This window comes from Bacteroidota bacterium (assembly GCA_021300195.1).
Classification (GTDB): domain Bacteria; phylum Bacteroidota; class Bacteroidia; order J057; family JAJTIE01; genus JAJTIE01.
This window is the reverse complement of the sequence record JAJTIE010000002.1, coordinates 1-57,671: the sequence shown is the minus strand read 5'-3', so window position 1 is coordinate 57,671 and position 57,671 is coordinate 1. Positions and strand designations below refer to the sequence as shown.

At 56.9% G+C, this 57,671-nt stretch carries 46 protein-coding genes (1 of these 46 running past the window's edge); 16 read left to right on the top strand and 30 right to left on the bottom strand.

The window, feature by feature from the left end:
* The 3 genes from LW884_00605 to LW884_00595 all read right to left on the bottom strand — a co-directional run.
* Window positions 1-785, bottom strand: partial view of a PASTA domain-containing protein gene (locus LW884_00605; GenBank protein MCE3006838.1) — the 5' portion only. It extends 40 nt beyond the left edge of the window; only the first 785 of its 825 coding nucleotides appear in the window; its start codon is at window positions 783-785; its stop codon lies beyond the left edge, outside the window.
* Window positions 782-3,460, bottom strand: a complete 2,679-nt coding sequence (locus LW884_00600; GenBank protein ID MCE3006837.1) for a D-alanine--D-alanine ligase — start codon at window positions 3,458-3,460, stop codon at window positions 782-784. The genes LW884_00605 and LW884_00600 overlap by 4 nt, the downstream gene beginning before the upstream one ends.
* A 458-nt stretch (window positions 3,461-3,918) precedes the next feature.
* Entirely contained in the window at window positions 3,919-5,604 is a 1,686-nt protein-coding gene (locus LW884_00595) for a hypothetical protein (protein ID MCE3006836.1), read from the bottom strand.
* 186 nt (window positions 5,605-5,790) lie between these two features.
* Here LW884_00595 and LW884_00590 point away from each other — a divergent pair, with 186 nt between their 5' ends.
* Both LW884_00590 and LW884_00585 read left to right on the top strand, forming a co-directional pair.
* On the top strand, window positions 5,791-6,225 hold the full coding sequence (locus LW884_00590) for a hypothetical protein (GenBank protein ID MCE3006835.1): 435 nt from the start codon (window positions 5,791-5,793) through the stop codon (window positions 6,223-6,225).
* A gap of 230 nt (window positions 6,226-6,455) precedes the next feature.
* Window positions 6,456-7,439 carry a hypothetical protein gene (locus LW884_00585; GenBank protein MCE3006834.1) on the top strand — a complete coding sequence of 328 codons (984 nt, stop codon included), beginning with the start codon at window positions 6,456-6,458 and terminating at the stop codon, window positions 7,437-7,439.
* Between the two features lie 83 nt (window positions 7,440-7,522).
* Here the strand turns inward: LW884_00585 and LW884_00580 are convergent, their stop codons facing one another.
* Window positions 7,523-8,176: a hypothetical protein gene (locus LW884_00580; protein ID MCE3006833.1), complete on the bottom strand. Its 654-nt coding sequence runs from the start codon at window positions 8,174-8,176 to the stop codon at window positions 7,523-7,525.
* A 63-nt stretch (window positions 8,177-8,239) separates the two neighbouring features.
* Here LW884_00580 and LW884_00575 point away from each other — a divergent pair, with 63 nt between their 5' ends.
* From LW884_00575 to LW884_00560, 4 genes are all read left to right on the top strand, one after another.
* Complete coding sequence (locus LW884_00575; protein ID MCE3006832.1) at window positions 8,240-12,079, top strand: ATP-binding protein; 3,840 nt, start codon at window positions 8,240-8,242, stop codon at window positions 12,077-12,079.
* The gene (locus tag LW884_00570) at window positions 12,076-13,725 is read left to right on the top strand and encodes a hybrid sensor histidine kinase/response regulator (protein ID MCE3006831.1); all 1,650 of its coding nucleotides are present in this window, start codon (window positions 12,076-12,078) and stop codon (window positions 13,723-13,725) included. The genes LW884_00575 and LW884_00570 overlap by 4 nt, the downstream gene beginning before the upstream one ends.
* Window positions 13,726-13,876: 151 nt before the next feature.
* Window positions 13,877-14,506, top strand: a complete 630-nt coding sequence (locus LW884_00565) for an SDR family oxidoreductase (protein ID MCE3006830.1) — start codon at window positions 13,877-13,879, stop codon at window positions 14,504-14,506.
* Between the two features lie 138 nt (window positions 14,507-14,644).
* The gene (locus LW884_00560) at window positions 14,645-16,333 is read left to right on the top strand and encodes a beta-lactamase family protein (protein ID MCE3006829.1); all 1,689 of its coding nucleotides are present in this window, start codon (window positions 14,645-14,647) and stop codon (window positions 16,331-16,333) included.
* 60 nt (window positions 16,334-16,393) lie between these two features.
* Here LW884_00560 and LW884_00555 read toward each other — a convergent pair whose 3' ends face one another.
* The 12 genes from LW884_00555 to LW884_00500 all read right to left on the bottom strand — a co-directional run bounded on the left by LW884_00555 (window position 16,394) and on the right by LW884_00500 (window position 29,434).
* A complete protein-coding gene (locus LW884_00555) occupies window positions 16,394-16,786 on the bottom strand; it encodes a hypothetical protein (GenBank protein ID MCE3006828.1) in 393 nt (130 codons plus the stop codon).
* Between the two features lie 80 nt (window positions 16,787-16,866).
* Window positions 16,867-17,532, bottom strand: coding sequence for an outer membrane beta-barrel protein (locus tag LW884_00550; GenBank protein ID MCE3006827.1), 666 nt, complete (start codon window positions 17,530-17,532; stop codon window positions 16,867-16,869).
* Between the two features lie 250 nt (window positions 17,533-17,782).
* Entirely contained in the window at window positions 17,783-18,364 is a 582-nt protein-coding gene (locus LW884_00545) for a porin family protein (GenBank protein MCE3006826.1), read from the bottom strand.
* A 42-nt stretch (window positions 18,365-18,406) separates the two neighbouring features.
* Window positions 18,407-19,009, bottom strand: coding sequence for a sugar transferase (locus tag LW884_00540; GenBank protein MCE3006825.1), 603 nt, complete (start codon window positions 19,007-19,009; stop codon window positions 18,407-18,409).
* A 124-nt stretch (window positions 19,010-19,133) separates the two neighbouring features.
* On the bottom strand, window positions 19,134-20,264 hold the full coding sequence (locus LW884_00535; protein ID MCE3006824.1) for a DegT/DnrJ/EryC1/StrS family aminotransferase: 1,131 nt from the start codon (window positions 20,262-20,264) through the stop codon (window positions 19,134-19,136).
* Between the two features lie 5 nt (window positions 20,265-20,269).
* A complete protein-coding gene (locus LW884_00530) occupies window positions 20,270-21,556 on the bottom strand; it encodes a nucleotide sugar dehydrogenase (GenBank protein ID MCE3006823.1) in 1,287 nt (428 codons plus the stop codon).
* 104 nt (window positions 21,557-21,660) lie between these two features.
* On the bottom strand, window positions 21,661-24,309 hold the full coding sequence (locus LW884_00525) for a PAS domain S-box protein (protein ID MCE3006822.1): 2,649 nt from the start codon (window positions 24,307-24,309) through the stop codon (window positions 21,661-21,663).
* Between the two features lie 327 nt (window positions 24,310-24,636).
* Complete coding sequence (locus LW884_00520; GenBank protein ID MCE3006821.1) at window positions 24,637-25,620, bottom strand: fumarylacetoacetate hydrolase family protein; 984 nt, start codon at window positions 25,618-25,620, stop codon at window positions 24,637-24,639.
* A gap of 42 nt (window positions 25,621-25,662) precedes the next feature.
* Window positions 25,663-26,409: a 3-oxoacyl-[acyl-carrier-protein] reductase gene (fabG, locus tag LW884_00515; protein MCE3006820.1), complete on the bottom strand. Its 747-nt coding sequence runs from the start codon at window positions 26,407-26,409 to the stop codon at window positions 25,663-25,665.
* 104 nt (window positions 26,410-26,513) lie between these two features.
* On the bottom strand, window positions 26,514-26,933 hold the full coding sequence (locus LW884_00510; GenBank protein MCE3006819.1) for a hypothetical protein: 420 nt from the start codon (window positions 26,931-26,933) through the stop codon (window positions 26,514-26,516).
* 120 nt (window positions 26,934-27,053) lie between these two features.
* Window positions 27,054-27,983: a hypothetical protein gene (locus tag LW884_00505; protein ID MCE3006818.1), complete on the bottom strand. Its 930-nt coding sequence runs from the start codon at window positions 27,981-27,983 to the stop codon at window positions 27,054-27,056.
* On the bottom strand, window positions 27,980-29,434 hold the full coding sequence (locus LW884_00500; protein MCE3006817.1) for a PAS domain S-box protein: 1,455 nt from the start codon (window positions 29,432-29,434) through the stop codon (window positions 27,980-27,982). Before LW884_00500 ends, LW884_00505 begins: the two co-directional genes overlap by 4 nt.
* Before the next feature lie 215 nt (window positions 29,435-29,649).
* Between LW884_00500 and LW884_00495 the strand changes: the two genes are divergently transcribed.
* From LW884_00495 to LW884_00485, 3 genes are read left to right on the top strand one after another with little or no spacing between them, the layout of a single operon-like run.
* Entirely contained in the window at window positions 29,650-30,069 is a 420-nt protein-coding gene (locus LW884_00495; protein MCE3006816.1) for an EVE domain-containing protein, read from the top strand.
* Complete coding sequence (gene pyrR, locus LW884_00490) at window positions 30,066-30,602, top strand: bifunctional pyr operon transcriptional regulator/uracil phosphoribosyltransferase PyrR (protein ID MCE3006815.1); 537 nt, start codon at window positions 30,066-30,068, stop codon at window positions 30,600-30,602. The genes LW884_00495 and pyrR overlap by 4 nt, the downstream gene beginning before the upstream one ends.
* Window positions 30,602-31,534, top strand: a complete 933-nt coding sequence (locus LW884_00485; protein MCE3006814.1) for an aspartate carbamoyltransferase catalytic subunit — start codon at window positions 30,602-30,604, stop codon at window positions 31,532-31,534. Before pyrR ends, LW884_00485 begins: the two co-directional genes overlap by 1 nt.
* 22 nt (window positions 31,535-31,556) lie before the next feature.
* Here LW884_00485 and LW884_00480 read toward each other — a convergent pair whose 3' ends face one another.
* From LW884_00480 to LW884_00450, 7 genes are all read right to left on the bottom strand, one after another.
* On the bottom strand, window positions 31,557-32,444 hold the full coding sequence (locus LW884_00480) for a glycosyltransferase family 2 protein (protein ID MCE3006813.1): 888 nt from the start codon (window positions 32,442-32,444) through the stop codon (window positions 31,557-31,559).
* Complete coding sequence (locus LW884_00475) at window positions 32,425-33,189, bottom strand: class I SAM-dependent methyltransferase (GenBank protein ID MCE3006812.1); 765 nt, start codon at window positions 33,187-33,189, stop codon at window positions 32,425-32,427. Before LW884_00475 ends, LW884_00480 begins: the two co-directional genes overlap by 20 nt.
* Before the next feature lie 141 nt (window positions 33,190-33,330).
* Window positions 33,331-34,644 carry an adenosylhomocysteinase gene (gene ahcY, locus LW884_00470; protein ID MCE3006811.1) on the bottom strand — a complete coding sequence of 438 codons (1,314 nt, stop codon included), beginning with the start codon at window positions 34,642-34,644 and terminating at the stop codon, window positions 33,331-33,333.
* A gap of 137 nt (window positions 34,645-34,781) precedes the next feature.
* The gene (locus LW884_00465; protein ID MCE3006810.1) at window positions 34,782-35,762 is read right to left on the bottom strand and encodes a glycosyltransferase; all 981 of its coding nucleotides are present in this window, start codon (window positions 35,760-35,762) and stop codon (window positions 34,782-34,784) included.
* Window positions 35,763-35,940: 178 nt separating this feature from the next.
* On the bottom strand, window positions 35,941-37,152 hold the full coding sequence (locus LW884_00460; protein ID MCE3006809.1) for a glycosyltransferase family 4 protein: 1,212 nt from the start codon (window positions 37,150-37,152) through the stop codon (window positions 35,941-35,943).
* A 26-nt stretch (window positions 37,153-37,178) separates the two neighbouring features.
* Complete coding sequence (locus LW884_00455; GenBank protein ID MCE3006808.1) at window positions 37,179-42,248, bottom strand: C25 family cysteine peptidase; 5,070 nt, start codon at window positions 42,246-42,248, stop codon at window positions 37,179-37,181.
* Between the two features lie 10 nt (window positions 42,249-42,258).
* On the bottom strand, window positions 42,259-43,362 hold the full coding sequence (locus tag LW884_00450) for a PorV/PorQ family protein (protein ID MCE3006807.1): 1,104 nt from the start codon (window positions 43,360-43,362) through the stop codon (window positions 42,259-42,261).
* Window positions 43,363-43,719: 357 nt separating this feature from the next.
* Here LW884_00450 and LW884_00445 point away from each other — a divergent pair, with 357 nt between their 5' ends.
* The gene (locus LW884_00445) at window positions 43,720-44,562 is read left to right on the top strand and encodes an acyltransferase (protein ID MCE3006806.1); all 843 of its coding nucleotides are present in this window, start codon (window positions 43,720-43,722) and stop codon (window positions 44,560-44,562) included.
* 39 nt (window positions 44,563-44,601) lie between these two features.
* On the opposite strand, the gene LW884_00440 is transcribed toward LW884_00445, so the two are convergent.
* The 4 genes from LW884_00440 to LW884_00425 form a co-directional block, all read right to left on the bottom strand.
* A complete protein-coding gene (locus LW884_00440) occupies window positions 44,602-47,181 on the bottom strand; it encodes a hypothetical protein (protein ID MCE3006805.1) in 2,580 nt (859 codons plus the stop codon).
* A complete protein-coding gene (gene rpe, locus LW884_00435; GenBank protein ID MCE3006804.1) occupies window positions 47,181-47,861 on the bottom strand; it encodes a ribulose-phosphate 3-epimerase in 681 nt (226 codons plus the stop codon). Before rpe ends, LW884_00440 begins: the two co-directional genes overlap by 1 nt.
* An 84-nt stretch (window positions 47,862-47,945) precedes the next feature.
* Window positions 47,946-48,629, bottom strand: a complete 684-nt coding sequence (locus tag LW884_00430; GenBank protein MCE3006803.1) for a hypothetical protein — start codon at window positions 48,627-48,629, stop codon at window positions 47,946-47,948.
* A complete protein-coding gene (locus LW884_00425) occupies window positions 48,619-48,957 on the bottom strand; it encodes a tetratricopeptide repeat protein (protein ID MCE3006802.1) in 339 nt (112 codons plus the stop codon). Before LW884_00425 ends, LW884_00430 begins: the two co-directional genes overlap by 11 nt.
* A gap of 125 nt (window positions 48,958-49,082) precedes the next feature.
* Between LW884_00425 and LW884_00420 the strand changes: the two genes are divergently transcribed.
* The 5 genes from LW884_00420 (at window position 49,083) to LW884_00400 (ending at window position 53,494) form a co-directional block, all read left to right on the top strand.
* Window positions 49,083-49,829, top strand: coding sequence for an electron transfer flavoprotein subunit beta/FixA family protein (locus LW884_00420; protein ID MCE3006801.1), 747 nt, complete (start codon window positions 49,083-49,085; stop codon window positions 49,827-49,829).
* A 77-nt stretch (window positions 49,830-49,906) separates the two neighbouring features.
* On the top strand, window positions 49,907-50,878 hold the full coding sequence (locus LW884_00415; protein MCE3006800.1) for an electron transfer flavoprotein subunit alpha/FixB family protein: 972 nt from the start codon (window positions 49,907-49,909) through the stop codon (window positions 50,876-50,878).
* Between the two features lie 68 nt (window positions 50,879-50,946).
* A complete protein-coding gene (locus LW884_00410) occupies window positions 50,947-51,567 on the top strand; it encodes a bifunctional nuclease family protein (protein MCE3006799.1) in 621 nt (206 codons plus the stop codon).
* A gap of 152 nt (window positions 51,568-51,719) precedes the next feature.
* A complete protein-coding gene (locus tag LW884_00405) occupies window positions 51,720-53,024 on the top strand; it encodes a DUF2851 family protein (GenBank protein ID MCE3006798.1) in 1,305 nt (434 codons plus the stop codon).
* Window positions 53,024-53,494 carry a hypothetical protein gene (locus tag LW884_00400; protein MCE3006797.1) on the top strand — a complete coding sequence of 157 codons (471 nt, stop codon included), beginning with the start codon at window positions 53,024-53,026 and terminating at the stop codon, window positions 53,492-53,494. Before LW884_00405 ends, LW884_00400 begins: the two co-directional genes overlap by 1 nt.
* A gap of 333 nt (window positions 53,495-53,827) precedes the next feature.
* On the opposite strand, the gene LW884_00395 is transcribed toward LW884_00400, so the two are convergent.
* The 3 genes from LW884_00395 to LW884_00385 form a co-directional block, all read right to left on the bottom strand.
* The gene (locus LW884_00395; GenBank protein ID MCE3006796.1) at window positions 53,828-54,598 is read right to left on the bottom strand and encodes a gliding motility-associated C-terminal domain-containing protein; all 771 of its coding nucleotides are present in this window, start codon (window positions 54,596-54,598) and stop codon (window positions 53,828-53,830) included.
* On the bottom strand, window positions 54,537-55,850 hold the full coding sequence (locus tag LW884_00390; protein ID MCE3006795.1) for a hypothetical protein: 1,314 nt from the start codon (window positions 55,848-55,850) through the stop codon (window positions 54,537-54,539). The genes LW884_00395 and LW884_00390 overlap by 62 nt, the downstream gene beginning before the upstream one ends.
* Before the next feature lie 470 nt (window positions 55,851-56,320).
* Window positions 56,321-56,773: a hypothetical protein gene (locus tag LW884_00385; GenBank protein MCE3006794.1), complete on the bottom strand. Its 453-nt coding sequence runs from the start codon at window positions 56,771-56,773 to the stop codon at window positions 56,321-56,323.
* Window positions 56,774-57,266: 493 nt separating this feature from the next.
* On the opposite strand from LW884_00385, the gene LW884_00380 reads away from it, so the two are divergent.
* Window positions 57,267-57,671, top strand: a 405-nt coding sequence (locus LW884_00380; protein ID MCE3006793.1) for a hypothetical protein, incomplete at its 3' end; no start/stop codon positions are given.

Below are 57,671 nucleotides of genomic sequence, written 5' to 3'. Positions count from 1 at the left end.
ACCGAGTCTCGTGCGGCCGGTATCTGCTTGAGCACAACGCCAGCAGGACCGCCGCCCGTGCGGAAGCGGGGGCGGGGCATTAGGCCCAGGCGCTGCAGTTCTGCCATGGCCTGGTCTATGGGCTTTCCGGTTACTTCTGGCATTTTCATTTTGCCCCGCTCGGCCTGCTGGCTCACCACCAGGTCTATTTTCGATTGCTCGGGTACCAGGTCGCCCGCTGATAGCTGCCTGCCCTGGTAGTAGGCACGCAGGATGAGGTTGTCTCCCAAGCCCGGTTCTACGCGGGTGCTGCCCAGGTGTAGCCTCCAGTTCTCCAGCGTGTAGCGGCCCTGGCTATAGCTCAGGTCTACAATGTCTGGAAACTTAACCATGGGGGCGCGTGCGCGGTTTACCTTCAGGTAGATTTTTCTGCCCGGCTTTACCGCGCTACCTGCCTCGGGCTCCTGGCCTATTACTGCCAGGGGGGGGTATTCTGGCACATACTGGCTGCTGTCTATCACCTCATACGCCAGGCCTACTTCCAGCAGGCGTGCTTCGGCTTCTTCCAGGCTTACAAAGCGTTCGGTCTTTGTGTCTGAGGCCACCCGGGGTACCTCCAGCTGCTCATTGTGGTTGGTCATCAGGGGCAGTAGCAGGTAGAAAAATATCAGCATCAGCAAAAGACCCCCGCCCAGGATGATGCCTAGCAGGACATAGAATTCTTTGCTCTTCAGGTATTCAAGCACGGGAGGACGGCCTGCTGGTGCCGGCTGGCTGCTGTTGGGGGGTGGGGGTGTTGCACTCATGGGGCAGTGGGTAGGGTGGCCATGCGCTGCTGCCCGTAGGCAATGATTCGGCGCATAAAGTCCAGGGGTGTATAGCCTACCAGGGCTGTTTGGTGAAAAATACAGGTGGCAGGTGTCATACCAGGTAGGGAGTTTACTTCGATAAATGAAACACGGGCCGCCCCTCCGGGGGGGATGTGTACAAAGGCATCTATGCGCGCATAGCCCTCTACCCCCAGCAAACGTGCGGCTTGCTCTATTTCTTGCCTTACCAGCTGGCTGATGGCAGCCTGCTCGCTGGCCCTGCTGCTGAAGCGGGCGGGGGTAATGTTCTGGCCCTCGCCAGCCAGAAACTTCTCTTCCAGGCTCAGTACCTCGCCGGTAGCCAGGGCCTCGCTCGGCTCAAACACCTCGTAGCGAATGACGCCCGCCTCGCGGTGGGTTAGCAGCCCCACGGTTACCTCCATAAAGCGCTCGCCTGGCTGTCCCTGGATGAGGTGCTCTACCAGAAAGGTATCCTTGTGGGGGAATTCCTCCCCGGCTTTCAGGTTCAAGACCTGGGCAGGGCCAGCTGGCAGGGCGTCTTCGGTTCTAAACATCAGGCTGGCGTAGGCTACCAGCTCTGCACGCGTTTTTATCCGCTTCACGGCACTGCTGCAGCCCTCGTCGTGCGGCTTGGCAATGAGGGGGTAGGGGAGTGTGGCCTCTACGGCTGCGCAGGCGGCCTCGGGGTCTTGCTGCCACTGGGCCTTGTGTACCAGCTGGTGCCGGGCCGCCCGTAGTCCGGCCTGCATCAGCAGCTCGGTGGTGGCGTACTTGTCTATGGTGATCTGGCTGCTGGGCACGGGGCTGCCGTTGTAGGGTATGCCTGCCTGCTCCAGCAGGGCCTGCAGGGTGCCATCCTCGCCCGGGCGGCCATGCAGGGCTATGAAGGCAAAGTCCATTACCTGCCGCCACTCACCCTGCTGCAGCAGGCGGGGTGGCACCGGGGCTGCGGCCCCCAGCAGGGCACGCACCGGCTCGGCCCGCTGCCGCATGGCGGCTATGCCGGCATCGCTTTCGGGCTTTAGCAGGCCGTTTAGTATGCGGTCGGCAATGTCGTCGGCATTGTCTTTCAGCAGCATGTGTATGGGTAGCTGCCAGAGGCTGAAGCGCCCCTCCAGCCCCAGTGATGCCGGTGCCCGCAGGTTATCCAGCACAAAGATGGGGATGGGTGCAAAGTCGGTACTGGCGCTCAGTTTTTCATAGATGTTTCGCCCGCTTTCTACAGATATGTGCCGCTCGCTGCTGTAGCCGCCCAGCAGTACCCCCACGCGCAGTTTGTGGCCCTGCTGGGCGTGGGCCTGCTGCCAGGTGGCCAGGGGCTGCCTGGGCATGCGCGGGTGGGCCGCCCGCCGCTGTAGCGAGCGCTGCAGGATGTAGGTAAGGAACTGCGAGGGGTGCAGCCCCACCTCTGCCGCCTGGTGGAAGAAGAAGCTGCTGGGCAGCATGCCCGAGGTGGTGTTGGGGTCGTTGAAGTACACCCGGCCCCGGCTGTCTATCAGCCCATCCAGGCGGGCATATACCTCTATGCCCAGAAAGTCCTTCAGGGCCTCGGCCTGTCGGCACAGGTCGCCCAGTGCCTCGGCATCCATCCGGATGGGGGTGAGCTTTCGGCTCATGCCCGGCAGGTACTTGCTGCGGTAGTCAAATACCTCCGCTCCCTTAATGATCTCGGTAGGGGGCAGGGCGAGCGGGCTTCCATCTGGCTGTTCTATTACAATGACGGAGAACTCCCTGCCCGCCACAAATGCCTCCAGCAGCAGGCTGTCGGTGCTGTCTGCGGCACGTAGCAGGGCATCCTGCTGCAGGCTGTTCAGCAGGTCTAGCAGCACGTCGGGCCTATGGATTAGCCGCTCCTCGCCGTCCAGCTGCACATACAGGGGCAGCCCTAGGCTATGGCGAATATCGGTAAGCCGGTGCAGCTGCTGCAGCTTATCGGCCTCGTCTAGCGCGTGCCAGGCAGCCGCCCGGTGCAGGTAGCGAAAGCTGCACTGCCAGATGGCATCGGCCAGCTGGCTGGCCTGCTGCACAATACGTACGCCTATGCTGCTGCCCTGCGTGGGGTGCTTCACCACCAGGGGGTAGCCAATCTGGGCAGCCTTGGCATGCCACTCCTCGGCACTCTCGGCCAGCTGTACCACCGCATAGGCGGGGGTGGAGAAGCCCGCCAGCTGCATCAGCTGCTTTTGTCGCTGCTTATCCATGCCCACCGCCGAGCCATATAGCCCCGAGCCGGTGTAGGGAATGCCCAGCCATTCCAGCATGCCTTGCAGGCTGCCATCCTCGCCGCCCAGGCCATGCAGGGTGAGGAAGGCCGCATCGATGTACTGCGGCAGCTCCTCCCAGCTCAGCGGCCTGCCCACGGCCTGCATTAGCTCGGTCCAGTGGTCTTGCAGCTCCGGATACAGCTGCTCGGCATAGTACTGAAAAGGAAGGGCGGTGTGGGGTGTGTAGGCTGCCGGCGGATAGAAATCGCGGATGCTGCCCTTGTACAGGTTGGGCCAGTGGAGCAGGATGAGCCGACCCACCGAGTCTACAAAAATGGGTACGGGCTGAAACCGCGACTTATCCAGCAGGTCGAACACCGTGCGCCCACCGGCAAAACTGATCTCTCGCTCGCGGGACAGGCCGCCAAAAAATATGCCTACGCGCATGGCTGCAAAGGTACGGCTTTCGGCTCATTTATCTTAGCCAACACGAACCGGGCTTTATGCACCGCAGGTGCGGCGCACTACCCGTGCGGGGATTATCCCGAACACGCCCTGCAAATGGGCCTTGCCAGGCTAGCGCCCGGAAGGGGGACGGGGCCGTAGCGGAAAAACAAAAAGCTGTTTGAGCGAAGTGTGTTCTTTTTGGCGGGAACCCCCCGTGGGTATCATCGCGGGTTTCATCCTGCTGTTTCCACATCGTCCTCGCGAAAATGCCGCCTGCTAAGGCCTGGCACAGCCCTTGATTTTTGGTGCTTTTTATCAAGAAAAAGTACACTTCAACTTGGGAATATGAGCCTGACAAGAACCAAAAATAAAGGCGGCGCTAGCCTGGCAAGGCACGGAGAAAGAAGCCTGAACTTTATTAATCAAGGCGGAAGACAAGAAGACTAGCTGTACACATATTACTTATGCAGGCTGCCAGAATGGGCTGACGAAAGGGGGATTCTATAGGGCCCGATGACAGAATTAAAGAGCAAATCCCCATCTTCCAGAAGCTGGAGAATGGCATAGGCACCATTCCCCCTGTTGGTTTGTCCGAATTCAATTCTCGTTCTGGTTTTGCCTGTATCCCAATCCAGGCCGGTAACTTCCCATCCCTTTTTAGCTGTATATCCATTGACCAGCACCATATTTGAGCCGCTGGTAACTAATGGCACCATGCTTATAGAAACAACATCATTTCTTGTCCAAACCGACGTAAATTCATTCTTGTCTGGATTCCACTCAACTCTTTCCATTCCCATCGGACCATTGTGAACGGGACCAATGGTCATTATATCAATAATCCGATCTTGATGGCCTTCATCAATAAGGTTATTAACTAAGAATGCACCCCAGCCATTTACGATTATTGTCTGTTCAGACTGTATCCACTTTCTGTCTTCTGGTAATCCGGCTTTTATCGGGATATACCCGGCAATTCTTCTGGATTTTGTTCCCTCCCTTTTCTTGTGAGAAGCCGGTATTTCATCTCTCCAAAAGGCAACTAGATTCATTCTGTTTTGGCCGTCCGTAATAAGAACAAGTTTGTCCTTGTCGTCTCCAAACCCCATTAGAGTTGGGGTTGAACCGGCTCCGGTTCCTGCCTTAATAGCTGGGGGCCAATCTCCACCCGTGTAGGGGCATATCCAAGCACCATCGGATTCTTTATCCGAAATCTCTGTACCGGTCCACACCAGTTTTCGCATCATGCCATCTCCCTTGGGCGTTTTACTACCCGTAGCTACATAGATGCCATTTTCTTCGTCTACTGCCATCGAGTTGGTGCACAGTTCCGATTCATTGAATGCATAAAACTTACCTGGACCCTTTAGCTCTTTGTCAATTACTGCAATCCCGTTAACCGCCCCGATTATTATATGGCCGTCATAGGTCATGTTCATACCCACCATATTAATTCTCTTTACACCAGGTGCTACTTCGGCTTTAGGAATAAGCGAAGAAACGTCAAATTTATACTTTACTTCTAATCCTTTTTTAGGATTTTCCTTGTCAATTAGACCTATGGCAGAAACAATGGTTCCTGCATTGGCATATACGTAATCATCAGAGCTTACCAGTGCATATATGCCTGCTGGCAATACCAAGCCGGGTTCCGGCCCCAGAATCTTTTTTAGATGGCTAGAAGCGGATTCCAATGAAGTATAGGTTACATCAGAAATAGACTTTAGTTGCTCTACAGTCAAGCGCTTTGCTCCTGGCAGATCTATATCAGTAACCAGATCCCAGCCCTTGTTGCTTTTATCAATTAGGGCTATGCGATCAGTTGAAACAGACCACATATAATCTTTATTAACTGAAGCATAGGTCACGTTGTTTACTGGACCACCCCAAATAGGCTTAAGCTGGTTTAAATCTGTGGTATAGTTTCCATCCTTTATGTGATAAGGCACACAGTTTGTTTGACCTGAGTTAACATGTGTTACGCCGTATATACCCTGCGATAAGAATGGGTTAGTAGCCGGATAAGTATTTTTGCTTTTTTTCTGAATCGTTTCTTGAGCCTGATTTTCCTCCTTTGCCTCTTTGCAGGAGAAAAACATGAGCAGCGCAAGGCATGATGAGACAATTAACTTGAAAGGTTTCATAATAGCTGTGATTCAGAGAGTTGAACGGCCCGAAGATAACCTGAGTTTTTGACTAAGTCAAGGCCAGCGGCATGGGGTCACAGGCCCGTGAAACCTCGGGGTCTGCGCCTCAGGTACTAGGTACCATTCGCAAATCAGCACTTTTCCGTGCGCGCCTGTACAGCCGCACGCGCACTACTGTGCGGCATGAGTTTAGCGATACTATGGATGGATGAGTTTAGCGGCTATATTTGCGTCGTGCGGTCTCGCCGGTGGATATCCTTAGTGGTTATGGTAGCCTATGCCTGGGTGCTGCTGGGGCCCATTGTGCCCTATCTGGCCTTTAGGCTACGGCAGCAGCAGCTAACGGAACGCTACTGTGTAAACCAGGATAGGCCCGCACTACACTGCAATGGCAGCTGTGTGCTGAAGAAGAAGCTGCAAGGCCGCACGCATAGTTTGGCCGCTGCGGCAGACCAGCCCCAGTCTCCCCCGCTCATTAGCTATGTGCCGGTCTACCTGGAGCCGGAGGCAAGCCCAGCCCTGGGCCTGTATGCAGGCACGCGGGCCTTGGTGCCCCAGACTACGCTGCCTGGCCCAGGCAGGCTCCCGCTTCCGCCCAGCCCACCCCCAGAGGCCTGAGTTGGTTGAGCCAGGCTACGCCTACGCATCCCCCCTACACAGGGCCGGGTGTGGAGTGTATGGCCGCATCCACACCCTGTCGTGCAGCACGACTTGGGGTTCTCGCCCCTGTACACCATTTTATGCTCGTTATGCCCGGTTGTTCCGCTGCATGTGTGGCCAGGATCTTGGTATATGGGCGTTGCACAGGGGGTTGTTTTCCACTTTCTCTCTATTCATTTCTATCAGCCATGAAGCTGTTTTCAGTTCTGATTGTTATCTATGCGCTGGTGCCGGGCATAGGCTGGGCCTGCGATGTGTGCAGCCCCTACTATGGCATTTTGCCCCAAGACCGCTCGCACCAGCTGAGCGTAAACTACCTGTACACACGCCTGCAGGGCTATCACAACATCCCCAATGGGGTGGCCGATCAGCCCAACCCGCTGTTCAAGACCCAGCACGACCCGAGTCTGCATCAGCCCGGCGGCCCGGCTAAGGAGTCGGCCGGACTATTTGCCCGGGCGGACTACGAGCTGTATCATACCTGGGAGCTAAGTGGCCGGCTATGGCTTGGCAAGCGCTGGCAGCTGGGGGCAGCGGTACCCCTGCGGCAAACGCGGGCACAGGTGGGGCAGGGCACCCCCACGCGCCTGCGCACGGGGCTGGCAGATGCACGCCTGGGTGCGTGGTACTACCCCCTGTGGACAGACACCGACAGCCTAAGCCTGCAGCTAGGACTGGGTGCCGAGCTGCAGCTGCCCACTGGCCGATTTGCCACACAGGCGCCAGAGGCTACTGCCCTGCTGCAGCCCGGTATGGCAGCCTGGGGTGGGCTGGGGCACCTGCTGCTGCGCCTGCGCTACCTGCGCTGGGGCAGCCAGCTACAGCTACAGTACCGCCACACAGCCCCGAATCCGGACCAGATTCAGTATCTGGGTGCCTTCAATGGGCAGTGGCAGCTGTTCTATCAGCTGGGGCAGCGGCTGCGTGTGCTGCCTAGCCTGGGCCTGGCCTATGAGCACACGGCGGGCGTTTCGTATCGGGGCGAGTGGCTATCTGGCACCGGCGGGCGCGTACTCAGCGGCCAGGTGGGTGCCTCGTGCTACACCGGGGCTTTTGCCTGGCAGCTGCTGCTTAGCCGGCCCATTGCGCAGCACTATCGGGGCACTCAGCTAGGCTTGGGGGGGCGTATTCAGCTGGGTATTAGCTACTTTATTCCTTCCAGGCGGGCCTGATTGCTTTCTGCACGGTAGCAGGCAGGTCATTATGTACAGTAGGTGCGGATGCCTGGGCCTACGCTTGGCTTGATGTTCACACTTCACTCGGGTGCCTGTAGCATCAGGGCTTCCTCTTGCGGCAGGGTGTTCTGTAGGCCCTCTACCACCCGGCCCGTACGGCCCAGCTCCAGGCTCAGTGCCCGCATCAGCTCCCGGCTGGCATCTCTGGATAAGCGGAAGATGAGCACATGCTCCGGGTAGCGGGCCAGTGCAGGCCCCAGCAGGCTCACATCCTGGCTGGGTAGTCGCTCCAGGTAGGGGAAGTCGGACTGATTGTACCAGCCAATTCGGTCGCGCACCAGCAGCAGCACCAGGGTGTCCGGTGTCGCTTCGGGCAGCTCCAGGCCGAAGCGGCGCACCAGCTCCCGGTCCTGTGCATCCAGGTGGTAGGTCAGCACCCGCTGTACGCCCAGGTTCAGCAGGTCCTCCTGCAGTCGGGCTATTTCACTGGATTCTACGCGCGTGTCGGCCTTCAGCAGCACTACGGCCTTGGCAGGCTCTGGCAGCCAGAACGCCGTGTGCCGAAAGGGCTGGGTAAGCAGCAGGGCCGAGTCGGGTGCATTCGTGCGGTACAGAATAGCACCAGCGGCAGGGGTTACCACAAAGCATACACTATCCGGCTGGGCATACACCCGGCTGGTACACAGGCTGCACAGCACAGCCGGCAGGATTACCCACAGTTTCAAACATCGCATAGAGGCAATATAGGGAAAACTCAACCGCCTGGGTTAAGCTATCCTGGGTTAATTTGTGCACCAATGACTCGCATACGGTATGTGCTGCTGCTGCTATGGCTGGGTGCGTGGGGCATCCTGCCCCTGGCTGCACAGCCCTATCGGCCTATCGTGCGTACCCAGGCCTACCCACCTGGGGCCGTAGAGCCCTATGGGGCCAACTACAGCCTGGTGCAAGACACCGCAGGCCTTATGTATCTGGCCGTGGGCAAGAGTGTATTCTGTTTCGATGGCCGCACACTCGAGCCCGCCCGCAGCTATGGGGCACACATACGCAGCATGGCCCTGGATGCCAGGCGAAACACCCTATGGCTACAGACCGAGAACGGCGTGGGCTACCTGGCCCGCAATGCGCAGGGCCAGCTGCTGTACCACCCCCTGGCCGGCACCTATACGCTGAGTGGCAATGCCTACATAGACAACCGAACCGGACAGCTGGAGAACAATACCTACCAGCTGCGCATACTGGGCAACCAGTTGTATTTCATCACCGATGAGGCCCTGTACCGAGTAGCCCTTCCGGGTGGCAAGCCCGAGCAGCTGCTGGCCTGGGGCCAGGCGTATGAGCCCCGGGGCTGGTATGAGCTGGGCGGACAGCTGTACATCCTGTTTTACGGCAAGGGTGTGCACCAGGTGGTGGGCCGCAGGCTGGTGCTCAGTACGGCCTTTCAGGGCCTTTCGCGCAAGGCGATTCTATTTGCCAAGCCACTGGATGCCACCCGCACGCTGCTGTACACGCACGACCAGCTGTACCTCTGTAGCAAGCAGGGCCTAAGCGTGCTATCCCTGCCCCAGCAGCCCGAGCAGCTGGTAGATGCCGTGTTTACCGATCGGCAGCTGATTCTGGCTAGCGCCAATGAGGGCTGCCTGGTGTATAACCGCCTGCCGGCCAACCGCATGGCGCTGGCCTACCGGCTAAATGTAGCCACCAACCTGCCCAATGACCAGGCACGCAAAGCCCTGATAGACCGCGACAACCGGCTGTGGCTGGCCCATCCGTTTTCGCTCAGCTGGGTGTGGATGGAGGTACCCATCAGCCAGATCGACGGTGCCTTTACCCAGATCAGCACCATCCTGCCCAGCCCGGCAGGGCGCCTATACCTGGCGCAGGACAATGGCCTAGCCTACCTGCATGCCAGGAAGGCCGCAGAAGAGAGCCCCGAGGCACTGATAAGCCTGCGTACCGCCATGCAGGTACAGAACGACCGGCTGCGAACCCTGAGCGAGCAGCAAAACCGACGGCTGCAGCGCCTGGAGCAGACCCTGAGCCTTAAAAGCCGCCAGCTGAGCAGGCTGCAGCTGGAGATCAAAAAACAGGAGGGAAGTGGCTCCAACGCTGGGCAATTGCTGGCCGAAATGAAAGCCGAAGCCAGGCGGCTACAGGTTGAAATAGACCAGCAGACACAGGCCCGATATGAGCTACAGTCTCAGCGGCCACTCTATGGCAGCGAAACCGATGAGGTGGCCGATGCGATGCAGGACTTTGCAGCCGTGCAGCGCAGGCTACAGGCCGGGGCGCTCGGGTATGTAAAGGGTACCCAGGGCATTTCTATCCTGGACCTGGCCAGCTGGCAGGATTACCTGTTTGCCGCCACAGGCACCCACCTGCTGCTCATCAAGGGCGACAAGGTGGAGAAAAAGCTGGACATAGCCGCCTCGCGCCTATTGCCTAGCCGCCTGCACCCAGACCGCATCTATTTTCTGCAAGACAACTGGCTGGGTGTAATCCGCTACGACAGCAAGCAGAAAAAATGGATCCTGCCCAGCTCGGTAGACCTGCGCGCCAAGAACCGGGACGTAAGCTATCCGCAGGCCATAGAGCAGGGAAAGCAGATAGCGGGCTACCGGCTCAATGGCCTGATAGAAGACGAGCAGGGAAACCTGTGGATAGGCAGCAGCGAGGGCCTGCTCTTCCTGAACCCCCAGTCCGGCCTGGGGGCCCGAAACCCCCTGCAGCCTCGCAGCATTGCCAATAACTGCCAGGTGCGCATGCTGGGCAATACACGCATCTGCCTCACCAGCCAGGCGGTGTATCGGCTAGTGGGGGGGCGCACCCAGCGTATACGGGCACTGGAGCCGTATGTAGACCTGAGCCTGCCCCTGCTGGTGGCCCAGGGCAGCGCCTGGTGGAGCCTGCGTGGGCGGCAGCTGTACAAGCTGGAGGCGGGTACGGCCCGGCTACTGGATAGCACGGCCGCACCAGGCCTGGTGCGAAACACCTACGGCCTGTATGCCCTGAAGGACCGACTGCTGCTAGCCACCTATGGCGGGCTCTTCGCCCTGCACCGGTTTGGCGAATCGCACCAGCTGCAGGCGCAGTATAATCCGGTTAGCTTTACCTACCTGCGGCTACAGCAGGGCAATGAAACGGTGGCCTACCCGCCTGCCAACACGCGGCAGCTACAGCTAGACTTTTCGCGGAATGTGAGCCTGGAGATAGGCCTGCGCGCCCCCTTCTACAGCAGCCCGGATAGCCTGGTGTATCAGTACCGCCTGTCGGCCGACGCGGGCTGGCGGCTGCTGACCGAGCCCCGCATCCAGCTGGATATAAAGCCCGGCACCTATCGCCTGGAGGTGCGGGCCCGCAATGCCTTTGGCCGCTGGGGTCCGTCGCACATCCTCAGCCTGCAGATGCTCCCCCCCATCTACGAGCGCTGGTGGTTCCTGCTGGCACTGGGCCTGCTGGGCACCCTGCTGGTGTGGCTGGTAAGCTGGCGCGTACAGCGGGTGCGGCAGCGCAGGCTACAGCAGCGCGCCCAGGAGCTGGAGCTGCGGGTGGTGGAGCGCACCGAGGAGCTGCGCCAGGAAAAAGAGGCCACTGAAGCACTGAACGCAGACCTGGCCCACAAAAACCACGAGATAGAGCGCCAGCGCGAAACCATAGCCCAGCAGGAGCGCATGGCGGGCCTGGGCGAGATTGCCCCCATTATGGCGCACGAAATCAACTCGCCCCTGGGGGCCATACGCGCGGCCATAGACAACCTGCAGGGTAGTATGCCCGATACCCTGCGGCGTTTCCCGGTATTCCTAGGCCGCCTGAGTGCCCCCCTGCAGCAGCAGTTCTGGCAACTGCTACAGCAGCTGATGACCCGCCCCGAAAACCTGAGCATCAGCCAGGAGCGCAGCGAGGTGGCACGCCTGGCCACTGCCCTGGAGGCAGCAGGGGTGGCAGAGGCACGCACGGCTGCCCAAAAGCTGGTAAAGGGCGGCTATACGGGGTCTGAGGGCCCGGTACTGCCCTTCCTGCAGGGCGACGAAAATGCCCGCAGCCTGCCGGACGTGCTGCATGCCCTGGGTACCATCTTCAAGCAGCTGAACCTGGTGCAGCAGAGTATAGGCCGGGCGCAGAACATCATTACCCGGCTGAAAAACACCGTGTACCGCCGCGCCGATGCAGACCAGCCCACCCAGGTGGACCTGAAGGACAGCTGGGAAAATGTGCTGGGCCTGTACGACTACCACCTGCGCCAGGGTATACAGGTGCAGCTGGACATGGACCCACAGCTGCCGCTGCTGCAGGCCTACCCCGAAGAGCTACAGCAGGTGTGGACCAACCTGCTGATGAATGCCGTGTATGCGCTGAAAAACCAGGGCAGCATCCGCATAGCGGCACGGCTGGTGGGCGATGTGGTAGAGCTTTGCTTTGCCGATACCGGCCCCGGCATTCCGCAAGACCTGATCGACCGCGTGTTCGACCCCATGTTTACCACCAAGCCCAAGGGCGAGGGAACCGGACTGGGGCTTACCATTGTCAAGCGCATTATTGAGAATAAGCATGGCGGCAGCATACGGGTGGAGAGCCACCCAGGCCATACCCAGTTTATCCTTACCCTACCCCTAACCCCCAAACCCCAAACCCCATGATGCCATCTGTGCTGGAAGACTACCTGCCTACACAAACCCTGCCTGCACAGCCTGGGGTAATACTCTGTGTAGAGGACGATCCGAACCTGCTCTCCTCGCTGGAGATACAGCTGCAGCAGCGCTGGGCTGGTTTGGGATATGAAATAGAGGTGGCCGAAAATGGCGAGCAGGCACTCGAGATGCTGAAAGCGCTAGCGGCAGCGGGCAAAAACCTCTGCCTGATCATTAGCGACCAGGTGATGACACCCGCCCTGCCCGGAGACCAGCTGCTGATAGAGGCCCACCGGATTTTTCCGGAGGCCAAGAAGGTGATGCTAACCGGCCAAGCCCAGATGGCACACGTGGCCAATGCGGTGAACCATGCGGACCTGTACCGATACCTGACCAAGCCGTGGAACGAGGAAGACCTGCGCCTGACCATAGAGGGTGCCCTGGATGCCTACGGCCTGCAGCTGGCGCTGGCGCAGTACCAGGCCGACCTGGCGCGCCTGAACCGCACGACGGGCAAGCTCATCATGACCCGAGACCGGGAGCTGCTCCTGCATGCCGTGATGGAGGCTGCCCTGCGTTTTTCGCGTGCGCACCGCGGCCTGCTGCTCCTGCTGCAGCAGGGGGAGCTGGTACCCCTGGCCGAGGGCAGGCAGGATGTGGCCGCAGCAGCCGTAGCCATAGACATTCCGCCGGCTCAGCCCGTATCCCTGCCCGAGCTACTGCTGGGCCAGGTGCAGCAGCAGCCCGGGCCCCAGCGCGGCCAGCACGGCGGGGCGGCCTACTACGCCGTGCCACTTATGAACCAGGGGGTGCTGCTAGGCATCATATACCTGGAGGCCGAGCGTGAAGCCGTGCTGGTGCAGCCCCATCAGCAGGCGCTGATCGACATCCTGGCCGGTGCCGTAGCCATTGCCCTGGAGAACTACCAGCTGATACAGGGGCTGGAGGAAAAGGTAAAGGCCCGCACCGAGCAAATGGAGGAGATGGTACGCATAGCCAGCCACGACATACGCAGCCCCCTGACCGGGGTACGCGAGCTGACTGCCCTGATGCAGGACCCCGATATGGCCGAGCCCGAACAGGTGGCACGCTTTGCAGGCATTATCCGCAATGCCATCACCAGCGTGCTCAGGCTGGTAGACGACATACTGGACCTGAGCAAGCTGGAGCACAGTGGCCAGCTGGAGGCGAGTGTAAAGCCCCTAAGGCCTTTTCTGGAGCAGCTAGTGCAGGGCTACGAGGGCCTGGTGGTAAGCAAGAAGCTACGGCTGCAGCTGGAAGCACCCGAGGGACTGGCCGCCAGGCTGGATGCCAGCAAGCTGGGCCAGGCGCTAGGCAACCTGCTGGCCAATGCAATCAAATTCACCCCATCGGAGGGCACCGTATCCGTGGTGGCAGATGCGGTAGAAGAGCATGGAACCCCCTATGTGCGCATACGGGTGGCCGATACGGGCATGGGTATTCCCCAGGCCGATCTGCCCCGCTTATTCGAGCGCTTTGGTGCCACCCAGCGCAAGGGTACACAGGGCGAGAAGGGTACCGGCCTGGGCCTCAGCATCACCCATCGCATTGTGCAGCTACATGGCGGCACGCTAAGCGTAGCTAGCGAGGAGGGCGTGGGCACTACCTTTACTATTTTGCTACCCACTACCTAGGCAGGGTGGGTGCCAGCCACACGTATGCAGGAGTGGGTGCATTTTACAAAGGGTAAAAAAAGTGAGCCCTAAAAGCACCCTGGTGCGCATTTTTTGTAACTTGATGCAGCAATAGACGCTATATCATTCAGCTCAACATCTATATCCGATAATGGCCAAGTGTGTAGTAATCGGGGCGGGCGGCAGGGTAGGACAGAATGTCCTGCTGCAGCTGCTGGAGCAGGGGCACGAGGCGCGCGCCTTTGTGCGGCATGCCGATGCGGTGCTGCTACGCCACCCCAGGCTCTCCTTCTTTACGGGCGATGCGCTGAATACAGATCAGCTGGCCGAGGCAATTGCAGGTATGGAGGTGGTGATTGCCACCTTGGGCAGCCGGGCCATGGATAAGCCCATCAGCCTGATGAGCCAGGCCATGCAGCAGCTCGTATCCGTTATGCAGCAGCAGGGCATACGCCGGGTACTCACGGTGGGCGGGGCTGGCATCCTGCAGCTGGATGAGCGCCGACTGCGTGCTGAGGCGGCAGATTTTCCGCCGTTCTTGCAGCACGTTACCCAAGACCACTACCGCGTATATCAGATCCTGCTCAAGTCGGGCCTGGACTGGACAATGGCCTGCCCGCCCTACATGCCCAGCGCCGAGGCCACCGGCATCTATCGGGCCCAGCGGGACTACCTGCCCGATGGCGGTACACAGATAAGTGCTGCCGACTGTGCGCATTTTCTGGCCAGCGAGGCGCTGGCGTGTGCCTATCTAGGGCACCGTGTAGGCCTGGCGTACTAGCCTTTGCAGCACACACAGGCTCTTTCATCCACTTGTGCACAGCAGCGGCTGCATGTTCGGCTGCTTCGTGTTCGAAAATCCTTCGTATTAGGACTGAGTCAGGCATGTTTCCCTGCTTTTTCTGTCGTATCTTAGGCTATGGCTCGCAGTAGGATTGTGATACAGGTGCTGGTTGCGTTGCTGTGTGTGTTGCCTACGGTCGTATCGGCCTATCCGTTCGACCCGGAAGATGTTCCCACCCCCCGTGACCGCCTGGCCGACTTTAGCCGATATCTGGACCAGCTACGCACCGATCTGGGCATACCCGGCATGGGGGCCGCCATGGTATATCGGGGCAGGCTGGTGTATAGCCAGGGGTTCGGCTATGCAGATGTAGAGCGAAAGATCGAGTCTACCCCACATACCCCCTTTCACATTGCCAGCGTTACCAAAACCTTTGCCGCAGTAGCGGTGCTACAGCTGGTGGAGCAGGGAAAGATAGACCTGGATGCCCCCGCCAGCCAGTATGGGCTGGCCCTGCCACCAGCGGTGCGGGTGCGCCACCTGCTGAGCCACACCAGCCAGGGCGTACCGGGCGAGCAGTTTCTGTACGACGGGATGCGCTACGGCCTGCTGGGCGATATTGTACGGCAGGTAAGCGGCCAGGACCTGGAGGCCTACTGGGTGGAGCATGTGTTTGTACCCCTGGGCCTAACGCGCACCGCCTTTGCAAATGGCAAGGTGTATGCCGGGAATGACCTGAGTATGGAGGCTGTGTATGCCGATGTGGCCGACCCCTACCGCACCACCTGGCGGGGCAAGATAGAACCCACCCACTACCAGGGCTACACGGGTGCCTCGGCGGGTATTGTAGCCAGTGTGGAAGACCTGGCCCGCTATGCGGCTGCCCTGCAGCGAAACGAACTGCTGAAGCCTGAAACACAGCAGCGCATGTGGACCGCACAGACCAACCGGGCGGGACAGGTGCTGCCATACGGCCTGGGGTGGTTTGTGCAGGAGTACGCAGGCCTCCGGGTGGTGTATCACTACGGGATATGGGACGGATGCAGCAGCCTGCTGATGCTGGTGCCCGAAGCCGAGCTGGCATTTGTGGTACTGGCAAATTCCGAACGGCTCAGTTCGGCTTTCGACTTTACAGGAGACCGCCGCCTGCTCAGCAGCAGCTTTGCACTGGCTTTCCTGCACCGCTTTGTGCTAGGCAAGGGCAAACTGGCCCCCCTGGAGATATATGCCAGCCAGCCCGAACTGCTGAAGCAGCTGGCAAAAGCCAAGGCCGAACCGGCTGGGCAGCCATACGCGCTGGAGCTGGCCATGCAGGCAGCAGCCTACCGCCGGGTGGGCCGGGCCGAGCTGGCCGAGCGCTGGTACGGAGACTTCCAGCTAAGCTATGCCCGGCGGATAAGCCCCGTACTAAAGAAGCAACGAGTTTTGGCCGCTATTAGCGGGGTACAGAATGACACGAGCCGTGTAGTAACCTTCAGCCTGACAAGCCGCCAGCGGGTGCGGCTACTTGCGGTGGGCGAGTCTGCCGCTATGCAAATGCGAGACTATGCCTGGCTGGTTCGCACGGACAGTGCCCAGGCACGTACCCCTCCCCCCCTGTGGGAGATGAAGTTTGCCCAAACCGAGCATGCCGGTGGGGCCGACAAAAACCGGATGCAACAGCTGGAGCTAAGCCTGGAGGCCGGAACGTATGCGCTACACTACCGTACGGATGAGAGCCATGCCTGGCTACAGTGGAACGATCTTCCACCGCTGCTGGACTTCTACGGGGTAGTAGTCTATGTGGCCAATAGCCCAGTGCTGGCTAGCAAGGCTGCTCCTTAGCGGCCACTCGTACAGGTAGCCTGGTGGCGTAGGCTGAGGGGGGGTGTTTGAAGCGTTGGTCTACTCGGCTTCTTCCGCTTTCTCCTGTCCCGCCTTTATCCACGGCACAAACGCATCTATCTCGGCCAGGGCCTGCTGCCAGCTACCCCGGAAGCCCACCGCCCGGTCGTCCAGGTACACATCAGCCAGGGGCTTGCCATAGGTCCAGATCTTGTCGTATGGGATCTGGTGGGCTGCTAGCCAAGCCTCCATCTGGGGCTGCTGCTCGGGCTCGTCCTTTTTGCGGTAAATCTTGTTAGTTCTGCTGCTAAAAATCATCAGGTAGTGCCCCGCGGCCTTTAGCTGCTCCATAGCCTCGCGGCTGCCCGGTACGGGGGGATCATAGATGGTGCCATCGTGCCATCCCCGGCTGTAGCCATGCAGTACGCCGTCAAAATCAATTGCGATTTTCATATACGATAGGGGTTGTCCACGCACTTTTCATTTCTTCCTGCTCGGGTACGGGATATTCCTCTTTTTCTGCCAGAGAACACCTAGAGGCGAGATTTGCGGTAATAATATCGCCTGTCTATGTAGTCAAACTTGAATAAGCGAACGATAATGCCCCCATGGAACATAAAGTAGGTAGTGGCCTGCGAGGCACTATTCTGGTTGTCGTCTTCGCCAAAGATGTAGCCATACTTGATGCCACCATCCAGGATGAACCATTCGGACAGGTTTATCATCATACCCAGGCCAGGATTAAATCCGAAGTAAACATCTTCTTTCTTCCGATTCACCACCACATCGGGCCGCGCAGGATTTGGGGTTACGTCTTCGTCTATCAGAAACATGTAGGCTCCGGCATCCAGGCCCACGTAGGGCCGTACGGGCGCCTTATGCCCAAAGGGCTGATACACGAGTGTAAACGTAAGTGGTATCATGCGGAAGCTGCCCGAGCGCTTCAGGCTGGACAGATTCCGTAGCTCGTACGTATAGTGGCCAGCTGTAAGCCCGTACAGGAAGTTATCCTTGAAATAGATTCGCGCCGTGGCTTCGCCGCCATAGCCCTCGGATACCAGCCTGGAAAAATCGGAAATGGGCGCGGCATAGCCGCCCGACACACCCAGCTGAACGCCCTGGGCCCAGCATGGCCCGCAGAGGACCTGTAGACCCAGTACACAGGTCAGTGTTGCCCAAAAACGTGAAGAATTTTTCATGCATTTATCTCTCTGGGCAAAGGTAAAAAAAAGAGCAGCCTGCGCGGCTGCTTTCGATTGGGTAGCATACAAGGCTACAGCCTGTTACGCCATCGGGGGTTTCGCCTGGAGGCAGGGCTTTCTGCGCATCGAAACAGTTGCTTCTGCCGCGCAGTACCTACTACATGCTGAGCAAATTGGCACGCATAAAAAAGGGTAAGGCCGGATTAATCGGAGTCTTACCCTCTTCATTGCATTTTATTGCGCGAAATTATACCCCAAACTTGAAAGCTAATCCTAGTTGGAATACAAACATGGTATTGGTCTGGTTGTCGCCCTTCAGGTCTTCGCCAAAGATATTTACATACTTAACGTTTGCATTCAGGTTGACCCCCCCCAGGCCAAGCATTACACCTGCATTGGGGGCTATGCCAAAGCTGCTGTTGGTGTCATCATTTTTCAGGCTGGTGTTCAGGTTATCTACGTCAATCTCCTGGTTGAAAGAATTAAAATATAATCCGGCATCCAGGCCCACATAGGGTTTCACCAGTTTTGTGAAAAAGAAGTACTCTGCACCGGCTGTCAGGGGGATATAAACGGTCTCGCCAGATACCTTCAGGTTGTCGCGGTCTACCAGGGAGTAGTAGTAGTAGCCCACATTGGCCCCCACCATGAATTTGTCTTTGAGGTACACCCGGCCTTTTAGCTCGCCGCCAATGCCCAGGTCTACCGCATCGGCAAAGTCGCCCTGTGGAATACCGGCACCCAAGTCGGCCCCGATCAGAATGCCCTGTGCCTGAACAGCCACGAATGGCGCAAGGAGAAAGACTACAAAAATGAAAATCTTCTTCATAAGTGGATAAGGTTAATAAATCTCTTGGTTTAGGCGGGAAAGTTAGGGATTTCCGGTGAAGCGCGGCATCTGTGTGTGCCGTCCTTTTCCACATAGCAGCAGGCCGATTGTGCGCAATGTAATGTGCAGATCCAGTGCCGGGCTTAGTTGCTCTACGTAGCGTACGTCCCACTCCAGTCGGCTGGGCCAGTCGGTGTTATTACGGCCGTGTATCTGTGCCAGGCCAGTCAGGCCCGGGCGCACTTCGTGGCGCCGCATCTGCCGGTCATTGTACAGGGCCAGATACTCGGGCAGTAGGGGGCGGGGGCCTATCAGGCTCATATCTCCCTTTAGCACATTTAGCAGCTGCGGCAGCTCATCTATCGCGTATGCGCGGATGACTTTGCCCAGCGGGGTAGTACGCTCATGGTCAGGTAGCGAAAGCTGGGGCGCAGTGTTTCGCATACTGGCAAGCTTGTAGAGAGCAAAGCGTTCCCCGTGCCGGCCGGTACGTCTCTGTACAAAAAATGGGCTGCCCCGGTGGATGAACAATAGTAAAAGGACACTGACTAATAAAATTGGCGCGGCTAAAATTAACAAAATAGTAGCCCCTAATACATCCAGCAGCCTTTTCCCCTGTTTTTTGTAGGTAAAAGTTCTCAACATATTTATGTTAAATAGGGCGTACTATGCCAGGGCTGTGCGCGGCCCAAGGGGTGGGCTACATCTAGCTGCACTTGATTAGCCAAGTATGTTCCCGCCTCCCCCTACTATGGGTTCCGTCAGCCTGCTAGCCCAGGTAGGCAAGCACCTCGCGGCAGATGTAGGCCAGCTGCTCCTCGTCCAGCTCGGTGTGCATGGGTAGGCTCAGCACCTCCGCGGTTAGCCGCACTGTAACGGGGAAGTCGGCATCCCGGAAGCGCTGGGCATCGGCATAGGGTGCATTGTGGTGCACGGGCAGGGGGTAGAATACTACGCAGGGTATGTCTTTGCTCCTCAGGTGCTCCAGCAGGCCTTCGCGCTTCCCGTTCTTTACCTGCAGGGTATACTGGTGAAAAACGTGGGTAGAGTAGGGGGCTCGCGTGGGTATCTGTAGGTCGGGGTGGCCACCCAGCTTGCTGTCATAGTCGGCTGCTACGCTACGGCGTGCATCTACATACTGGTCCAGCCTGCGCAGCTTGCAGCGCAGCACGGCGGCCTGTATGCTGTCCAGGCGGCTGTTTACACCCACACGGTCAAAATAGTACTGGCGTTGCTGGCCATGGTTGGCAATCATGCGGATCTCTGCAGCCAGGGTGTCATCCTGTGTAAAGATTGCCCCTGCATCGCCGTATGCCCCCAGGTTTTTGCTGGGGTAGAAGGAGGTGCTGCCACAGTGGCCCATGGTGCCGGCCTGCTGCTGCCTACCATCGGGGTAGGTATAGGTGGCCCCTATGGCCTGGGCTGTATCTTCTATCAGGAAAAGCTTGTACTTGTCTGCAATAGCCTGCAGGGCCGCCATATTGGCGCACTGGCCATACAGGTGTACGGGTACGATGGCCCGGGTCTTTTCCGTAATCAGCGCTTCTACTTTGGTGGGGTCCAGGTTGAAGGTGTCGGGCTCCACATCGCACAGTACTAGCCTGAGGCCAAGCAGGGCAATCACCTCAGCGGTGGCAATGTAGGTAAAGTTTGGGCAGATAACCTCATCGCCGGGCTTCAGGCCTAGCGCCATCATGCTTATCTGCAGGGCATCGGTACCATTGGCACAGGGAATAACGTGCCTGGAACCTGTATAGTCGGCCAGCTCTTGGGTCAGCGCCTTTACCTCCGGGCCATTTATGAATGCCGCTGTTTCCAGTATCTGGTTCAGGCTCTCAGCCAGTTCGTCTTTAAAGCCCTGGTATTGACCCACAAGGTCAACCATCTGTATTTTTTTCATCGTGGTCATAAGCTCCAGTAGGGTAAATGGGTGAATTGGTGGCGGTATAGCCCCTTTATGTCTACAAATAGTCCGTTTGGCTTCAGCAGGTCTGTAAAAAAGGTTTCGTCCCGGTTCAGGTACTCGGCATGCGGCACTGCCAGTATGATGGCATCGTAGCCCTGGCTGGGTGTAGGGGTCAGGCCGAATCCATACTCCTCTTCCACCTCCTCGCTTTCGGCATGGGGGTCTACCACATCCACGTCTACGGCGTAGTCGCGCAGCTCTCGGTACACATCCACCACTTTGCTGTTTCGGATATCCTGCACGTTCTCCTTGAAGGTGATGCCCATAATGAGCACCCGGGTATTGGCGAGGTCTTTGCCCCCCGCTACCATCATTTTGATGGTTTTTTGGGCTACGTAGGGGCCCATGTTGTCATTTATGTCTCTGCCAGACAGGATTACGCGCGGGTGATAGCCCAGCTCCATAGACTTGTAGGTCAGGTAATAGGGGTCTACCCCTATGCAGTGGCCTCCTACTAGCCCGGGCTGGAACTTCTGGAAGTTCCACTTAGTACCTGCCGCCTCTAGTACATCATAGGTGTTTACCTGCATCAGGTCGAAGATGAGGCTTAGCTCGTTCATCAGGGCGATGTTCAGGTCTCGCTGCGTGTTTTCGATGATCTTTGCTGCCTCGGCTACCTTTATGCTCGGGGCTACATGCAGGCCGGCCTCTATTACCAGGGCGTATACCTGTTCTATTTCCCTGGCTGCTGCGGGTGTGTCTCCCGATACGATTTTTTTCGTGTTGCTCAGGGTATGCACCTGGTCTCCGGGATTTATACGCTCGGGGCTGTAGCCTACGTGGAAATGCTCCTGCCACTTCAGGCCGCTTTCTTCCAGTATCGGGATGCAGTCTTCCTCGGTGCAGCCTGGGTATACCGTGCTTTCATACACCACATAGTCTCCGGGCTTCAGCACCCTGGCCAGGGTTTTGCTGGCACTCAGCACGGGGGTAAGGTCCGGGTTTCTGCGAGCATCTATGGGGGTGGGTACAGCCACCACGAAGAAGTGGGCATCCTTCAGGTCGTCCACCTCGGCTGTAAACTCAATGTCGCAGCCCTGGAATGCACTGGCGGGCAGCTCTCCGCTGGGGTCCACCTGCTGCCGCATCATTTCTATCCGCCGCGCATTTATGTCGAAGCCAATAACCTTCAGCTTTTTGGCAAAAAGCAGCGCGATGGGTAGTCCTACATAGCCTAGGCCAATAACGGCCAATTTCTTCTCCTTGGCTACCAGCGATTGATACATGATGATATCCCTACTTTTTGAGGCTAGCAAAGATACGTAATAAAACTCCACGAGCTGTGTTGCTTTTGCCGTCCTCCAGCGCCTGTATGTGGGTAACTTTGGGCTTAGGGATGTGTAGGATCCGGCGAAGCCGTGGTGTAGGGGAACAGGATCTCGATCATAACACCGCCCTCTGCTCGATTAAACAGGGTAAACATTCCATTTAGCAGCCGTACTCTGCTCTCTATGTTCCGGAGGCCCAGGCCATTGCTGGCTTCTTCGTTTTCGCGCAGGCCTACCCCGTTGTCAGCAGTACGCAGGTGTAGCTGGTGTCCGGCATACTGCAGGCAGATGGAGAGGTGGCTTGCGCGTGCGTGTCGGAGGGTGTTTTGCAGAATTTCCTGCAAGATGCGGTATACACTCAGCGCCTGTTCATCGTCCAGCTCATCCAACTCGGGGCACAGCTCCAGGTCTATCGTTAGCGCCTGAGACAGTTGTATCCGCCGTACCATGCTGTCTATGGATGCACGCAGCCCATGCTGGCTCAGGTTCTGCGGCAGCAGGTTGTGCGAGATATTGCGTGTTTCCTGCACCGCCTCTCTCAGCCCCTCGCTGATGTATTGCCGCAGGATGCCGGGTATTTCTTTTTTCTGGTCCAGCTTACTTTCCAGTGCCGAGAAGTTCATGCTCACCGCGCTCAGCAGTGCCCCCAGTCCGTCGTGTAGCTCGCTGGCCAGCCGCCTGCGCTCCAGGTCCTGGCCGGTGATCACAGCCCGGAGCATGGCCTTTTCCTTGGCCGCTACCTCTTCCTGCAGGCGTTTGTTTTGTGTTACATTCAGCAGCAGGCCGGTTATGCGCTCGGGTTTGCCTGCTGGTGTTCGGCGTGTGATGAAGAGGCTCTCCAGCATCCAGATGGTATTTCCGGCCTCATTCAGGAAGCGAACCTCATTTACTGCTTCCTTCGCCCTTTGTTGCCGGATGGCTTTCAGTCTGTTGCGCCGCGGTACACGTTCGTCCGGGTGCACCAGGGCTTCAAAGGCCTTGTGCCCATAAAACAGATTGGCCCCCGTGCCGCGCAGCAGGCCCATCATCATCCCGTTTACCAGTACTTTGTCCGTATCCAGGTACCAGTGCCAAATGCCCAGGTGGGCGGCGGTTATGGCTAGCTGCAGCTCCCGCTCGCTGGCCTGCAGGGCCTCTTGCACCAGTTTCCGATAGCTAATGTCGGTATAGAGGGTAAGGAACTGGCTGGGCCGCCGGTTGGGCCCCATAATGGGTACGATGGTGGTGTCTACCCAGAACACCTTTCCATTCCGGGTGTGGTTGCGTACTTCATTCCGCCATACCTTACCGCTCAGTATGCTACGCCACATCTGCTGCCAGAAGACCTGGGGATGATGTCCACTGTTGAAGATCCGGTGGTCTTGCCCCAGCAGCTGGGCAGCGGTGTAGCCCGATACCTGGCAGAATAGTTCATTGGCAAAGGTGATCTTTCCCTGCACATCGGTAATGGTCATGAGCGAAGTAGCATCCAGGGCAAAGCGAATGTCTTCCAGATCCTTGAGGCTCTTTTTCAGGCTCTCGCGCAGCTTCACTTCTGCCGTTATTTCATTTTGTATCCCGATAAACCGAATTACCTCCCCCGCTGCATCCTTGATGGGGTTTATGTGTATGTCGAAATGGATGGGCCTACCATCCTTGGTGTAGTTCAGTATTTCTTTGTGGAAGGAGGTCTTGGTTCTCAGCAGCCTGCTAAACTCTGCTATATCTTGGGGGTCTGTATCGGGCCCCTGTAGCCAGTGTCCGGGCTTGTGCCCCCGCACCTCGGCCAGCGTGTAGCCTGTGCTGCGCGTAAAGCCCTCATTTACCCAGTCTATCCGTCCCTCGGCGTTTGTTATCACCACGGCATTGCTGGTATACCTGGCTACCTGGCTCAGGTTCTCCAGTTCCAGGTAGGCTTCTCGTGTTTGGGTAATGTCTGTGCAGCTGCCTATATAGCCCAGGAAGGTGCCGTCGGGCAGGTAGCGCGGCTTGCCATTATCTAGCAGCCAGCGGTATGTACCGTCTTTGTGCCGCAGCCGGTACTCCATGCTAAAGGGTATCCGTTGGTCAAATGCCTCTGTGTACACGTTCAGGCATCGGTCATAGTCCTCGGGGTGCACCCCCTCTGTCCATCCATCCCCCAGTTCTTGCGCCAGGGTTCGGCCCGTAAAGGCTAGCCAGGGCTGGTTAAAGTAGAAGCAGGCCTTGGTTGTGTCTGAGAGCCAGATTAGCACAGGGGCGTCATCTGCCAGCAGGCGAAAACGGGCTTCGCTCTCAGCCAGTAGCATCTGGGTTTGCAGCTTGCTACCCGTTGTGTTTTCCGGGTTCTGCGGCGGGTTGTCCGCCGCATCCGGCCTAGGGGCGGCTTGCCAGTATGCATCGCTACTGTGTTGGGGTTCTTTCGGGTTCACAAGCTCCTGAAATACCAGGCAGCCCCCGGGTAGGAAGCTGCGGGTGCTATCTTCCTCCCTCAGGAAGCTGATGCGGATGTTTTTCTGAGACTGTTCCTTGGGCTTTATCTGCACCTCCAGCTCCGCCTGCGTATGAGGCAGTGCTATAAAGAACGCCTGTGCCCGCTCTCGCTGATCTGCCGTTAGTAGCTGCAAAAAGGCCTCTCGGCTGAAAGACGAGTCCGGATAGCCAAATGCGTGGTACAGCGCGTGCGGCCAGCCAGCATCCAGCAAGGCCAGCGGCAATACACCGATCACTTTTGCGCTGGGCAGCTTATCCATCTAGTCCATAAAAATGGGTGTAAGGCTGCCTGGCAGTAATTGTCTTATCTGCATATGCCCCTACAGCTGGGAAGAAGAACTACTGACTGTGCCAACCTGCCCACGTACGGGTTTGGACGACTCCGGGTCTCTTGAAAAGTGTGCTTCGGAGGCGGGTGCAGCTAAACAAAGGGCTCTGCAGGAGGGATTCGTGGTATGTTTGGCGTAGTAGCATATGGTGCTGGTACGCCCTTGTACGTAAGCCATGTTTGGTATGTTTCGAGTAGGTAGTAAAAAGACACCAACCAGATTTGCCCTGCTATCCAGCCCACGTGTGCCGGTGCGTGCCTAGGATGCCAGGTGCAGGGTATTGTGCAGGCAGCCCAGCTGCTGCACACACACTTCCATTCGGTCTCCAGGCTGCAGCCACTGGGGTGTGTGGGCGGGGTTTGCCAGCCGGGCGGTTCCATTCAGCTCCAGCAGGCAGCCTGTACCAGCCGTACCACTGCCAATTACCTCTGCCGGATACACGTCTACCCCGTAGCTTATGCGCTCCAGGATCTCGGCAAAGGTCCAGTTCATGTCCGACAGATTGCCTTCGCTCATGCGTTTTCCGTTTATGCTGGCGGTCATTTGCAGGTTCCAGGTTTTGCCGGTGTGGCCGTGGTGTGCGGGCACTTCCTGTCCAGCCAGTTCATCCACGGTTACCAGCATGGGGCCCAGGCCAGTAGCAAAGTCCTTGCCCTTGGCGGGGCCCAGGTTCAGCTTCATTTCTTCCATTTGCAGGGCACGTGCGCTCCAGTCGTTCATGGTGCATAGGCCAAAGATGCAGGCATCGGCTTCGCTGGCATGCAGGTTTCGGCCTCCTTTGCCTAGCACGATGGCTACTTCCAGCTCGTAGTCCAGCTGCTCAAAGTGCCGGGGCATGAAGTGCAGTTCTCCGGCCCCCACCACCGTTTGATGGTTGGTAAAGTAGAACACCGGAAACTGGTCAAACTCCGGTATCATGGGCACATTTCGGTTTCGCCTGCTGGTCTCTACATGCTGGCGAAACGCGTAGGCATCTCGGCAAGAGCGGGGCCGCAGGATGGGGCTTAGGGCTGCCAGGGGCTTCCAGGGTAGGGCATACTCTGCATAGCTGCCTGCCATCCACTTGCCGTAGTAGTTCCGTACAGCCTCCTCCCAGCGGGGCAGGTCGGCCACCAGGGCATCTATGGTTTCGGGCAGCGCCACCCCCTCGGCCTGGGCTACATAGGCTGCGGGTACACAGCGCTCGTCCCCCACCCATACCATTTGGGGTCGGTTATCCAGGTGCAGGTGTGCAAGCCGCATGGTACAGTAGGAGTCGGTGTGGCGAATCGGGAAAACCGGGTGCTAGCTCATCCCCCCGTCTATAAGGATGGTTTGGCCGGTGATGTAGCTGCTCCAGTCGCTGGCCAGAAACAGGCACAGGCGCGCCACATCTTCGGGTGTCCCGGCGCGCTTCAGGGGTATGTTTTCTATCCATTTAGAGAGCTCAGCCTCAGGGATGGCATCGGTCATCTCGGTAGCAATGAAGCCGGGGGCAATGGCATTGCAGCGTATACCCCGGCTTGCCAGCTCCTTGGCTATGCTCTGGGTAAAGCCAATGATACCTGCCTTGCTGGCGGCATAGTTGCTCTGGCCTGCATTGCCATTCACGCCTACTATGGAGCTCATGTTGATGATACTACCGCTCCGCTGCTTCATCATGGGCTTGGCCACCGCCTTGGTGTAGTTGTACACACTTTTCAGGTTTTTTTCCATCACCTCATCCCATTGCTCCTCGCTCATGCGCAGCAGCAGGTTGTCTCGGGTAATGCCGGCATTGTTAATGAGGATGTCCAGGCTGCCAAAGGTAGCCACTACGTCGTCTACCACTTCCTGGGCCTTGGCCATATCTGCGGCATCGGCCTGGTAAGACTTTACCTGAGTTTTGATGCCTCCCAGTGCCTGCTCTATGCTTTTGGCACGGTCTACGCTGCCCGCGTAGGTGAAGGCAACGTGCGCACCCTGCCGGGCCAGTTCCATTACGATTGCCTGGCCGATGCCACGGGTGCCTCCTGTTATCAGCGCTGTTTTTCCTGCGAGTAAGTTTTCCATCCCGGATGAGTTTTTCTTGATTCAGGCCGTTAAGTACGTAAAAAAAACACTGCCTGCCCAGGCGGGCAGGGGGGCAGTGTGTGGGGCATAGGCTGCTAGGCTGCTCACTTTATCATAGCAGCATAGCGTGTGTCAAATTCCCTTTTGATGTGCTTCATGTAGGCCAGCTCGAGCTGGTTTACCTCACCTATCTCCATGATGATGTCCATGGTTTCTATCACTTCCATTACCTGATTGTCATCGGCCTCACCGCTTTCTACAAATAGGTCGAAGTGCGCCAAGCCTGTGTTTGCAAACTGCAGGGGCTCCCAGCTGGCATAGTCCGGGTCGGTCTTCATCAGGCGCATATCGTCTATAATAGACTCATAGTCACCCGGCAGGCCGTTGCGCATTTTGTAGATAAGGGTTTCTATTTTCTTCTCCTGCGTAGCGCTAAGCCCATCATCGGCATTTATCAGGCCACGAAAGAAATAAGCAAGTGCAGCATTGGCATGCCCCTTGGGCGTGTCTACGATCGGGATCATATGGGCGTTTATAGAGCCAAATTTTACGGAATGTGCTTGGGAATAGGGATGCCAAAAATAGCACTTGCAGCACGAAACACAAAACGGCGGTGGCTAATAGGCATCGACGAACGGCTCGAATTATCGGATGGGGTTAAAAATCTGCACGGTGTAGCTGTAGCGGCGGGCCTGGCCATCTATCAGCACATTCTCTATCTGTACGGTATAGGGGATGAAGCCGGCAGGTGGGGGCAGCGGTAGGCTGCCTACCTCCCAGGTTAGGGTAGCATCGCCCACCTGGTTGTTCAGGATGTTTTTCTGTACGACTATGCTTTGGCCGTTTAGCCGGTTGCTCATGCTCACCACCGCGCTGCCAAAGTCGGCCCCGGGGATGGAAAAACTCCATCGCTTTGGCACCAGCGGGCTGGGGAAGAATCGCTCGGGTGGGTAGGCGATAAAGGGGGGCAGATTAGTCTGGTTTCCGCTCGAGTCCTGCGTCCACAGGGTGGTGGCCTGTGCGTTTCCGCCAGTGCCAAAGCTGCCCGCGCGGGTGTAGAGGATGCGCCGCCGGTTTGGGGTGGCTGTATTGCTTACCCCTTCATCCAGCATCCAGCTGAGGATGGCCTCGGTACCCTCCCTGCCCGATAGGGTGTTTCCGCTAGCCATAATACTGGCTCCGGCGGGGGTATAGCACAGCCAGGTAGCAGGTGGGTCTGGGCGGGTGCTGCCCCCGTTTGCCCCTATCATGAGGGCAGCCTGCTGGCAGGCTGCCTGGTTAGCGGTGTTCAGGCTAACCTCGGGCAGGTAGCACTCGCGCCGGAAGTAGTTGATAACCTGTATAATTGAGTCCTGCAAGCCGATACTCAAACTGCCTGCGGTACAGCTGCCCACCGCCTCTCCGGCCCGTACCTGGGTGCGCTGGTAGGCCAGGTAGCCCTGCACATAGCGTTCCAGGGCTGCATTCAGCTGTGCAGTGTCATCCTCGGTGGGGTCCAGGGGCTGGGTGTCCTTATCCTCGCTTGTGCAAGCCCAGCTGACCAGGATGAGGCAAACAATGAAAAATCGACTCATGAGGGCGAAGCTTTAGGCAAATCTACCACAAATGTGCTGCCATGGCCAGGCGAGGTTTCCACCACGAACATGCCGCCCAAAAGATGTATGCGGCTCGCGATATTGCGCAGGCCCATGCCCTTTTCGTTCTGAAAGCTTTGCGAAAAATCGAAACCCACCCCGTCATCTCGCACAATGATGCGCAGTTGGTCTTTGCCACGGCGTACAATGGGGCCTACCTCCAGGAAGATGTTTTGGGCCTTGCTGTACTTCAGGGCATTGTTTATCAGCTCCTGGCTTACCCGGTAGCCGGTTATCTCTGCCACAGGGCTCAGGTTCCATCCGGGCTCTTTTATCTTGTAGTTTACCCGTATGTCTCTCAGTTTGTCATTTTTTTCGCAGAAGTTTCTTAGGGCTCGGTACAGCCCATAGTCGTTCAGGGCGGGGGGTATCAGGTTCTTTGCCAGGTTGCGCAGCTCCATCAGGCAGTCATCCAGCAGCTTCACGGCGTTGGATAGCAGGCTTGCGTCTCTGGTATCTGTCAGGTCGTACATGCTGGTACTGCTAATGTTCATGCGCACAGCACTCAGTATAGGGCCTATGCCATCGTGCAGTTCTTCGCTCAGGCGTTTACGTTCATTCTCCTGCACTTCTACCACAGCGTTCATTAGGGTCAGTTGTTGGCTCAACTTTTCATTTAGCTGCCGCTTTTCTTCGCGCTTTCGGTCGGTTATGTCTCGGCATACGATCAGCAGCCGGTCTTCCTCCAGCGCTATGGGCTTTATGTGGCAGTCTATCCAGCGCTCTTCTTCCAGCGCAAGCCGCAGGATGAGGTTCATGGGCTTTTGCTTGGTAAGCACAAGCTTAAGCGCATGCACCAGGCTATTCTGGTCTTTCAGGTCTATCAGGGGTCGGATGGCCTGGCCTACAATCTCTTGCTGTGGTCGGCCCAGCACCTCCTGTACGGATGGGGTACAGAAGTTGATGTGGCCATCTTGGTCCAGCAGGATGATGGCATCTACGGCATTTTCAGCCATTACCCGGTATCGTTGCTGGCTTTTCAGCAGCTTGCTGTTGGTCTGCCTATCAGCCTCTCGGGTGTTTTTTTCGTCTATCAGGTGGCGTATACGTGCGTATAGCCGTGCCAGGGCGGCACCCGTCAGCACATCGGTAGCACCGTGCTGCTTCAGCTGATCTGTAGGGATGGGCACCTCGCCCAGCTGTAGGGCAATGAAGGCAAGCCCAGGCTGCCAGGCCCTGCATATCTGTAGGGCATCCAGCAGGCTCAGGTTTTCGGGCTGATCCAGGCTGATCACAGCGTCTATATTCTCTTGCTCCAGTTTTTGCCTTAGCTCTGCCGTTTCCTCCACTACATGGGCCTGCAACTCGGGGCACGCAGCCTTCAGTTGCTGAACAATCTGCTCCGCATCTGAGGGCGATTCATGCAGAATGAGTAGTTGGAACGTGTTCAAGGGCTTGGTGCAGACTAGGGTTGTGGGCAAATACATGCCGCTACACGATGAAATACGGTAAGTAGTACTATACCTGCAAGCATACAGGGGGTAAATACCACCAAAACGCACAAAAATGAAGATAAATGCCAGGCACCCTGCCAGCTGATGATAGGTATATTGTGCTAGTTACTTTTGGTGCTGAGCGAAACGCTCGCTTTTCAGTACTTTTGGGCATGGCATACTGGATAGTGAAGACAGAGCCGGAGACACACAGCTGGCAAGATATGGTGGCCGAAAAGATAACACCCTGGGATGGGGTACGGAACTACCAGGCCCGCAACTACCTGCGGGCTATGGAGCTGGACGACTGGGTGCTGGTGTACCACTCGGTAAGCGACAAGGAGCTGGTAGGGCTGGCCCGCGTGGCCCGGACACACTACCCCGACCCCACTGCTGAGGAACCCGAACGCTGGTCGTGTGTAGACCTGCGGGCAGAACGGGCGCTAGGCAAACCCATATCACTGCGCACAATCAAGGCAGATGCCCGCTTTGCGCACCTGGGCCTGGTGCGGGGTGGCCGCCTGAGTGTGATGCCGGTAACGCCCACACAATTTGACGCACTGCTGCAACTAGCCGAAACCCCGCTGCCATGAGTGAAAGACGAGAACTGTACCGGGCCGAAAAAATGCAGATTATGTTCCACCGCATGGCCTATGAGATGCTGGAGCGGCACCCGCAGCTGGCAGGCTGTTGCCTCATTGGCATCCAGCCCCGGGGCGTACACTTTGGCCGCCGTATGGCGCGGCTACTACAGCAGCTGTCGGGCCGGGCAGATGTGCCCTATGGCGAGCTGGACGTTACCTTTTACCGAGACGACTTCCGCCGCAGCCAAAGCCCCCTACTGCCCAACGCCACCCGGGTAGACTTTATCATAGAAGGGCGGCAGGTGATCCTGCTGGATGATGTGCTGTACACCGGCCGCACGGTGCGGGCTGCCCTGGATGCCATGCTCGCCTTTGGCCGCCCGGTAGGCGTAGAGCTGGCTGTGCTGGTAGACCGAAGCCGCCTGCGCCAGCTACCCATACAGGCTGATTATGCCGGTATACAGGTAGACACCCTGGAGCGAGAGCGCGTGAAGGTGAGCTGGCAGGAAAACGGAGAAGACCTGATCTATATAGAAAACTAATGTCGGAGCTGAGTGTCAAGCATTTACTGGGCATAAAGAGCCTGCAGGCTGCAGACCTGGAGATCCTCTTTTCCACCACGCGTGAGTTTAAGACGGTGCTGGAGCGCCCCATAAAGAAGGTGCCCAGCCTGCGGGATGTTACCATTGCCAACCTGTTCTTTGAGAATAGTACCCGCACCCGCATTTCCTTTGAGCTGGCGCAGAAGCGGCTCTCGGCAGATGTGATCAACTTCAGCGCTAGCAGCAGCAGCGTGAGTAAGGGCGAAAGCCTGCTGGATACCGTGAATAACATCCTGGCCATGAAGGTAGACGTGATTGTGATGCGTCACCCCAGGCCCGGGGCCCCGCACTTCTTGGCCAGGCATATATCTGCTGCCATTGTAAATGCAGGAGACGGCACGCATGAGCATCCCACCCAGGCCCTGCTGGATGCCTATAGCCTGCAAGAGCGCCTGGGCCCGCTGGCTGGTGCGCATATTGCCATCGTGGGCGATATTGTGCATAGCCGCGTAGCACTAAGCAATATCTTTTGCCTACAGCTACTCGGGGCCAAGGTCCGGGTGTGTGGCCCCCCCACTCTTATCCCCCGCTACATCCAGGAGCTGGGGGTGGAGGTGAGCCATAACCTGGACGAAACCATTCGCTGGGCAGATGCCCTGAACATGCTGCGCATCCAGCTGGAGCGGCAGGATACGCGCTATTTTCCCAGCCTACAGGAGTATCACCAGCTGTACGGCCTTAGCCTACCCCGGCTGGAGCGGGCAAACAAGGCACTGACCGTTCTGCATCCAGGGCCCATAAACCGGGGCGTAGAGATTACCAGCGAAGTAGCAGACCACCCGCAGGCTGTGATACTGGATCAAGTGATGAATGGCGTGGCGAGCCGTATGGCTGTGCTGTATCTACTGGCTGGCCAGACGCAGGTGGGCTAGGGGAGAAATGAAGCGTTCGATTTCAGCCTTGCCTCATCCACTCCGCCAGCTTGCGCAGCATCGGCTTCGGGTGGGTGAGGAAGGAGAGCAGCGCATAGCGTATAGCCTGCAGGTAGTTGCTCGTATGGCTGTAGTAAGAGCCTGATAGAACGAGCAAGCTCCTGGCATAGGCATACCGGTAGAACCATCTGCTACCCAGCAGGTTATGATCCTTCACCTTTTTATAGATGTGTTTCATGTCTTTCGCCATAGCATCAATATTTCGATGCATCTGGTTGGCGTGAACACGGTAGCGCACCAGCGTCCGATCACAGTATGCGAAGCGGTAGGAATGGGCAAAGCGAATCCAGAAGTCCTTATCGGCCGATGTGCTTAGCGCTGGATCAAACCCGCCAACACTTTGTGCCGCCAGGGTCTTTACCACGACAGAGCTGGGCGGATGCCCCGCCTGACCATTGAAGGTGAGCAGATCTACTACCTCGTTTCCAGGTGGCTGGTAACGAACCAGGGAGAGCGGCTGATTAGATCCACTTTCAAAAGCCTCATAGGCTACATAAACCCCGTCTTTACCGCTGTCTGCCTCCAGGGTAGCTACACAAGCCTGCAAAAAATCGGGTAGCATCAGGTCATCCGCATCAAAAAAACAGACATACGTACCCCTGCACCTCTCCAGTCCGTAGTTTCGCGTTGCCGATACGCCCGTATTCTCCTTGTAGAAATACTGAAAGCGCGTATCCTTCAGAAAAGATTGGGCGATGTCCTTTGTCTGATCTGTACTGCCGTCATCAACAACAAGCACCTCAAAATCTGCGAGGCTTTGCGCTTGTATGCTGTCCAGGGTTTCAGCCAGGAAAGCCTCTGCATTATAGGCTGGCACTATTATGCTGACCTTAGGCATGTTTTTCAGCAAAAACAAGGATGGTTTTGCAAGTTCTTATCCGCTTTCGATCTGATACCAAGGCATAGTCCCGAGCCTCTGGATAATGGGGGCGTCCGGTTAGCGCCTTTGAAAGGGCATTCTTTAGGCCCAGGGGCAGCTTTCGTACCCCTCTCTGGTACAAAATAGACTCGAACCCTTTTAATGTCTTGCGAATGCGGGGGCTTTTCTCATCAAACCGACTGTAGGCTTGCCCCCAAAACTGTACGGCATCAAAATAGTTGGGCATTATGACCTCCAGCTCTTCCAGCGTAAATTCCTTAACGTGATAGGGATTGGTAACCACACCAGTTGGACTGTTTATCGGGAAGTTGGGTGTGCTCAAGATCAGTTTACCCCCGGGCTTAAGCACCCTTCTAAGTTCGTATAGCATTGCCTCGTAGTCTGTCACGTGTTCCAGGGTTTCGAAACTGATGATCTTGTCGAAGCTATTATCGGCAAAGCTGAGCCGACTCGCATCCTCGCGCTGAAACACCAGGTTGCTTTTGTTTTTATAAATAGCCTGTGCAAGAGCAAGAGCTTCCATATCGGCATCGGCTCCTATCACCCGCCCGCTCTGTGCTTGTTCCGCCATCTGTGCAGCTCCATATCCTTCTCCGGTAGCAATATCCAGTATGTGATCGGTAGGAGCTACAAAGGGCAGTACCACTTCATAGCGATGTGCATGCTCACCCACCCACGGGGAGGGCTTAAGGTGATTCAGTCGCTCACTTGCCATAGCAGCAGGCTTGTTTACTAGTAAATAAATGAAGCTACAGATATACCACCGGTACAGTGTTCGGCGTACACTGGCTCTAAGATAAAAAGAAAAGGAGGCGAAATTGCCTCCTTTTGGTTGTTTTGTTAGCAGTACTGCTGCTTAGTAGCGGTAAGCATCGCTTTTATAAGGACCCTCTACGGGTACGCCTATGTAGGCTGCCTGCTCTGCGGTGAGTTTCTCCAGCTTGGCTCCTACTTTCTCCAGGTGTAGGCGGGCCACTTTTTCGTCCAAGTGTTTGGGCAGCACATACACCTTGTTCTCGTAGTTTTTGCCGTTTTTATACAGCTCTATTTGGGCCAGCGTCTGGTTGGTAAAGCTGGCACTCATTACAAAGCTGGGGTGGCCGGTGGCGCAGCCCAGGTTTACCAAGCGGCCCTGTGCCAGTATGATTACTTCTTTTCCTTCAATGGTATAAAGGTCTACCTGCGGCTTTATCTCATCCCGGGTTTGGCCATAGGTGCTGTTTAGCCACTTCATGTCTATCTCGTTATCAAAGTGCCCAATGTTGCACACGATGGCTTTGTCTTTCATGCTACGGAAATGGCGCTCGGCAACAATGTTTTTGTTTCCGGTAGCGGTTACAATGATGTCGGCTTCTTTTACGGCCTCATCCATGGTTTTCACCTCATAGCCGTCCATAGCAGCCTGCAGGGCAGTTATGGGGTCTATCTCGGTTACAATTACCCGCGCCCCAGCACCGCGCAGAGAAGCTACAGAACCCTTGCCCACATCGCCATAACCTGCCACTACGGCCACCTTGCCAGCCATCATAATATCGGTGGCGCGGCGTATAGCATCTACCAGGCTTTCCTTGCAGCCATACTTATTGTCAAACTTGCTCTTGGTTACAGAGTCATTCACGTTGATAGCAGGCATGGTCAGGGTACCCTTTTTCTCCCGATCATACAAGCGCAGCACGCCGGTGGTGGTTTCCTCGCTAATACCCTTTACGCCCTTTGCCAGCTCGGGGTATTTATCCAGAACGATGTTGGTGAGGTCTCCGCCGTCGTCCAGGATCATATTCAGGGGTTGTCCCTCGCTAAAGAGGAGGGTTTGCTCTATGCACCAGTCATATTCTTCTTCGGTCATCCCTTTCCAGGCAAACACGGGGATACCCGCTTTGGCAATGGCCGCTGCGGCATGGTCCTGCGTGCTGTAGATGTTGCAGCTGCTCCAGCGTACCTCGGCACCTAGCGCCACCAATGTTTCGATCAGGACGGCAGTCTGGATCGTCATGTGCAGGCAGCCGGCAACACGAGCGCCCTGCAGGGGCTTCGCTTTGCCGTATTCTTCGCGTAGTGCCATCAGGCCAGGCATCTCAGCTTCTGCCAGCCGTATCTCTTTTCTGCCCCAGTCTGCCAGCGTAATGTCCTTTACCTTAAAAGGTAGTACCTCGGTTTTTGCAATAGTCATGAATATACGTTTTAAGTTTTGAGCTTTGATATACAGACAGTAACGAAAATCGCTTGGAAACGTTTCCTGCAAAGATAGCTATTTTCAAACAGGATTGAAAATAGTGTAAGGATTGCCTTCTAGGTAGGATGCGTAGGCTAGCTGGTAGCTGTGCGCTGTGTAGGGTTCCAGGCGTTGCTTTTGATGCCTCTCACATAGCGGATGAAGCCTACCAGCAGGGCAAGATTCATGTAGTAGAAGTGACCGATGGATTTCAGCATTTTGGGTGCGTGCCGTGCCAGTACAGCCGACAAGGCGGCTAGAGCCAGCAGGCTGGTCTGACCCACGAGTGTGAGAATGTAGAGCGGATGGACGGCTAGCAGAAAGATGTTGAGCACGTAGCTGGCAATCAGAAAAAAAGGCACACACCACCGTAGTACTTTGTGCGACAGGTAGCACCACCCTGCTCCGAGCTTCAGGCGAAAGCTGGGCAGAAAGAAGTGAAACAGGTTTTGAAAGTTTCCGGCAGATATACGCACTCGTCTCCGGAATGCTTTTCCGGCAGCCCGGAGGGGCGGGCGAATGGCCAGGGCTTCGGGGTCCAGGATGCAGCGCTTATGCTGAAGCAGCACCTGCATGCCTATATAGAAGTCATCGACAATAAAGGTAGGTGGGGTGGGGCGGTACAGCTTTTTACGCATTGCGTAGCAGGGGCCGTTAGCCCCAATAACCGCTCCAAAGATCAGCCCTTCCTTGTGCTTGATCATTCCCTCCAGGCCCAGATAGGAACTTTCAGGTTGCTGGCCCGCCTCGTTCCGGCGGTTTATCTCAAGTGCGTTTACCAGTCCCACCCGCTGGTCCAGGAAGTGCCGGGCTAGCTTCTCCAGGGTCTTTGGGGCAAATAGGATGCCTGCGTCTGTTAGTACCAGAATTTCGTGGCGGCTGTGCGCTACCAGCTGGTTTATGATGTTGGGCTTGCCCTGCCGTTCCGGAAAACGAAAGTGGCGCAGGCGCGCGTCTTGCAGTGCTCTTTCGGCTATCAGGGCATCGGTCGCATCCGTGCATGCATCCGTGCCGATAAGTATTTCTACCTCAGCCGGGTACTGAGTCTTCAAAAGGTTGTTTAAGCGTTCCTCCATAATAGCCGCCTCATTGTGTACGGCCAACAGGATGCTTAAGGGCGGGAGTTGCTGCTCGCCACCGGGGGGGCTGGCAATTTTTTGTCCTCGCCTGGCAAAATACAATAGGGCTGGAAAAAACAGATAGGTATAGAGGATAAGGCCGACTAGCAGCCAGAATACGGACTGAAGTATATTTTCAGGCATTTTTGGAAGACTTTCGGGTAATAAGCAGTTGGTAAAAGGCTTCGAATCGCTCGGCAATTACCTGCCAGCTGTATCGGGCTTCCATCCGGGCTTGTGCAGCTTTTCCCATGCTCTCGCGTGCCCCCGCATCCTCCAGTAGTGTACACACGGCTCGGGCAAATGCTGCAGGATCGTCTGTTACAATCATGTGGGTGCCAGGCTCTATCTCCAGTCCTTCTGCGGCTACCTGCGTAGCCACAATTGCCTTACCTTTTGCCATTGCCTCCAGCAGCTTGATGCGCAGCCCACTGCCAGACAGCAGGGGGCATACAATTACTGAGTATCTCGACAAAAATGCCTGCGCATCCGGCACCTGGCCGTGCATCTTTAGGCCAGGGTAGTTCCAGTTCAGCACGCGGGCTGTGGGGTTCTTTCCTGCCACATGAAAACTAAGGTGCGGGCTGTGTTTCTGCACCAGGGGCCATACTTTGGTAATAAACCACTCCAGTCCCTGTACATTGGGCAGCCAGTCCAGGCTGCCGATGAAGGCCAGGCTGTGCGGATGCATGTGGGATTCCAGCTCGGGCTGCGTGCCTGCGGCAACGCCTGCCGGTATGGCCTGTAGGGCACCCTGGTAGCCTAGCTGCCCAAAACTGTCTGCATCCTGCTGTGTGATGCCAACAATGCCGTCAAATTTGGGCAAATACTGCTTTTCGAAGGCCAATCCCCGCTTGGCCAGGTGGCGATAGTACCAGCGTTTGAATGGATTCTTCTCCGAGTTGGCCATTCGTTGCCATATCTGGTACTCCACATTGTGGGCGCGCAGGATAATGGGGGCATCGGTGTATTGCCGTATCGTATCTACGTACAGCGCCAGGTAAGTGCCTTCTACTTGTATCAGGTCAAACTGCCGCTGACGCACCAGGCTGGCCAGCAGCAGGTGGTGCTGCGGGTGGTCAAAGCGCTCGATGTTATAGGCAATCTTGCCAAACAGCAGGCTGCGCAGGGCTGCCAGGGGGCGTACGCGTGTATCTACATCTGTGGTGTGTACCTCGGCAAGGGTGCGCATGGCTCCGGGGTCTTGCCAGTGCTTGCTGGTGTTCAGTGCGGCTAGTGTAAGCTGATGCCCACGCTCATGCAGCGTCTTGGCCATATGATACATGGCCATTGCCCCCCCATCATTGGGTGGATAGGGCAGCCTGGGTGTAAGCATCAGGATGTTCACAGTCGTAAATATACGACAGCCGACCCTTATCTCATGATGTAAAGTTTACCCCAGCCCTTCTTGAAGTACTTGGCAGTTTTCTCGTCCTCCTTGCGCAGGCTTAGGCCGCCCGGCAGTTTCAGGTTCACCCGGTATAGGTACACCCCATTGGCCAGGCGGTCGCCAAACTCATCTGTGCCATCCCAGCAGTACTCTGTCATGTGCTGGCCTACAAACACTTCGCCCAGCTCTACCAGGTCTATGCTGCGCACCAGTTTTCCTGTTACGGTGTAGATCTGGATCTGGAATACCTCTGGGTACTCGGCCCCAGTTAGCTGATATACAAAGCGTGTACAAGTGCTAAAAGGGTTTGGGTAGTTCAGTACATCCGTTACGGTACTTTCATTTATTACCTTGAACTTTACCCGATAGCGTACACTGCCCGCCCGGTTTCCGTTTACATCACTGCCATTTACCGTTAGCACATAGTCTCCGTCCTCCAGGCGATCGGGCTTGAAGGTAAGACGTGCCTTGTTTTCGGGCAGGCTGGCAGGGAGGAAAGATACTTGGGCGCTGTTTGGGGAAATGAGGGGGCCCCTGTTTCCTTCGTCCAGATCATCTTCCTTAAAATACAGTTCAAAACTGTTGGGGTCGGTGATGGCAAAGTGGGTGTTTTCGTCATTCAGCTGAACCACAATCTCCGGTACAGGGGATACAATATCGCCATCCAGAATGCGCTTTCCATCGAAGGTAACGTCCAGAATGGGGTTTGTTCGGTCGGGCTGCACAAAGAAATTCAGGTTATATACGTTGTTGAACGAAAACTTCTCTGGTTGGTCAAAGCCGGGATTGATGGTAACAATAAGGGTTACCCGGCCCGGGTATCCCGCCGTGCTAAACTTATACGAGATGGGGTAGGCCGCCTGATTGGCAGCCAGGGGCGCACCCCGTTGGTCTGCCAGGGTGGTCAGGGTTCCATTGCTCTCGCGTATCTGCCAGCGTATTAGCAGCGAGTCCATGTTCAGCCCGCTCAGGTTTCGCACATTCAGGCTAAGCGATACCTCTGCGCCTTCGGGCAGCGAGTCGGACTGAAAGCTGTAGTTGGTATAGGGATCTATGGCCGCGTCGGGCAGTTCCTCATACAGCACATACCAGTCCGTCAGCTGTGGGGCGGTTAGCTGTGCCGTGTCCTGCACCTGTGCCTGTAGGCGCAGGTAGGGGTACTGGGCCGCATTTATGCTGCTCAGGCTGTAGTTGCCCTTTTGCAGGTCGTTCATCAGCAGCTGCTGGGCCCCGGTGGGGGTTTGCCCACTCAGGCTCACACGTATGTCTTCGGTATTGCCCAGGTTGTTTTTTAGCCAGTCCCACTTCAGGTCGTACCAGCTGGCAGCAGGCCCAATCAGGGTGCTGGATACGGTGCCACTAGGAAGCCGGCTACGTAGGTCGTAGGAAAGAGATGCAGCTACACCGGTTTGCAGCTCATAGATCTCTGGCATGCTGGCGGCGGGGCTGCCCTTCCGGCCCAGTAGGCCAAAGGAGAAGATATTGCTGCCAGCCTCATTGGTTACGGTTTGCAGCCGGGTGCTCAGGCCCAGCTGCTGCAGGGCAGCGTAGAACTGGGGGGTAAGGTCTGCCCGATTTATTCGCTTGCCTAGTATAGCCAGGTAGTCTCCGTCGGGCATGCTATTCACCACTGTGTTTATCAGCTCCAGGTTGTCGTTGTTGGGGTGGCTAGCTGTAAAGAGAAAGTCATTTGTGCCCGTCAATCGATTGAAGCCGTAGCAGTCCAGCGTCTGCCCGTCTATACCCATGATGTATAGGGTATTGGCATTTAGTACTGAGTTAGCGTCTAATTCACTTGTGTTAAAACACTCTCCTTTGTTTACCTGTATTTCCGATGGATTGCTGGTGCGTAGCGTAACATTCCGGCTGAAGCTCTCAAATTGCCACTGTCGCAGGCCTTTGTTCATGCTCATCTGGCTGGTTCCGTCTTCGTAGAACTGGGGGGGGCGGGCCTGTGCCCAGCCCTCCTGCGAGCCGTTTATGTACTGGAATGAGCCTACTGCCCATACAACTTCCGGGGTATTGGCCAGGCGTACGCGCCAGTAGTATACGGTACTGTCCGTAAATGTACTGTAGGGGGCCGGAAGCGTCCACTCGCCGCCCAGCGAGTTGCCAATGGCCGAGCCAGTGCGGCGCATGGGCGAACTGAACTCGTATACGGTATCGATCTCGAAAATGTACTGAATGTTTTGCTCCTGCGTAACGCCGAAGGTGGCAGCCTTTAGTGTAATACCCTGTTTGTTTATAACGGCATACGGCCAGGGGTATACCAGTGCAGGTACCAGGGTGGGGGTGTAGCGTTCCAGAGTTACGCAGTTGTTCGTTTCGTTGGTCTCTGTAATGCTATTGAGTGGGTCCAGGCAGATTTCGTAGCGCGTATAACCAGGCTGCGCAATGCCTTGATTTCGGATCTTGATGCGTAGCGTATCGCTAAAAAGATAGGGCACATCCGACACCAGTGGGTGTGTATAGCGTTCGTTTTGTGCATTGTACTGCTCAATGCGCACTTGATAGTTTCCACTAAAGCAGGTGCCCAGGTTCTTGGCCACAATTTGCACGACAACCGAATCTGTCTCGGCACCAAAATTAGGGGGATCAAAGCTCACGTCTGTATCTTCCAGCACCAGGTCTGGCCCACCCGGGTAGTGCAATATCACGGCAGGGTCGCCCTGGTAGTTGATCTGTCTAAGGTGATTTTTGGCATGCGCGGCAAAGCCGGGCTTGCTCGCAAAGGCTTTCATCGTTCCTATTATGGCATTTCCTACAGGCTTGGTCAGCGAGTCGATATAGATTTTTTTGTACAAGGGCAGCATATAGGATCGAAGCTCGGATAAGAGGCCGGCATCCGAGTTGGACAACCACCCTATGCCCCCCAGGCCAGGGGTCTGTATCCACTGCTCGGCTGCAGTGTTATCTTCCACAAACCGGCCCGTATAGCAGCCTGCGGCGTATACAAAGGGATACCGCCCGTTGTTTTTGTACGCAGATGGGGGTAGCACATCTAGGTCCCAGCGCTGAGAAGTGCTATGCCCAAAAAAAGCAATGGAGTGTAGTCCGCCGTTTATCACTTCGGTTACCTCGGGCACTTCTTCGTTTGCTGTGGTTTGGGTGGTACGCTTCTGGTACTGAAAGCCGTCTCCGGCATAGGGGCAGGCCTCCATGGAGTCCTTCATGCTTCGCAGTGTATTTTCTATTGCCTGTTGTTCATTTGCGTTTGCTCCCCCGCCAAAAAAGAGTCCGGCCTTCATCCAGGGCTCGTACGGCTGCGCCTCATATTCCTTCACCTTGTCCAGGTAGTTTACTCCTGCCTGGTTTCCCAGCTCTATCAGGGCCTGGCGGCATGCAGGAGAGCTAGCACCGGCCCCGGCGCAGGCGGCAATGTCATTCGTGGGGGCTTTGCCTAGGTCCACACGGCCTACAGCCACCTTGGGTATCCAGTCTACGGCTGTGGCAGGGGTGAAATTGGATACAAACTCATAATCGGTAGCTGGCCGCCCCCAGGTGTATACACCCTGGTCCCCTGTGTTAAACTCTGTAGCCGGGCCCCACAGGAGCAGGAACCGGGGCTTTGTTTGCCAGTTATTCAGGGCATAATACATCAGGCGCTTGTAGGCTACGGGTGTAGGCGACCCATAGGAAAAACTGTCGTAAATGTCGTCCACATAAGCCACCACCGTGCTAAAGCGCTGCCTGCGATATTGGGCATAAGCCTCCGCAGAGGCGGCATAGCTGCGTGTGGTGATGATGACATAGGCACCAGCCAGATCAGGCTCGGACAGCGGGTCGCTCAGGGCCTCGCTCACGGTCAGGTTCGTGCTAATGTTTTGTATGCCGGCTGTACTGGTGGCCCACATCTCGTAGTTTGGGCTGACAGACTTGCGTACTACGGCTATCAGTTCCCACCCGTTCAGCACGCCACTTATCCGCCGGCCATTCGTTAGGTCGTACACCAGGCCTTCGCCAGATAGATTCATTCCCTGTAGCCTGAAGTGATAGTCTTGGTTGGTTGTGTTTGTCCAGTTGATGGGGTGCTGGATTTCGCCATTGAACTGAGTGAGCCGATCGTACACCAGCCGTGCGTAGTGGCAGTAGGAGGAGGTGCTGTTATTGCCCGAGGCAATGGAGATGGTAAAGTTTGTGGTACCACTCCCCAGGTCGGAAATATTGGCATTGAACCTTCGTGCATTGGACTGCTGGCCTGTGGCAATAAACTGGGCTGAGCTGCTACCTAGTGTTAGGGTGTAGGTATTGCGCCAGTCTCGGCCCGTACCGTCTACCAGGTCGCGGGTTTCGGTAGAAATGTTGGTTATGCGTGCTTCTACCTCCACCGGGTTAGCAGACCCGGTAAAACGGCCAGGGGTGCTCAGCACTGCAGCAAAGGGGGTAGTCTTGGTAAATACGCTGGAGGCAAGGCCCTCTCCGGGTATGTAGTCCGAGTTAAAATAACCTTCGGCTACAATGTTTGAAAGCGAACCAGCTCCAAAGTTTACGGTTTGTGCGAAGTTTTGCTGGCTCACATGCCGGAAGAAGGTCTGCTGGGGCAGGCTGGACCAGTTGCCGGGGGTGCCTTCGGCAGCGAAGCTAAAGGCGGACGACCGCAGGATGCTGTTCCACGTCAGGTACACATAGGTGGTGGGGCTGAAGAGGCTCTTGTAGTCATGGGCCCGGCCAGTTGGATCGGCCAGGCCGGTGGTTGCATTCCGGTACACATCATTATCGTCCTGGCCCCGGTTTTCATAGCCCATAAACTCGATGTAGTCTTCGTCATCCAGGCGGCTGTTGCTGTTCAGGTCTGCCACATACATCCGCACTTCCTGGCCCCGAAAGTACAGGTGTAGCAGGTTTACATCCGGATTTTCGCTCACAAAACGGCTCACCGCTCGCAGCTTCTGGCCCGTAATGCGATGAATACCGTCCTGGGAGATAGGCCCTATCTTCAGGTAGGGCTGCCCAGGCACAATCCAGGTATGCTGGTTGTAGGCCTGAGCCCAGGCACGGGGGGTAAAGGAACAAGAAAGAACAAGCAGGGTAAGCAGTATACGTGTCAATCTCATGATTTCAGGCTCATAGTTTTAGCGCGTCGAAACCGATGCGAAGGGAGATAAGGTGAGAGTACAGCCCCAGGTCGAAGCCGCTCAGGTTTGAGAGGGCATAGTCCAGGCTGATATTCCAGTAGCTGATGCCTACACCGGCTGTAGGAAAGGCAGACAGGTACTTTTCATTTTTTTCATCTATAAGGTACTGAAAATTCATAACGCCGGCGCGTGCAAATACAATTCCCTTATAGTTTGCCTCCAGGCCCATGGCGGGGTCCAGGCTTACCCTGCCCAGGTTGGTTACCACATTGCGCGGGCCGTCAAAGGCCAGGTTGGCCTGGGCGCTGGCATACAGGCCTATCTTTTTCCCCTCAGGCAGCAGGCGGTAGCCCACCCCCAGCCTGGCTGATGGCAGGGTAATCTCCACAGAGTTTTGCGGGATCTCCTGGTTGGCTTCCAGGAAGCCCTCTTCAAAAGTCTCGGTGTTGAAGGTCCAGGCATTGAAGGTGCTTGTTACGTCCGATGCGATAAGACCCAGATACAAGCGGTCTCGCTGGTAGGCAGCGGCCACATCCAGGCCAAAGCCCCAGGCTGTGGCAAACTCGCCCGCTATGCGGTTTACCACCTTGAAGCTGCCACCCAGACTCAGTCCCTTCACCTGCTGGATGCGCTGTGCATAGCTCATGATCAGCGCCATATCTGCCACGCTGAAGCTGCTAATCAGGTCGTAGTTAAAATTATTCCCATCCCGAAAGTTCAGTGTGTTCGGTATATCGTCTACCCCAAAGCGTATGAACGTGAATCCCAGCCTGCGGTCTCCCTCTATTCGGGTGTTGAAGGCGGCGTAGTCATACTTGGCCACCCCAGCAAAGTATTCGCTGTGCATCAGGTCTAGCTCATGCTTTGTCTTCTGGTATACCATCAGGGCGGGGTTCCAGTAGCCACTGCTGGCATCGTCTGTCCAGGCAGTCAGGGCATTGCCCATGCCGGCAGCCCGTGCGCTTACACCTATTTTCAGGAATTCGTTGCTATACTTGGGGACCGATGTTTGGGCATCCACTAGTCGCACACACATCAGCCCTACACACAGCGCAATAGCAAGCGTAGTGTACGTACCACGTATCTCCAACATTCGGCCCAGTTTGGTCATATACAGTCTTTAGAACGAAACCATGCAAGATACTGATATACTGACTCCCATTAAAGTATCTACACGCAATACTTTATGTCGTTTCCCTGTTTCCCTACCCGCCCATTGCCACCATGCAGCCTACTAGTCGGCTGCCCGGCCTGGATGGCCTGCGTGCACTGGCAGCGCTTGCGGTAGTGCTGGGGCACATTGTTGCAGGCCTTGTGGAGCTGGGTATACCCGGTACCCCGTTAGGTTCCGATCTAGTCGTTCGGGTTCCGCTGCTCAAAGATTTTGCCAGCTTGTCTGTTACCGTTTTTTTTTAGTCTAAGCGGCTTTCTCATTACGTACTTGTTTTTGATGGAGGAGCGGCTGAGGCTTGTGCAAGTACGTACTTTCTACATGCGGCGCATCCTGCGCATCTGGCCCTTATACTACACCTATATGGTGGGTAGTGGGCTGCTGCTGTGGCACTTTGGTGAGCAAATAGACTGGCCTGCCGTCGGCCTTTCGGCCCTGCTGTTTGCCAACCTTAGCCCCCTCCTCAGTCTTTCCCCCATGCTTATCTTTCACTACTGGAGCCTGGGGGTGGAGGAGCAGTTTTATCTGTTTTATCCCTGGCTCTTCCGGCTACGCAGGTGGCGCTGGCACATTATTTCGGGTCTATGTCTGCTTTTTATCGGTCTGAATGGGTGGCTGGTTGTTAGTTTTGGCGGCAAGCACGGTCCGCACACCTCCTATAAGATACACTACGCATACCTACTGATCGGCGCCCTGGGTGCCGGGGCCTACCATAGGGGTTGGCATCGGTTCTTTTTACATCGAAGTATTCAGCTAGGCACCTGGCTATTATTGGGGGTTATGGCTGCCTATACCACCCCGCTACATTCCTTTATCTGGGTGCATGAGTTACTCGCCTGCTTTACGGTTTTACTCATCTGGGGCCAGGCTACGGGCCGCGGTATTATTTCACTCGAGTGGCGGCCCCTGCGGTTTTTGGGGCGCATCTCTTTTGGGATCTACATCCTGCACCCAGCTGTCATTTTTGTGGTAACGCGTTACTGGCGTGTGCTGGGCTACACCAGTTGGATAGACTATGCCTGTGTATTTGGGCTCATCTTCGGCCTGACCATTCTGCTCGCCTCCCTGTCGTATCAGTACCTGGAGGCGCCATTCCTGCGCATGAAGCGGCACTATGCATAAGCCGGGGATTAGGTGTCAACCAGGAGAATAAGACAAGTGCTAGAAGTACGCGATGGCGCGCAGATTCAGCAGGCGCTGGCTCTGGAAGTTGGGGATGGCAAAGCGGGTGTTGAAGGTATCTTCCAGCCAGAGGTAGCTCACTGTATTGGGCCTTCCAAAAAGATTGTACACATCCAGGCCAAGCCACAGGCTTTTCAGGCTCAGGGTTTTATGACCATGAAATTTAAACTCGTTGCTGAAGCCCAGATCTACCCGGTTGTAGAACGGTGCCTGAAATACCGTGCGGTTACGAAGGCCTTCGGGTGGGCCAAAGGGGAGGCCGCTGCCGTATATCAGGTTCAGGTGCATCTTCAGGCTGGGCAGTAGCGGAAACTCATCCTGAAAGAAGAAGCTGACCAGTAGCCGCTGATCCGTAGGCCTACGCACAAAGCCCTGGTTTATTCCCTCCACCCGTTCGCGTGTTTGCAGGTATCCGATGTTTACCCAGCTTTCTATGTCTTTGATAAACTCTCCGTTCAGCCGCAGGTCAGCCCCGTAGGCATAGCCCTGGGCCTGATGATTGGGGTAGTAGCGGATCCGTACGTTGTCGAACTCGAATGGGTAGAGGAGGGGCATGTACTTGTAGTAGCCCTCCAGGAATAGCTTGAAATCCCGGCCCCAGGCCTGAAAGATGTAGTCGCCACCCAGGATGAGCTGATAGCTACTCTGGGCCGGGCGAATGCGGTTCAGGCTACCGTCAAAGTTTCGCAGCTCGCGGTAAAAGGCGGGCTGGTAATAGCTGCCCAGTGCCGCACGTAGCTGGTAGCGGCGGCGTTTCAGGTAGTGCCTTAGCAGGCTGTCCTGCTGGGCTATGTTCAGGCTGGCATCTGTGTCCGGGCGTAGCTGGCTGGCATCGTACACCAGCTGGAAGCGCGGCGATACCAGGGCCTGGTCGTTCAGGCTCCAGTAGTGGCTGCGCACACCGCTCACCAGCATGGTGGCGCGGCCTAGCCGCCAGTTGTGCTGCAGGTAGCCCATGCTGCGGTAGCTGTACAGGCGGTTCTCGCTCTGCACCCGCTCGGTAATGTCCAGAAAGTCGGCACTGTCTAGGGCGGCCCATTCGGTTAGCTGGTCATCTATGGTCTCCACCTCGTAGCGGGCGCCCCACAGCAGGCGGTGGCGGGTATAGCTGTTTGCTGTCTTTTTGTACAGGTCTCGGTCCAGCACCAGGCTTCCATCGTGCTCAGCTCGCAGGATGCTTACGGTCAGGTAGTTTCGGGCATAGCGCAGTTCGCTGCCTATGCCGCGGTTGAACACTACTTCATCAAAGTCATCTCCCCCCAGGTTGCTACTCACATCCCCCAGCCGGTAGGCCCCCTCTACGTCTATAATCTCAGCTTCTTCGCTGCGAATACCGGTAAGGGCATAGCGGAGGCTTAGGCGCGCGCTCGGCTTGTGCTCCAGGATGAGGGCGCTCTGGCCGGTAAGGTAGGTACTCTGCTCCTTGCCCACAAAGGCCACAAACAGGCGTATGGGCGTTTGCAGGGTGCCAAAGGTGGTTTCGCGGTTCTCGGGGAAGAACTCGTAATTATTGCGCTGTACGATTGTGAGCAGGCTGATCTTCAGGTTATTGGCCGGTACCAGTACCGAGTCTGTGCTGTCATCGTGCCGGGTGCGTACCCGGTATCGGTAACTGCGGTGCTTGGCCGGCACGTAGCTGAAGAGTGCCTGCCCGTCGGCAAACACTGGCCGGTAGGTGCCTGTTGTATTCAAGCTACCCAGTAAGTAACGAAGCGTAAAGCCACGTGCACCAAATAGATAGGTAAATCCACCTGGCTGCTTGCTGCCATCCTTTTTGCGTACCTGGTTGCGCCCCTGCGCGCTCAGGCTGGCGGTAATAAGGCCCAGCTCGGCCGTAGCCCGGAAGCTGTCTGGCTCTACGTAGCGTATGTTCATTACACTGCTCAGCCGGTCGGCATACTGGGCCTGAAAGCCCCCGGTGCTGAAGCTCACGTGGTCTACCAGCTTGGTGTTTACTACCCCCAGTCCCTCCACCTGGCCCGAGCGCACAATCTGTGGCCGGTACAGCTGTATGCCGTTGATGTAGATCAGGTTTTCGTCATAGTTTCCCCCCCGCACCCGGTACTGGCTGCTGAACTCGCTGGCGGTTATACCGCCTGCACTCTGGGCTATCATCCCCTCATCTCCGCCCTTTGCGGTGGTTACATTCCGCTCATTGTCCTGGTTTATACCCACTTGTTTCTCAAAGGCCTGATCGATGCTGGGCAGATCCCTACTGGGTGATACCTTTATGGCCTCTAGGGCCAGCTGCTCCAGCAGCACGCGCAGCACGGTGGTGCTGTCTTCCCACACCTTTACATCCACCTCCTGCTGCCGGTATGCGGGGTGGCTCAGGCGCACGCGCAGGGTGCCTACAGGCATGCGCTTCAGCTCTGCGTAGCCCTGCTCATTGGTTTCGTAGCGGCTCAGGCTGCCCCGCACCTTTACGGCTACGCGCGGCACAGGGTTCCCGGCCGTGTCTTGGGTATATACCCGCAGGGTGCCATATTGCTGTGCCTGGGCCAGCCAGGGCAGGCTGTACAGGCACAGCAGATACAGGTATGTTTTACAGGCACGCACTAGGAGAGCAGCGGGGGAGTAGCGGCCTTTAGCTGGGCAATAGCCGCCTCGGGGCTAGCAGCCTTGAACACGAAGTTGCCAGCCACCAGGGCATCGGCTCCGGCTGCTAGCAGCTGCCCTGCGTTGTCGGCATTTACCCCGCCGTCTATTTCTATCAGGGTACTGGGGCTATACGCATCTACCAGCTGGCGCAGCCGGCGCAGTCGGTCCCAGGTGCGGGGGATGAAGTGCTGCCCGCCGAAGCCCGGGTTCACACTCATCAGCAGCACCAGGTCAGCATCCTGCAGGCAGTCTTGCAGCAGCTCTACGGGGGTGGCGGGGTTCAGGGCCACGCCGCTCTTCATGCCCAGCTCGCGTATGGCGTTCAGCGTGCGGTTCAGGTGCGGGCAGGCTTCTAGCTGCACTGTCAGCAGGTCTGCCCCCGCTTCTTTGAAGGCCTCCAGGTATTTTTCCGGCTCCACAATCATCAGGTGCACGTCCAGCGGCTTGGTGGCCGACCGCTTGATGGCCTGCAGTACGGGCAGGCCAAAAGACAGGTTGGGCACAAAGCGGCCATCCATGATGTCGCAGTGGATCCAGTCGGCCTGGCTATCGTTCAGCACGGAGATATCCCTGGCCAGGTGGCCAAAGTCTGCCGACAGGACAGAGGGACTAATGATGGGTTTCGGGGTCGGAAACATGGCTGGCGTGTGCACGGGGCACTTGTATGTGTATCGACAAAAGTAACAGGCATATTGCCCAAAACCACCGGTGAGTGGGATGGACTAGAACAAAACTTTTACGCCAAAGGTAACACCTGCAGGCAGTACGGGGTCTTGGTTAAGCTGATGATAGGACTGCAGGTAGCCATAAACACCCAGTTTTTTGGGTGGGGTAAAGCGAGCCTCTATGCCCAGGTAGGCCATCCAGAAGGTCCGGTCGCCATCGTAGCCGGATATGGTCTCGCGCACGGTCTCGTCTTGCCCCTGTACGGGTATCTCAAACACCAGGGTTTGGCCCAGCACATAGTGTAGGGCGGGCCCCAGGTATAGGCCAAAGCGGTCATCGCTATTGTTGCTAAACTTGAGTAGCATGGCACCCTGAAACAGGTGGGTGAGCACCCGCACGCGTGTGTCTAGCGGCAGGGGGCGGCCCGTACGGTTGCTAAACAGCGGATTTAGAGGGTCTACGCTGCCCTCGGTATTGCTCAGGATGTACCCCGCCTGGGGCATAAAGCGGATCAGGCCGTTTTTATCGATCGCCACATTGGCATCGGTACCTATGGCCCAGCCCGCCTGGGGGGGTGGCCCCGGATTTTCGAAGCGCAGGCGTACAATGGCCACCCCGGCGTGGCCGCCAAACTGGGCATCCTGCGCCCAGAGGCCCAGGGGCAGGGCTAGCAGCAGGGCTAGCAGCATAACTCGGGTGGCGGCCCGCCAGGGTGGGGGGGGGCTTGGTTTAGTCTTCATCCTCGTCCTCCGCTTCGCCGTGCAGGGTGTTCAGGGCCTCCAGTAGTTCGCGCGCCGAGTGCGCATCTCCGGCTGCTCTGGCTTTTTGTATGCCTTGCTCAAACAGCTGGGCCGCCTCTGGCCGCCTGTTCTGCTGCACGCACAGCTTGCCGTAGTGGTAGTAGGTGGCTACATAGCCAGGGTGCCTGTCTACTAGGTGCTGGTAGTACCTTTCTGCCTGCTCAGTATCACCCAGCTTGGCATATTCCTGCGCCAGGGCATAGTGTACAAAAGGATCCTCCGGGCTATCCAGCAGAAACTGGCGGAGGGTGGTAATGCGGTCGGGCATAAGCGAATGGGGCTTTTAAGCGTGCTTATAGTAAACAAAGCGACCCATACATACGGCCATTAGGATATGCAGGGTGCTTTGGTATATTTGCAGTAAAATTAGCAGAGTTCTATTAACCTGAACGCATGGAAATTCTGATCCTGATAAGCCACGTGCCGGACACGACCACAAAAATCAAGTTCGATGCCACTGGCAAGGCCCTGGATAGCACTGGGGTAACCTTTATCATTAACCCCTACGACGAGTTTTCGCTGGTGCGTGCCCTGGAGCTGAAGGAAGCCGGCAAGGCCACCAAGGTGGTGGCACTGTGCGTGGGCGGGCCGGATGTGGAGCCTACTATCCGTCGTGCCCTGGCCATTGGTGCCGATGAAGGGGTGCGCATAGACGCGCCGGCCCAGGATGCCGCCTACGTAGCCCGCCAGATAGCTGCCTACGCGCAGGGCAAAAACTATAGCCTGATTATGGCTGGCAAGGAAAGCATAGACAACAACGGCAGCGAGGTGCCCGGCATGGTGGCCGAGCTGCTGGACCTACCCTTTGTATCCTTTGCCACCTGGCTGGAGGTAGAGGGAGACCGTGCCCGCCTGAAGCGGGAGATAGACGGCGGAATGGAAGAGCTGGAGGGCAGCCTGCCCCTGGTGCTGAGTGCCCAGAAAGGCCTGGCCGAGTGGCGTATACCCAACATGCGGGGCATTATGGCTGCACGCACCAAGCCCCTGGCCGTAGTGCCCGCCACCCAGGCCGAGCCCGATACCCACGTACTGGCCTATGAGCTGCCTGCCGCCAAGGCAAGCACTCGCTACTTTGAGCCCGGCCAGGAGGCCGACCTGCTAAAGGCCCTGGTGGACAAAGGCGCACTGGACCTGAACTAAAGTTTTTTCTATTTCTCAAGCTTCCAAAATTTGCAAGCGGGGCCCACACCCCCCCCTCTCCCAAATACACAAGACCCATGGCAGTAGTTATCTATACCGAACTATCCGGCGGAAAGCTCCGCAAGAGTACCCTGGAGGCCGCTACATACGGCTACGATCTGGCCCAGGCCCACGGCCTGCCCCTGGTGGCCGTGCACATAGGCCAGGCCGATGATGCCGAGCTGAGTAGGCTGGGCACCTATGGCGTAGGCAAGGTGCTGCGCATTACCGATGCCAAGCTGAATACCTTTCACGAGGCAGCCCATAGCCGCGCACTGGCCGCAGCCGCCCAGGCGGTCCAGGCTCAGTTTGTTGTTCTGGGTCAAACTTACAACACACGCCCTATGGCCAGCCGCCTGGCCATCAGGCTAGACGCAGCCCTTTTCAGCGGTGTGCATACCCTGCTGGAAAAATACGAAGCCGGCTACCGTGCCAAGCGATCCGTATACAGCACCAAGGGAATACAGACCCTGGGCACCGCCAAGGGTAGGGTGGTAGTAACCGTAAAGGCCAATAGCTATATGCCCAAAGAGGTGAGCGGGAACGCAAGCCTGGAGGCCTTTGCCTACACACCCGATGAAAAGGACTTTGTCCTGCAGAGCAAGCAGATCCACAAGGCGAGCGACAAGATCAGCCTGACCGAGGCGGAGATCGTGGTGTCTGCCGGCCGCGGCCTGAAGGGGCCGGAAAACTGGGGCATGATCGAGCAGCTGGCCGAGCTACTGGGTGCTGCCACCGCCAGCAGCAAGCCCGTGGCCGACATAGGCTGGCGCCCCCACCACGAGCACGTGGGGCAAACCGGCATACAGATAGCCCCCAACCTGTACATTGCCGTAGGCATTAGCGGGGCTATCCAGCACCTGGCAGGCATTAGCGCCAGCAAGACCATTGTGGTGATAAACAAGGACGCGGAGGCTCCATTCTTTAAGGCAGCCGATTTTGGTATTGTGGGAGATGCCTTTGAGGTAGTGCCCAAGCTAATAGCCGCCGTGAAAGCAGCAAAAGCCTGACGGGTTTTTGGGCGCACAACACGACTTTTTGCGACAGAAACGGATAAATTCGAATCAGCTCATTACGCGTGGAGAAAATACGCTTGGACATCCTGGGGCTTAGCAGCAGCCAGAGCCAAATAGGCAGCTTTGCCCTGGTACTGGGCGAGCAGGAGGGGAAACGGCGCCTGCCTATCATTATCGGAGGCTTTGAGGCCCAGGCCATAGCCCTCGAGATAGAGAGCATCAAGACCAACCGGCCCATGACGCACGACCTCATCCTCAGCATTGCCCGCAGCTTCCACATCGAGCTGAAAGAGGTCATTATTTCCGACCTGAAGGAGGGCGTGTTTTACAGCAAGCTCATCATGCACATTGGCAATGAGGTGCATGAGATAGATGCACGGCCCAGCGATGCCGTAGCCGTAGCCGTGCGCTACAAGGCTCCCATCTTTACGCACGAGTTCATCCTGGATGAGGCGGGGATTGTGGTGAATGAGGAAGCTGAGGAGGGAGAACTGTCTGACGAAGACGTAGAGGAACTGCTGGCAGAGAGCACCCGCAGCAGCGAGCCGGCGGGCAGCTCGGAGCCCGATGAGCGCCTTGTTGCCCTGAAGAACAAGCTGGAGGAGGCCCTGAACCGCGAAGACTATGAGCTGGCGGCCCGCCTGCGCGATGAGATAGGAAAGCTGGAGCGGGGCGGCAAGTAGTACCATAGCCACAAGCACAGAGAATGGGCTAGTGCACGCAGCCACATGCACCAGTGCGGCCTGCTACACCGTGTATAGGGTAAGTGCAAGCACGAGCTAAGATTGACAAGCGCGGCCCCCGGCCTTATCTTACCTGCACAAAGCCCCGCACTATGTCGCTCCCCTCAGATATTGCTGCCATGCAGGGCGCCGCCCCGGAGCGGCTAATGCACTATGTGTGGCAGACGCTAAGCTTTGACGCACAGGGGCTGCAGACCACAGATGGCCAGGAGCTGGCCATACTGGCACCGGGTAAGCTGAACACAAACCAGGGTCCGGACTTTGGCGAGGCACACATACTACTGGGTGGCCTGGACTGGTATGGGGCAATAGAGCTGCACACCACTACCGACCACTGGTATCGGCACGGCCACCACCAGGATACGGCCTACAATAGTACCATCCTGCATGTAGTGCTGCACAGCACGGGCAGGCCGGTGCAGCGGGCCGATGGCACCTGTATACCGGAGCTGGAGCTAGGCCCACGCATACGGCAGCAGCTGCTAAGCTATGAGCACCTGATGCTGGCACAGAGCTTTATTCCGTGCTCGGGCCAGGTGGCCCGGGTGCCTGGCCTGATACAGGCTGGCTGGCTGGCGCGTATGGGCTGGGAGCGCCTGCAGCAGAAGGCCGATGCCCTGAGGCCCTGGCTAGCCCAGGCCCAGGGCGACTGGGAGCAGCTGCTGTGGATGGTGCTGTGCCGCGCATTGGGCAGCCCACAAAACCAGCAGCCCTTTGAGCAGCTGTCTATGGCAATGCCCATCTCGCTGGTAAAGCGGTATCGTACAGACCTGTTTCAACTCGAGGCCTTGCTGCTGGGGGCGGCCGGTATGCTGGCCCATCATCCAGACGACGCCTATATGGCCCGGCTGCATACAGAGTGGCAGTTTCTGCGCCAGAAGCACCGCCTGCCACCCGGCCCGCCCCTACACTGGCAGATGCACCGGATGCGGCCCAGCCACTTCCCTAGCCTGCGCCTGGCCCAGCTGGCCGCACTCTTGCACCGCCTGCCCAATCTGTTTCCGCTGATAGAGGATGCGGCCTGCCTGCACACACCCATCGTAGCCTCTGGCTATTGGGATACCCACTACCGCTTGGGCGAGGCCAGCACGGCCGAGCAGCCCAAGCCCAAGGTGCTGGGTACTGCCACCCTGCACAGCCTGCAAATCAACGCGTTGATTCCTTTTCGCATCTTGTACGATCAGCAGACGGGGAAGCCCGAGCAAGTGGAGGCGGCACAGTCTTTGCTGGAGGCTATCCCCAGGGAGAACAACCACATTACCACTGCCATGGCTGCGGAGGGCTTTGCGCACCGCAATGCATTCGACAGCCAGGCGTTATACCATTTATACACATGCTACTGCACCGAAAAAAAATGTACGCACTGCGCCATCGGGCATCGACTCTTGCGGGGCTGATGCTGCTGTGCGTCCTTCCTGCGGTACAGGCCCAGCAGCCCGAATCGCGCTATCCCATCCTGGATGAGGAGTATGGCTTTATGGATATACGCCTGGGCACCCCCCTGGATAGCCTGCCGGGCCTGGTGCGTGCACCCAATGACTATGAGCGGAAGGCCCGCTATACACGGCCCGGGGCCAGCCTGTACTACGCGGGCGTTCAGTTCGGGGCGGTGGAGTACCTCTTCTGGGAAGACCGCTTACACAGTATCCGCCTGCGTACCGAGGGGGTACAGAATACGGACCGACTGCTGGAGCTGCTCAAGCTCTATTACGGAGAGCCTGTTCAGCCAGGGTTTGAGCAGTACTATACCTGGGACGGCCTACAGGTACAGCTTATCCTGGATGCGAACATCCTTACGCACAACGGTTGGACAACCTTTATGTCCAAGCCGCTCAATGCCTCTTTCTCCAAAACCTGGCGGCGCTAGGCACAGCGTCGTAGCAGGGCTCGGCCTACATATACATATAGGGACTGGATGGAGAGCATGAGGGGGGCCAAGCCAAGCGTATTCTCGGTGGGTGAAGGCTGGGGAAAAAATTGCTGCCCTGGATGCTGGCTATCCGTTCCCATTCCGCCAGCCGCACCCTGGGGAACAGGGCATCCGGTTTCCCTTTTCGGTAACTGCTGCGAGTCCCGTAGCGGGGAATAGCCTGATGCCTGGGCCCCACCCCCGGAACAGGGTCGTGCCCGTGCCTCACAAACGCATGGGCCTATGTGGAGCCGGGCGCTCCCCGGGGACTCTTAAAGCAATCGCCTGCGCCTATCGTATCACCATTACGGTAGATGTCCGCTTCTGGGTACGGCCTGTGCAGTCGGGCCAGGTTATCACCACCACATAGGCACCCTCGGGGGCATCCGTACCCTCATAGCGCCCGTCCCAGGGACGGCTGCCTTCGTACACGCGCTGGCCCCATCGGTTGTAGATAGCCAGAACGTAGGGAGCCAGGGGATTCAGGTCGCTCGGGGGGTATGTGTCGTGCAGGCCGTCGCTGTTGGGCGAAAAGGCGTTCCCCCACAGGCCGGGGTTTACGTTGGCAGCCCCCTCTTCCACATCAAACTCAGTGCGCAGACTTGTGCCGCAGGCGTTGCGTACCTCCAGCCGGTAGCTACCGGCCACCGTGGGGGTAAAGCAGATGGCACTGCTTAGCACTTGTCCGGCGGTATTCTGCCAGTTGTAGGTGATGCCTGCTTCGAGTGGTGCACACAGCCTCGTATTGATCAGGGTGCACCCAGCCGGCGTTTGGGGCAGTCGAAACTCGGGCAATGGTATGTCAGCATCCGTCAGGTTCACTTCATCACTCACTGTTCCGCATACATTGGTGGCATCCAGGCGGTAGGTACCCGGTAGATTGGCGGTATAGAGGGGCCCCGTGGCTATCTCCTGTCCATCCAGGTACCAGCGGTAGCTAACCCCGGCGGATACCGGACTTACACTGAGGGTGCAGTTATTGCCTGTGCATATAGCGCCATCAGGCCCCAGGTTGGGCACGGCTGGCTTGGCAGCATCTTGCAGGATGACCACGGCGCTCACCGTGCCACAGGCATTGGTAGCCTCCAGGCGGTAGGTACCCCCCCAAGGTAGTGGCGTAGGTGGGCCCCGTGCCTACCTCCGTGCTATTTCGATACCACACGTAGTCCACGCCCGCCACCTCGGTCACACTTAGGGTACGGGGCTGGCCATCGCACAAAGTACCATCCAAGTCTAGCGTGGGGGTGGGGGGCAAACCGCTCTCTACCCGTAGTACCATTTCGTCGCTCACGGTGCCGCAGGCATTGGTAGCCTCCAGGCGGTAGGTACCACCCACGGTAGCCGTGTAAGTAGGTCCACTTCCCACTGGTGTACTGCCGCGGAACCACTGGTAGTTAACCCCCGACACGGCAGTTACGCCCAGGGCCCAGCCAGAGCCACCTGCACAGATGGCTGCATCGGGCCCCACGCTAAAGGGGGCAGGTGGTGCAGTATCTATACCCAGCAGTATGGCATCGCTCACGGTGCCGCAGGCATTGGTAGCCTCCAGGCGGTAGGTACCACCCACGGTAGCCGTGTAAGTAGGTCCACTTCCCACCTCGGTACTGCCACGGAACCACCGGTAGGCTACACCCGCTGCTGCGGGCACACTAAATACTTTTGACACACACACAGTGTCGTCTGCACCCAGGTTGGGCTTAGCAGGCGGCCCGGTCTCTACACGTACAAAAATGGTATCGCGGCCCACACTACAGTCGTTACTGGCCTCCAGGCGGTAGGTACCCGTAGTGGTAACGGTATAGCTAGGCCCGGTGGCAACTGGCGTGGTACCACTGCCCATATACCAGTTATAATTAACCCCACTTACTACGGGAGATATGGTCAGTATCTTGGAATTACATACGGTGTCGTCTGCGCCCAGGTCGGGCTTGGTCACCTTCGGCAGATTGTCCAGTATAAACTCCTCCCGCCCACTGTGGTCAAAGCCTATGTTGTTGGCAGGCATGTCGCGCGTGCCCCCCAGTTGCGCCCAGCTGGTTACGTCGTTTGCGTCGCGATTGTACACATAGATACAGGGCTCATTATAGGTCGATAAATTGCTATTGGTACCATAATGGATGGTAGCACTGTATGTAGCGGCCGTATTCCCCACCGGGAAGACCCCCCAGTATACATCGTTTCGTATGCTGCCACCGGGCAACCCGGCAGTATAGTTGGGCGCAGCGTTAACGCGGTATACATGAAAACCCGTAAGACCGGCACCGCCCAAGCCATACACCCGGATGGTGTCCTGGTTTGTGGTGCCATAGCGCATGTTCAATTCTACACCGGCCCACGATGCAGAATAAACATACACGCTGCTATCGCCTATGGGTGCTCCGCTATCCACCCACGCAGGCTGTGCGTAAACCAACGAAACCAACAAAAAAAGCAAGGGAAAGATACTGTAAATGATGCTCGGCATGCTACCAGTTTTGTGAAAACCAAATTAAGCTCACTGATTTATAAAGAAAAAATAATTTTTTGCCTCGTTTGCTTTCATGAATTCAAATCTAAGAAAAGCTCTTTCCGTTTAGTTCCTACTCCTGCGGAATATGTATGAACGGTCAATTTTCGTGCGCGAACTGATTGCTCGGTAGGGGAGGGGCGCTTCTGGAAGTGAACCCAATTCCGACCACCCCAGGTCTACAACAACCTGGGCCGGATATGCGCCACCATAGCGCAAAAAAAGCCCCCTGCCTGTATGGCAGCGGGCTAGATGAGCGGATAGGAGGGAATGGAAACCTAGCGCGTACGTGCCACAGCCACCGTGCGCTGATTATTCCTGCCAGGTGCCGGAGTCGGAGCCTGGCTGGCTGTGCCAGCGGGGCTACCCACCGGGGGGGTGGTGGTGTAGTGCACCGTACGACGGGCAGGGGTAGGGGGCTGTGCCGGAGCAGAGTAGGGCTGGGCCTGCTTATGCACATGGCCATACCCGCTTGGCCTGCCATACACATGTGGGGCATGGTAGCTGTGCTGTTCATGCACATGGTGGTACACCTGCTGAGGATGGGCACAGCAGGGTGGTGGGCTATAGTACACCGGGGGCGGGCTGTAGTATACCACTGTAGGGCGGCATGGCGGGGGTGGCGGCGGTGTGCAGTAGGTTTCGGTGTAGTAAAAGGTAACCTGCGCCTGGGCAAGGCCACCCACTATGAGCAGGCTGCCAAGTACGTATAGGGGAAATAACTTTTTCATGACGATCTGAGCTTTGTGTGAATACAGTATTACACCTCTTGTAGCTAAATCTGTGCCGAATAATATTTTTCCGATGTAAACGGCCGTAAGCACCCTTCAGGAGGCCAAAGAACTGCCAATTGGGTCCAAAACCGTACAAATAATTAGACGTTTTCGGATGTTTTAGGGCATCCGACAGAGATCCTGCTGCGAATCCAGGGGAATTGCAGGCTGTACCGGAACTTCTATTTTACATAATAACCACAGCACTCAAATTGAACCCCTCAGAATCCAGCTCGCTAGCAGAGCAGCCCACACCGGATGGAGAATATGCGCGATGATTGTAGCACCGCAAGTAACGTGTGTACGCTGCGACACATGGAGGGGTAGGCGACTTTCAAAATCCCTATATTTAACATAATGTGAATTATAGGACAAACCGGGGTGGCTGGCGACATATTTAGATTTTCTATATCTTCTGAGCAAGTTACTTCAATTCTTATCCTTTACATCCATGAAAAAGAAAAAAAAACCCGTTTTCCCGCCCATTGACGACTATTTGCACATACCCAAGAGGGGCGTAAAACTACTCGGCCATTTCGATGGAACCGTGTATGCGTCGTCGCTTGTGCCAAGGCCGCCAAAGCCCTCAATGCAGGAACGGTTTCCCTACGAGCTTTTCGTACGGCTCCTGAACCGGAATCGGCTGATCCAGTTAAGTGGCAAGGAACGCCTTTATGTCGCCCTGCCAACAGAATGCATCTGGGTAGAGGCCGCAAAAAATCGGCCTAGAATGGGAAGCAAAGTAGTGGGTACGCGCATTGGTATCGTGCTGCGGGCCGACCCACTATACCGGTACATTGGCAACGCGGCATACGCAAAGGCCGTGAAAATAAAGCCGGATCGGCTCGCACTCTTT

What these genes read in the sequence shown, in the direction of transcription:
- LW884_00600 (MCE3006837.1), bottom strand. Translation starts at nt 3,460, where the DNA reads ATGCGCGTAGGCATATTTTTTGGCGGCCTGTCCCGCGAGCGAGAGATC.
- LW884_00595 (MCE3006836.1), bottom strand. Translation starts at nt 5,604, where the DNA reads ATGAAACCTTTCAAGTTAATTGTCTCATCATGCCTTGCGCTGCTCATG.
- LW884_00590 (MCE3006835.1), top strand. Translation starts at nt 5,791, where the DNA reads ATGAGTTTAGCGATACTATGGATGGATGAGTTTAGCGGCTATATTTGC.
- LW884_00585 (MCE3006834.1), top strand. Translation starts at nt 6,456, where the DNA reads ATGAAGCTGTTTTCAGTTCTGATTGTTATCTATGCGCTGGTGCCGGGC.
- LW884_00580 (MCE3006833.1), bottom strand. Translation starts at nt 8,176, where the DNA reads ATGCGATGTTTGAAACTGTGGGTAATCCTGCCGGCTGTGCTGTGCAGC.
- LW884_00575 (MCE3006832.1), top strand. Translation starts at nt 8,240, where the DNA reads ATGACTCGCATACGGTATGTGCTGCTGCTGCTATGGCTGGGTGCGTGG.
- LW884_00570 (MCE3006831.1), top strand. Translation starts at nt 12,076, where the DNA reads ATGATGCCATCTGTGCTGGAAGACTACCTGCCTACACAAACCCTGCCT.
- LW884_00565 (MCE3006830.1), top strand. Translation starts at nt 13,877, where the DNA reads ATGGCCAAGTGTGTAGTAATCGGGGCGGGCGGCAGGGTAGGACAGAAT.
- LW884_00560 (MCE3006829.1), top strand. Translation starts at nt 14,645, where the DNA reads ATGGCTCGCAGTAGGATTGTGATACAGGTGCTGGTTGCGTTGCTGTGT.
- LW884_00555 (MCE3006828.1), bottom strand. Translation starts at nt 16,786, where the DNA reads ATGAAAATCGCAATTGATTTTGACGGCGTACTGCATGGCTACAGCCGG.
- LW884_00550 (MCE3006827.1), bottom strand. Translation starts at nt 17,532, where the DNA reads ATGAAAAATTCTTCACGTTTTTGGGCAACACTGACCTGTGTACTGGGT.
- LW884_00545 (MCE3006826.1), bottom strand. Translation starts at nt 18,364, where the DNA reads ATGAAGAAGATTTTCATTTTTGTAGTCTTTCTCCTTGCGCCATTCGTG.
- LW884_00540 (MCE3006825.1), bottom strand. Translation starts at nt 19,009, where the DNA reads ATGTTGAGAACTTTTACCTACAAAAAACAGGGGAAAAGGCTGCTGGAT.
- LW884_00535 (MCE3006824.1), bottom strand. Translation starts at nt 20,264, where the DNA reads ATGAAAAAAATACAGATGGTTGACCTTGTGGGTCAATACCAGGGCTTT.
- LW884_00530 (MCE3006823.1), bottom strand. Translation starts at nt 21,556, where the DNA reads ATGTATCAATCGCTGGTAGCCAAGGAGAAGAAATTGGCCGTTATTGGC.
- LW884_00525 (MCE3006822.1), bottom strand. Translation starts at nt 24,309, where the DNA reads ATGGATAAGCTGCCCAGCGCAAAAGTGATCGGTGTATTGCCGCTGGCC.
- LW884_00520 (MCE3006821.1), bottom strand. Translation starts at nt 25,620, where the DNA reads ATGCGGCTTGCACACCTGCACCTGGATAACCGACCCCAAATGGTATGG.
- fabG (MCE3006820.1), bottom strand. Translation starts at nt 26,409, where the DNA reads ATGGAAAACTTACTCGCAGGAAAAACAGCGCTGATAACAGGAGGCACC.
- LW884_00510 (MCE3006819.1), bottom strand. Translation starts at nt 26,933, where the DNA reads ATGATCCCGATCGTAGACACGCCCAAGGGGCATGCCAATGCTGCACTT.
- LW884_00505 (MCE3006818.1), bottom strand. Translation starts at nt 27,983, where the DNA reads ATGAGTCGATTTTTCATTGTTTGCCTCATCCTGGTCAGCTGGGCTTGC.
- LW884_00495 (MCE3006816.1), top strand. Translation starts at nt 29,650, where the DNA reads ATGGCATACTGGATAGTGAAGACAGAGCCGGAGACACACAGCTGGCAA.
- pyrR (MCE3006815.1), top strand. Translation starts at nt 30,066, where the DNA reads ATGAGTGAAAGACGAGAACTGTACCGGGCCGAAAAAATGCAGATTATG.
- LW884_00485 (MCE3006814.1), top strand. Translation starts at nt 30,602, where the DNA reads ATGTCGGAGCTGAGTGTCAAGCATTTACTGGGCATAAAGAGCCTGCAG.
- LW884_00475 (MCE3006812.1), bottom strand. Translation starts at nt 33,189, where the DNA reads ATGGCAAGTGAGCGACTGAATCACCTTAAGCCCTCCCCGTGGGTGGGT.
- ahcY (MCE3006811.1), bottom strand. Translation starts at nt 34,644, where the DNA reads ATGACTATTGCAAAAACCGAGGTACTACCTTTTAAGGTAAAGGACATT.
- LW884_00465 (MCE3006810.1), bottom strand. Translation starts at nt 35,762, where the DNA reads ATGGAGGAACGCTTAAACAACCTTTTGAAGACTCAGTACCCGGCTGAG.
- LW884_00455 (MCE3006808.1), bottom strand. Translation starts at nt 42,248, where the DNA reads ATGAGATTGACACGTATACTGCTTACCCTGCTTGTTCTTTCTTGTTCC.
- LW884_00450 (MCE3006807.1), bottom strand. Translation starts at nt 43,362, where the DNA reads ATGTTGGAGATACGTGGTACGTACACTACGCTTGCTATTGCGCTGTGT.
- LW884_00445 (MCE3006806.1), top strand. Translation starts at nt 43,720, where the DNA reads ATGGAGGAGCGGCTGAGGCTTGTGCAAGTACGTACTTTCTACATGCGG.
- rpe (MCE3006804.1), bottom strand. Translation starts at nt 47,861, where the DNA reads ATGTTTCCGACCCCGAAACCCATCATTAGTCCCTCTGTCCTGTCGGCA.
- LW884_00430 (MCE3006803.1), bottom strand. Translation starts at nt 48,629, where the DNA reads ATGAAGACTAAACCAAGCCCCCCCCCACCCTGGCGGGCCGCCACCCGA.
- LW884_00425 (MCE3006802.1), bottom strand. Translation starts at nt 48,957, where the DNA reads ATGCCCGACCGCATTACCACCCTCCGCCAGTTTCTGCTGGATAGCCCG.
- LW884_00420 (MCE3006801.1), top strand. Translation starts at nt 49,083, where the DNA reads ATGGAAATTCTGATCCTGATAAGCCACGTGCCGGACACGACCACAAAA.
- LW884_00415 (MCE3006800.1), top strand. Translation starts at nt 49,907, where the DNA reads ATGGCAGTAGTTATCTATACCGAACTATCCGGCGGAAAGCTCCGCAAG.
- LW884_00405 (MCE3006798.1), top strand. Translation starts at nt 51,720, where the DNA reads ATGTCGCTCCCCTCAGATATTGCTGCCATGCAGGGCGCCGCCCCGGAG.
- LW884_00400 (MCE3006797.1), top strand. Translation starts at nt 53,024, where the DNA reads ATGCTGCTGTGCGTCCTTCCTGCGGTACAGGCCCAGCAGCCCGAATCG.
- LW884_00390 (MCE3006795.1), bottom strand. Translation starts at nt 55,850, where the DNA reads ATGCGCTATGGCACCACAAACCAGGACACCATCCGGGTGTATGGCTTG.
- LW884_00385 (MCE3006794.1), bottom strand. Translation starts at nt 56,773, where the DNA reads ATGAAAAAGTTATTTCCCCTATACGTACTTGGCAGCCTGCTCATAGTG.